Raw genomic sequence first — 57,671 nt, 5'->3', positions numbered from 1 at the left:
GCCTGCAGAGGGTTAAACGTTCGGCTTTCTTGCACCGAGACCCGCAGCAGGGCCAATGCGCTGCGCACCGGGCTGATGATGTTCTGCGCCATGGGCGTGGGCACCATGCCTTGCGCCGTGCGCACAAACAGCGGGTCGTTAAAGGTTTCACGCAGCCGGGCCAACGCGTTGGACACCGCAGGCTGGGTGATGCCAATGATTTGTCCGGCGCGGGTCAGGTTGGCTTCGGTGTAAATGGCATCGAAGACGATGAACAGATTGAGGTCGACCTTGCTCAGGTTCATGGCACTGGGCTCTTGTTGTTGAAGATGGAGGCGATGGGGTGAATCATATATTGCTTATGAATGGTAATACACGTCGTTAATAGACAGCGCAAATGGAGGAGGGCTGATCTAGCATCACGGCAACGTCTATACACATTCACGGTAAAAGGTAGCCACCCATGGATTTCGCATACTCACCGAAAGTTCAGGCTTTGCGCGAACGCGTCACGGCGTTTATGGAGGCTTATGTCTATCCGGCCGAGGCGATTTTCGATCAGCAGGTGGCACAAGGCGATCGCTGGCAGCCGACGGCAATCATGGAAGAGCTCAAGCGCAAGGCCCAGGCAGAAGGCCTGTGGAACCTGTTTTTGCCGGAGTCGGAACTCGGCGCCGGGCTGACCAATCTGGAATACGCGCCCTTGGCCGAGATCATGGGCCGGTCGATGCTCGGCTCGGAGCCGTTCAACTGCTCTGCACCGGACACCGGCAACATGGAGGTGCTGGTACGTTACGCCAATGCACAGCAAAAACAGCAATGGCTGGAGCCGCTATTGCGCGGCGAGATTCGCTCGGCGTTCGCCATGACCGAGCCGGAGGTGGCCTCGTCCGATGCCACTAACATGGAGGCCCGTGCCGTGCGTGACGGCGATGAGTGGGTAATCAATGGCCGTAAATGGTGGACGTCCGGGGCCTGCGATCCGCGCTGCAAAATCATGATCTTCATGGGCCTCAGCAACCCTGAGAATGCCCGCCATCAACAGCACTCGATGATCCTGGTCCCGGTCGATACCCCCGGCGTGAAGATTGTCCGCCCGTTGCCGGTGTTCGGTTACGACGATGCGCCCCACGGTCACGCCGAGGTGCTGTTCGAGAACGTGCGTGTACCGTACGAAAACGTCCTGCTGGGCGAAGGCCGGGGTTTTGAAATTGCTCAGGGCCGCCTTGGCCCTGGCCGCATCCATCACTGTATGCGCTCAATCGGCATGGCCGAGCGAGCGCTGGAACTGATGTGTCAGCGCTCGCTGCAACGCACGGCGTTTGGTAAACCGCTGGCGCGTTTGGGTGGCAATATCGACAAAATCGCTGACTCGCGAATGGAAATCGACATGGCGCGCCTGCTCACCTTGAAAGCGGCGTACATGATGGACACCGTGGGTAACAAGGTCGCGAAAAGCGAGATCGCGCAAATCAAGGTAATTGCCCCCAACGTCGCGTTGAAGGTGATCGACCGGGCGATCCAGATTCATGGCGGGGCAGGGGTTTCGCAGGATTTCCCGCTGGCTTATATGTACGCCATGCAGCGTACCTTGCGCTTGGCAGACGGCCCGGATGAAGTGCACCGGGCGGCGGTTGGCAAATTCGAGTTGGACAAGTACGCACAATCACCGGGTTAATATACCCACACTTCAACCCGGCGATTCTTCAGGCGGCCTTCATCTTCGGTGTTGGCCGCCACCGGCATTTGCGCACCGCAGCCGCGAATCTCACGCAGCACCAAGCCACTTTTGACCAGTTCGCGGCGCACCGTCATTGCCCTGAGCTTTGACAACAGTTGTGCGCGTTCCGGGTCATCCTTGGCGTCCCCAAACCCCACCAGCGTCACTTGTTTGTTGAGTTTGTTGTGGGTTTTTAAATAGTCGACGACGCGCAGCAGATCCTGACGCGCCTTGTTGTCGAGGGTGGCGCTGCCTTCTTCAAAGCGAAAATTGACCGACAGGCGCTGGGCCTCACGGGTCAGTTCCAGGTATTCCTCGGGCATGTGGGCACCGGGCTGCACGTGGCTGGCCTGCACGGTTTGGGCAATAAAACCGTTTTGCGCGACGATGGCCTGGCCTTGGGCACTTTGGGTAAACGCCACCAGCGCCTTGGCCAGCGAGTTTTGGGTGGTGGGCGGCAGGTAAAAAAACAGGCGTCGCGACAGGGGGTAATCTTCGCTGGCGATCAAGCTGTTGAGCGGCAGCATGGGCTGCGACGCGCCATCCACAATGGCCAGGGATTTCGCTTCGCGCACGTAGGGCAGGCCGATAAAGCCAATGGCGTGGGGGTCTTTGCTCACCGCATCGGACAGCGCTTCACTGGACTCGAAACGCTGGGCCGTGCTGCTCAGCGGCCGACCGGCGCGGCTCAGGACCAATTCTTTAAAGGTATCCCAGGTGCCGGACTGATCATCCCGGACATACAAATTAATCGAACCGCCCACGCCGCCCAGCGCTTCCCACGTGGTGATGTCGCCGTTGAACACTTTGGCCAGTTGCTCGGTGTTGAGTTTTTTCAGCGGGTTATGCGGGTGCACAATAATTGCCAGGCCATCGATGGCGATGACTTGCTCGGCCTCGGGGCTTTTCAGATCGCCGAGGGCCTCTAGTTCGACCAGTTCGCGGTCCTTGATCGGCCGCGACGAGGCCACCATGTCGGCTTGCCCTGCCTTGAGCGCACTAAAACCGGTGCCGGAGCCGTGTGCGGACACATCGACACGGACCTGCTGGCCCAAGGTTTTGGTGGCAACAATGCTGTATTCGTTGGGGGGTATGACCGGGATGCTGTGAACATCATGAAAACCTTGCTCGATCAGCATGGCCGTCACCAATGCCGGGCCGAGATTGGCCCCGATGGTGTTAGAACCCTGGATGTGCAAATCCGCCGCAGGCCGGGCAAAGGCCAGGGGGGTGATTACACACAGCAGGATCAGTGACTTAAAGCGCAACATCAGCGGGCACCTTCCTGGAGCCATAGAATTGCCAGCAATTTAAGTCAGAAACGTTTCAATACAGTTACGCACACCTTCTTGCCTCGCGATCTTTTGAACCTTTAAAAGATCGCGAGGCAAGCTCGCTCCTACAAATTTAGATCATTTCAGTTCGAGCCAGATCGGTGCGTGGTCAGACGGTTTTTCCATGGCGCGCAGGTCGTAATCGACGCCAGCGGCCTTGATGCGCGGTACCAGCGCCTGAGAGGCCAGAATCACGTCAATGCGCAGACCACGTTTAGGCTCGTCTTCAAAGCCGCGGCTGCGGTAGTCGAACCAACTGAAGCGATCCGCCACCTCGGGGTGCAGGTAACGGAAGCTGTCCACCAGGCCCCAGTTTTTAAGGCGCTCAAACCACTCGCGCTCTTCCGGCAGAAAGCTGCACTTGCCGGTTTTCAGCCAGCGTTTGGCGTTGTCCGGGCCAATGCCAATGTCGCAGTCTTGCGGGGAGATGTTGACGTCACCCATTACAACCAGCGGCTGTTCGTTGCTGAACTGGCCTTCCAGCAACTGTTGCAGGTCGCTGTAGAAACGCTGCTTGGCCGGGAATTTTGTCGGGTGATCGCGGCTTTCGCCCTGTGGGAAATAGCCGTTCATGATGGTCACTGGCTGGCCATTGTCGTCAGCGTAGGTGCCCCAGATAAAGCGTCGTTGCGCGTCTTCTTCGTCGCTGGCAAAGCCCTTGTGCAGCTCCAGCGCGGGCTGGCGTGACAACAAGGCAACCCCGTAGTGGCCCTTTTGCCCGTGAAAGTGCACGTGGTAGCCCAATGCTTCGATATCGGCGAAGGGGAATTGCTCGTCGCTGACTTTGGTTTCTTGCAGGCCAATCACGTCCGGCTGGTGTTTTTCGATCAGCGCTGCCAGCTGATGCGGCCGAGCGCGCAGGCCATTGATGTTGAAAGAAACGATTTTCATGGGCGGGCAGTCCTGAGGAAAACTGCGATGTTAGCGGCCAGCGTGCAGTGGGGCAAATGGACTGCTAACGTAGGAAGCATCCAAGCAGATGGAACTGTTGCGGCCCTCGCGAGCTCGTACTCTCGAGAAGTGCCGCAACCCAAGCGACGCCAGGGAGATTGACCGTCATGACGCAAACGTTGAATGCCACTTGCCAGATCCGCCAGCTCGACAGCGGTTACTCCAAAGAAACCCGCGCCTTGCTGTATGAGGCGTATATGCATGACCCGACCTTCCGTTATGTGTTTGAAGCCCATCGCAAGGGCTACGCGCAGCGGGTGCGGGCCACGGTTCGGGCGCTGGTCAAACAACATTTTTTCCAGCAGTTACCCGCCTTGGGGTTGCTGGTGGATGACCGTCTGATCGGTGTTGCCCTGATTGCTCCGCCGCAACGGCGTCTGGGCATTACTGAGAGTTGGGCGTGGCAACTGCGCATGGTGCTGACGGCGGGCTTGCGCGGTACGCGGCGCTACCTTGAATATCATCAGGCGGTTTTGGCCTGCGTGCCGGGTGATGCGGTGCATATGCTGCCGTTGTTGGCCATTCATCCTGATTTTCAAGACTTTTCTTATGGCGAACAGTTGCTGGAAGCGGTACATAACTGGTGCGCCGTGGACGAACATTCAGAAGGTGTCGTCCTCGACAGCAGCAACCCGCGTTACCAGGAGTTTTATAAGCGTCATGGTTATGTCGAAATTGGTGAAGTGCCCTTGGGGCCCATCGTTGAGCATGTTTTCTTCCACGCCAATCCACAGGTGTTACAAGCAGCAACGGCTTAAGGGCAACTTTTTGCCCATTGGCGCGCTCTATGACCCCCTCAGCCCGTGATAGCATCCGCGCCTATGAAGTTTCCAGGAAGATTTACCAGTGGTGTTGTCCTGCTGATCAGCAGCTTTGCGGCGTATGCCCAAAGCGAGCTGGTGGTGAAGGTCAAACCGGCAAACGATGCCCTCAAGGCCAACGTGGAAGGTTATATAGGCAGCCTTGGCGATCGCGACGAGGCGGCTTTATTGCGTTTCAAGCGGGGTGCCGAGGAGCAGGCCCTTAAAGCGTTACAGGCCTTGGGCTATTACCAACCCAAGATCGAAGCCGATGTGCCAGAGGGTGACCCGCCGCGCCTGGTGTTGCACATCGACCCCGGCGAGCCCGTGCACCTGCGCAACGTGACCGTGCGCGTTGAAGGCCCTGCGGCCTCGCTCAAAGCCTTTGAAATTCCGGTCAGTGATGACCTCAAACCTGGCGCCGTGCTCAATCAGGGCAACTACGAAGACGCCAAGCGCATGATCCTCAACCGCGCGCTGCGCTACGGTTTTTTTAACGGCAAGTTCCTCAAACACGAACTGCTGGTCGACCCCAAAGGCGGGTATGCCGATATCAACCTTGTGTACGAAAGCGGCCCGCGTTTCCTGCTGGGCAAAGTCACTTTTGCCGGTGACGCACCGTTTGACCAGACCTTGCTCGACCGTCTGGTGCCCTTCAAGCCCAACACCCCTTATGACTCTGAGCTGATCGCCGAGTTAAACCAGAATCTGCAATCGAGCGGTTACTTTGAAACCGTGCGCGTTGATGCCGCGCCGAGTACGGCGGTGGGGCAAGTGATCCCGGTGGATGTAGACCTCGATACCCGCAAGCCACGCACCATGACCCTGGGCCTTGGGTACTCAACCGACACCGGCCCGCGCGGCAAAGCCAGCTGGACCCGCCATTGGGACAACCCTCGGGGCGACAGCTACGGGTTTGAATCTGAAATCTCCCAGCCCAAGCAAAATATCGGGGCCTGGTACGACATTCCGCTCGATCCGCCATTGACTGACAAACTGCGTTTTGCCGCCGGTTATCAGTACGAAGAAATTGCCAACACCGACACCTTGAGTAAATTGCTCACGGTCGGCCCTGAGTGGCACAGCAAACTGGACAACGGCTGGACGCGGATTGTTTCGCTGAGATGGCAGCACGAAGAATATCGCCTGGGCGATGACTCGGGCCTGAGCACTTTGTTGATGCCGGGCCTGTCCTACGCGGTCTTGCGCAGCGATAACCGGATTGACCCCAGCCACGGTTACAGCGTCAACCTGAGCACCCAAGTGGCCAAGCAAGGGTTGATGTCAGACACCAACCTGCTGCACGGCGATATCCAGTTCAAGGCGCTGAAAACCTTGTGGGACAAGCACCGTTTTCTGGGCCGTATCGAGTTTGGCGGCAGCGCCACCAATGGCTACAAATCCATCCCGCCGTCATTGCGCTTTTTTGCCGGTGGTGACCAGAGCGTGCGCGGTTATGACTACCAGAGCCTGTCACCCAAGAACTCCGACGGTGACCGTATCGGTGGGCGCTACCTGCTGGCCGGGAGTGTCGAGTACCAGTATCAATTTGCCGAAAAATGGCGCTGGGCGGCGTTTGTCGACAAAGGTAATGCCTTCAAGACCCTCGACTTCCCCAGCTTGAAAACCGGGGTCGGGGTGGGCATCCGCTGGATCTCGCCTGTAGGCCCCATCCGTCTCGACCTGGCCCATGCGCTGGATGACGATGGCGGCGTTCGTTTGCACTTCTCGATGGGGCCAGAACTGTGATTCGTGGTTTGAAAATAGCGGGTTTGGTGCTGTTGGCGTTAGTGCTGCTGGTGGTTGTCAGCGTCGCTGCCATTTTGGGCACGCAAGCGGGTAGCCGCTGGGCGCTGGCGCAAGTACCCGGCTTGCACATTGACAACTTTGCTGGCCGCTTGGGCGCGCAATGGAGCGCCGATCAATTGGTGTGGGAGCAAGGGGCTGATCGTGTCGAAGTGAGTCGGCCGATTTTCGCCTGGTCGCCTTCGTGCCTGATGCGCATGACCTTGTGCATCGATCAGTTGCAGGCCGACAAGGTCAACCTGCAATTTGCCCCGAGTGAAAAAGACAGCAGCAGCGGGCCGATTGAGTTGCCTGATCTGAAACTGCCCGTGGCGATCGAAGTCGGGGTGGTGAAAGTGGGCAGCATCGTGTTTGACGGTGTTGAGCAACTTAAAGGCGTACAGATTGCCGCCAAGTGGACAGCCCAAGGGCTGCAGATCGACTCGGCGCGCATTGAGCGTGAAGACCTGAACGTCGAGCTGTCGGGCCTGTTGCAACCTGTGGGTGACTGGCCGGTGACCTTGCAGGGTACGGTCAATCTGCCGCAGCAAGACAACAAGCCTTGGGCGCTGGCGCTGAAGGTTGACGGCCATGTGCGCAGCTCGATCAATCTGGTCGCTGACAGTACAGGCTACCTGGACGCTCACTTGAGCGGCGCCCTGGAGCCGCTGGCCGAGAATCTGCCCGCGCACGTCACCATAACCTCTGCCCAGTTCAAACCCAGCAGCGAACTGCCAGACACCTTGCAGCTGAATCAGTTGGCATTGTCGGCCAAAGGCGACCTCACAGGCGGTTATGAACTTGAAGGCAGCGCCAGTTTGCCTGCCGAGCAAGCCCCGGTGAGTCTCTTGCTCAAGGGCCGGGTTGACGCCAAGGGCGCACAAGTCAGCACCCTCGACCTGACCGCCAACGACAAGCAACATTTGAAACTGTCGGGTCAGGTGGATTGGCATTCAGGTTTGAGTGCCGAGGCCAAGGTCGACTGGCTGGACTTCCCCTGGCACAACCTGTACCCGGTCATTGCCAAGCCAGACGTGGATTTGCGCACTCTCAATGGCGAAGTTTCTTATACCGACGGCAAGTACCTGGGCAACCTCAAGGCCGACCTAACCGGGCCTGCGGGTGCCTTCAGCGTCAGCAGCCCGTTCAGTGGCGACCTCGAAAAAATCTTCATGCCGCAATTGGAGCTGGTGGCGGGGCAGGGCAAAGCCCGGGGCCACGTCAATGTGCAGTTTGCCGATGGCGTAGCGTGGGATACGGCGCTGGACTTGAGCGCGATCAACCCGGCGTACTGGGTGGCTGAACTGCCGGGCACCCTGGCGGGTCCGCTGCGCAGCACCGGCGAGTTCAAAAACGAGCAACTCAAACTGGACGCTAACCTCGACCTCAAAGGGCGCCTGCGTGGCCAGGCTGCGATGCTCCAGGCCAAAGCCACCGGTGAGGGCGACGCCTGGACCGTCAGCGCTCTGGACATTCGCCTGGGTGATAACCGGATTAATGGCACCGCCAGCCTGCAGCAGCAAATCAAGGCACAACTTGATTTGAACCTGCCGCGTCTGGCCCAACTGTGGCCAGAACTGCGCGGCCAGATTAAGGGCCGGGTAGACGTGGCGGGTACGCTTCAGGCGCCGCAAGGCAAAGTCACTTTGCAAGGTCAGCAAGTGGCCTTTGCCGATAACCATCTGCAAAGCCTCACGCTGGATGCCAGCCTGGATAAATCCCAGCGCGGTCGCTTCGAGCTTAAAGGCAGCGGGATCAAGGCCGGTGATACGCCGTTTGGTGTGCTGACGGCCACGGGCAGCGGTGACATCAAGCGCCAGCAACTGCAATTGGCCTTGCAGGGGCCGATGTTGCAACTCGCTCTGGCACTGGACGGCGGCCTCGACAAGGACAACTGGCGTGGGCGCCTGCTCAGCGCTGACATCAAGTACGGCCCGCAGCAATGGACCCTGCAAAACCCGGCGCGGCTTGAGCGTTTGGCTGATGGCCGGATCAATCTCGGTGCGCTGTGCCTGACCTCTGGCCCGGCCAGCTTGTGCGGTGAAGAACAGCGTTTGATGCCCGATCCTAAGCTGCGCATGCACCTCAAGCAGTTCCCGCTCGACAGTCTCGCCGAATGGTTCCCCAAAGACTTCCAGTGGCAAGGCCAGTTGAATGCCGACCTGATCCTCGATTTACCCGCCAGCGGGCCTAAAGGCCAGGTGGTGGTGGATGCCAGCGGTGGCACCTTGCGTATCAAGGATAAAGGCCAGTGGGTTGATTTCCCGTATCAGGCGTTCAAGTTGACCAGCAACCTCAACCCGAACCGGGTTGATGCAAAGTTCGACTTTGATGGCGGAAAACTCGGGCAGGTGATGTTGTCGGCGCGGATCAACCCGCTGCCTAAAAACAAGCCGATCACCGGCGATTTCCGCCTGACCGGCCTGGACGTCTCGGTGGTGCGGCCGTTCGCCCCGATGGTTGAAAAACTCACCGGCCAGTTGAACGGTTCCGGGTCGATTTCGGGGGCGCTGGTCGCGCCGTACATCACCGGTGATGTGTCGCTGACGGGCGGCGAGATCTCCGGCCCCGAGCTGCCGACCAGCTTCGAAAACCTGCAGCTCAAGGCCCACATCATGGGTGAAGCCATGCAGTTGGACGGTGGTTGGACCAGCGGCAAGCAAGGGCAGGGCACGATTACCGGGAATGTCGCCTGGGGCCAGACGATGGCCGTGAATGTCTTGCTCAAGGGCAACCACTTGCCGGTCACCGTTGAACCCTACGCCAAACTGGACGTTGCCCCGGACCTGAGAATCTCCCTCAAGCCGGACAACACCTTGTTGATCGCGGGCACGGTGAATATCCCTAAAGGTGAAATCACCGTGCGCGAGTTGCCGCCTTCAACGGTCAAGGTGTCGGATGACACGGTGATCGTCGGGCAAGACACCGGCGATGAGTCCGCGTCGCCACCGATGGTGGTCGACATGGACATCAACGTGGTGGTGGGCCAGGAGTTGCTGACGTTCTCCGGTTTTGGGCTGAACGCCGATCTGGCGGGGCAGTTTCATATCGGCAACAACCTGGACACCCGCGGCGAACTGCGCCTGATCAATGGCCGCTACCGGGCCTATGGCCAGAAACTGACCATCCGCCGGGCTCGCCTATTGTTTGCCGGGCCGATTTCTCAGCCTTACCTGGACATCGAAGCGGTGCGCCAGACTGATGACGTGATTGCCGGGATTCGCCTTACCGGCAGCGCAGAGCAGCCGACCACGCAGATCTTCTCCGAGCCGGCCATGAGCCAGGAGCAGGCGTTGTCTTACCTGATTCTGGGGCGTCCACTGACCGGAACCGGGGAAGACGACAACATGCTCGCGCAAGCGGCGTTGGGGTTGGGTTTGATGGGCAGCTCGGGCGTGACCACCAGTTTGGCCAACCACCTTGGGCTCAAGGATTTCGAACTGGATACCGAAGGCAGCGGCGACAACACCGCTTTGGTGGCCAGTGGCAAGATCAACGAGCGCCTGAGCGTGCGTTACGGGTATGGCGTGTTTGAGCCGGCCAGCACCATTGCTTTGCGTTACAAACTGAGCAAGCGGGTGTACGTCGAAGTGGCCAGCGGCCTGGCCAGTTCGCTGGATGTTTTCTACAAACGGGATTTCTAGAGCAAAAATAATTCCAGGTAGTCGCTGACGAGGTACGAAGGCTGCGATGGGTTGCGAAGCGACCCTGGACGGCGGTCCTGCGGCCCGTATCGCAGCCTTCGTGCCTCGTCAGCGACTACGCGGTTTACGCCGTGCTGTTTCAGCGATTCAAATGCTTCATCGACTCTTCGCCATAACGCAAACCCGACACCGCGCCCGCCGGGAAGATGGCGGCCAGGGCGGCCCATTCGCTTGAACTCAGCTTGACGTCCAGCGCGGCAACGTTTTCTTCCAGATATTTGCGTTGCTTGGTGCCCGGAATCGGGATCAGGTAGTCGCCCTGTGCCAATACCCAAGCCAAGGCCAATTGCCCGGCGGTGACACCTTTGTCGGCGGCCAGCGTTTGTACTTGCTCCACCAGCCGCAGGTTTTTGCCGAAGTTATCACCTTGAAAGCGCGGATTGGTGCGTCGGAAGTCGTCTGCGGCGAAGTCATCCGGGCTTTTCAGGGCACCGGTCAAAAAGCCTCGCCCCAGCGGGCTGTAAGGCACGAAGGCAATGCCCAGGCGCTCACAGGTGGCCAGGCAGCCGTTTTCTTCCTGGTCACGGCTCCACAGCGAGTACTCACTTTGCAGTGCGCTGATGGGGTGCACTTTGTGTGCACGCTAAAGGGTGGCCGCCGAGGCTTCGCTCAGGCCCAGATAACGAACCTTGCCTGCCTTGACCAGATCCGCCATCGCACCCACGGTCTCTTCAATCGGCACGCTCGGGTCCATGCGGTGTTGGTAGTACAGGTCGAGGGTGTCGACCCCAAGACGTTTCAGGCTGCCTTCTACAGATGCCTTAATGTAGTCGGGATGCCCGCTGATACCACGGGCCGACGGGTTGGCTGGATCGCGCACAATGCCGAATTTAGTGGCGAGAAATACCTGGTCGCGTTTGCCACGGATCGCCTGGCCTATGAGTTCTTCGTTGGTGTGCGGGCCGTACATGTCGGCGGTGTCGAGCAGGTTGATGCCCAACTCCAGCGCGCGGTGCAAGGTGGCCACGGCTTCACGGGTATCGCTACCGGTGGTGTAGAAGTCAGTCATGCCCATGCAACCTAAACCGATCGCGCTGACGTGCGGGCCGTTGTTACCGAGTTGGCGAGTGTGCATGTGAGGTGCTCCTGAGTGGGGGTGGCGCTATTGTTTACCTCGACACGTAGCGGATAAACCGGGTAGAAACGCTATCACTGTTCGTATTTTCTAAATAATAGGGGTGAGGCATGGACCGATTTAACGCGATGCTGGTGTTCACCCGTATCGTCGAGCTGGGTGGTTTTGCCAAGGCCGCAGATAGCCTGCAAATGCCCCGGGCATCGGTAACGGTATTGATCAAGCAACTGGAAGCGCATGTGGGGGTGCAGCTGTTGCATCGCACCACTCGGCAAGTGAGCCCCACCCTCGATGGCGCTGCGTATTATCAGCGGTGTGTGCGGTTGTTGGCGGACCTTGAAGAGTCCGAGGGATTGTTCCGGGGCAGCCAGCCCAAGGGCACCTTGCGGGTTGAGATGCCAGCAGCCGTCGGGCGCCTGGTGGTGTTCCCGGCGCTGCCGGAATTTACCGGGCGTTACCCGCAGATTGATTTGGAAATCGGTCTTAATGATCGGCCCGTCGACCTGATTCGCGAAGGCGTGGATTGCGTGATCCGCGGCGGCCTGACTGTCGACGATTCACTGGTGGCGCGACCTTTGGTGCAGATGGACCAGATGACCTGCGCCAGCCCGGATTATTTGCGAGCCCATGGCGTGCCGCAATCGCTGGACGACTTGAACGGGCATCGCATGATTGAGTATTTTTCCAGCGCCTCGGGCAAGCGCTATGGGCTGGAGTTTCAGCTTGGCGATGACGTCCGTTTGATCAACCTGCCCAAGCAAGTCTCGGTCAACAGTGCCGAGGGCTACCTGGCTGCGTGCGTGGCCGGCTATGGATTGGTGCAAACGCCGCGCTATCACGTGGCGCAACAGGTGCGGGAAGGGAGCTTGCAGGAGGTACTAAGTGATTGCTTGCCGCCGCGTCTGGCGTTGACGGCGTTGTATCCGCCGCATCGGCAACTGTCACCGCGGGTGCGGGTGTTTGTCGACTGGCTGGTAGACCTGTGCAGCCGGCCCGACAGCGGTTTTAAACGGTAAACGTCTGTAGGAGCGAGCTTGCCTCGCGATCTTTTGACCGTTTATAAGATCGCGAGGCGTACAGGCTTAACGCTGGTAATACCCAGGGCCACCACCGTAATAGCGGTGATCGTGATGCCATCCATGGTCAGGGAAAAATACGCACCCGCTCATGGCCAGGATGAGCAACAGCGGAACCAGCCGAATGACACGACGTAACATCTGTAAATCCTCAGGGTTGAGCCGGTGGCAGCTAAAAAGCTTCCTCGGCTGTAAGATGAGACCCTGTTTGTTTCAATTCATCTCCGGCAATTCACATTATTTTTCAGGAACAGGTAATGACTCCTAAGCAACGATTGGTGTACTCGATTTTGATCGCTCTGGTGGTGCTGGGCATCATGTTTGGTCTGTCGTATCTGCAAAACACCGGCGTGATCACCGAAAAAACCTTCCAGTACATCGCCATTGGCGTGGCTGTGGTTGTGGTGGTGATCAACGGTGTGATGCGCCGCAAGACCAAGCTTTAAGCCTCGATTTTACCCATCAGCACGGCTTCAGCCTGTGGATGCAGGCTGTAGCTCTTGTCGCTGTTGAGGACCACCACGCCTTCGCTGCATAAGCGCTTGAGCACTTCACGCACACTCAGAAACGACAGCGGGATATCCAGCGCCAGCAAGTGGCTGTGCATGCCTCGCACCCCCAGCCTGCGGTCGTTACCGGCGGCAGTCAGCAAGGCATCGATGACCTTGAGCCGCACCAGACTGGTTCGCAGTCCGAAGCATTTGAGTAGCTGGCGGATCCGTTCATTACCTTGCAAAGGCGCAAGCGCTTCCAGCAGGCCTGGGTCAGGCTGAAAAGCGGTATTGCGACGCTGTGGGTTGCCATCCGTTGGCAATTGCGGGTTCTGCATGCAAAAACTCCTTTCAGAGCCTGATCAGGAAAATAAAAAAGCGCTCTTACTTAACTAGACGAATGAGCGGCGTAAATCATGAACATCAAAATGTAGAAATTTTGCCGTGAATTATTCTCAATCGCGATTCGATCCCGTGTGGCCGGGGGTTTTAGGCGATTATTAATTTTTTTTAACCTGCTTCGTTTCTTGTACAGGCTGTTCCCGGCCCGCGGTTTTCAATCGATGACGCAGCCGGGCCTTTTGTACTGATCGAGCAGGAGTCCGCGTGAGTATTTCCAAGCCGCTGAGCAAGTCGTGTTGTGCTGCGTTATGCCTGAGCCTGAGTGTGTCCGCATGGGCTCAGACACCCGCCAGCGAGGTGAGTGCCGAGATTCGTCGCACCACGTTTGGGGTGCCGCATATTCGCGCGGCCGATGAGCGCGGGTTGGGCTATGGCATCGGCTATGCCTATGCGCAGGACAATCTGTGCTTGCTGGCCAATGAAGTGGTGACCGTCAACGGCGAGCGTTCGAGGTACTTTGGCCCAGAGCAGATGACCCTCGAAGAGCGCGATAACCTCTCCAGCGACCTGTTTTTTACCTGGCTCAATACCCCACAGGCCGTGGCTGCTTTTTGGCAAGCGCAAACGCCGGAAGTACGTGACCTGATCGAAGGCTATGTGGCCGGTTACAACCGTCAACTCGGCGAACGCAAAGGTCTGCCCGAGCAATGTGACAACCCTTCGGTAAGGCCGATCACCACGGCCGATGTGGTCAAGTTGACCCGTCGCTTGCTGGTTGAAGGCGGTGCCGGCCAGTTCGGGGAAGCGTTGGTGGCCGCTGCGCCACCGCTCACAGCCTCGCACGCGGCAACTCACAATCCGGGGGCTGAGCGGTTTGTTGTGGCGAACGAGCGGATGCAGCGTTTTGACCTGGATCGCGGCAGCAATGCGGTTGCCATTGGCAGCGAACGCTCGCAAACCGGCCATGCAATATTGCTGGCTAACCCGCATTTCCCGTGGGTGGGCGGCATGCGTTTTTATCAGATGCACTTGACCATCCCCGGCAAGCTGGATGTGATGGGTGCGGCTCTCCCGGGCTTGCCGATGATCAACATCGGCTTCAATGCGAACGTGGCCTGGACCCATACGGTGGATACGTCCAGGCACTTCACCTTGTATCGACTTGAACTCGACCCCAAAGACCCGACGCGCTACCTGCTCGACGGTCAGTCGCGAGCGCTGGACAAACAAACCCTGACGGTCAACGTCAAGCAGGCCGATGGCAGCCTGGTGCCGGTGTCGCGAACCCTCTACAGCTCGGTATTCGGGCCGGTGGTGCAATGGCCGGGCAAGCTCGATTGGGATAACCACGTGGCATTCAGCCTGCGTGATGCCAACCTGAACAATGACCGGGTCTTGCAGCAGTGGTACGCGATGAATCAGGCGCGCAACCTCGATGCCCTGCAGACATCGGTAAACACCCTGCAAGGGATTCCGTGGGTCAACACCCTGGCGGTAGATGATCAAGGGCAGGCGTTGTACATGAACGTGTCGGTGGTGCCCTATGTGGACAAGGCCAAGCTGGCGGCGTGCAGTGACCCGCGTGCGGGCCTTGAAATGATTTTGCTCGATGGCAGCCGCAGTGCCTGCGACTGGACGATTGACCCGAGCGCGGCGCAGCCAGGTATTTACCCGGCCAGCCAGTTGCCGCAATTGCGCCGTAACGATTATGTGCAGCACTCCAACGACTCGGCCTGGATGGCCAACCCCAACGCGCCGCTGAGCGGGTTTTCACCGCTTATCAGCCAGGACGGCCAACCGCTGGGGCCGCGTGCGCGTTTTGCCCTGCAACGCTTGAGTCAGCCGGGGCGTGTCAGCGTCGCAGATTTGCAAGGCATGGTGATGGACGACCGGGTGTACCTGGCGGGGCAAGTCATGCCCGACCTGCTGACCGTGTGTGAAGCCCGGCAAGGCCCAGTGTGTGCCAGTCTCAAGGCGTGGGATCAGCAGGCGAATCTCAACAGCGGGATGGGGTTGGTGCACTTTCAGAACATCATGGCTCAGTTGCTTGATGTCCCGGATGTGTGGCGGGTGCCCTTCAATCCGGCAGACCCGCAGCACACCCCGCGTGGTCTGGACCTGGAGCAACCGGCCGTGGTCGAAGCCGTGCAGCACGCGCTGCAGACGTCAGCGGCAGCCGTGGCGGAGCAGGGCTTAACGCCGGAGATGACCTGGGGTGACATCCAGGGGGTCAACAGTGCAGGTCAGCGGATTGCGATCCACGGCGGCCCGGCCACGCTGGGGGTGTATAACGCCATGCAAAGTGTTCCGGTCGAGGGCGGCAAACGTGAGGTGGTCAGCGGCACCAGCTATTTGCAGACCGTGACTTTCGACGAGCACGGCCCACTGGCGCAGGGCTTGCTGGCTTTTTCGATCGCCAGCGACCCGGCTTCAAAGCATTCACGGGATCAAACTGAGGCGTTCTCAAACAAGCAGTGGCCGCGCTTGCCCTTCACCGAGGCGCAGATCAAGGCCGATCCACAGTATGAGCTGACCACGCTTCGGGGCCATTTGTAATTTTGCAGCGCTCTAGCCGCGAGGCAGGGCGTTGATCACCGGCTGGCCGTTTTGATCGACGCGCATATACACCGGCAACACCTTGGGCAAGGACGCCACCAGGTTCGGGATCTCTTTAGTGTTGAAGACCCCGCCAATCCGCAGCTGGCCAGTGGCGGTGTCGGCCAGTGACAGCGGCGTGCTCAGGTAGCGGTTGATCATGGGCAAGGCGTCGGCCAGGGGCAGGTTGTCGAGAATCAACTTGCCATTACGCCAGGCCAAGTCGGGGGCGTTGGCATAGGTCTGGCTGATTTGCGGCGCGTAGTCGCCGCCTTTGTAGCTGGCCTGCATGCCGGGTTCCAGGCGCAAGCCGTCGCCACTCAGGTTCTTGTTGCTGGTGACCAGTACTGACCCTTCCAGCAGCGTGACCCGCACCTGATCTTCGTACATCCACACATTGAACTGGGTGCCGGTGACCCGGATACGCCCGTCAGCCGCCTGAACGACAAACGGGTGTGTCACATCGTGGCTCACTTTGAAAAACGCCTCACCCTTGTTCAGAGTGACCTGGCGCTGATCTTTGTAGTTGAGGTAGGTCAGTTGGCTGCCCAGGTTGAGTTCGACCTGGCTGCCATCTGGCAACGTAGCGTTGACCACGCTGTTGCCTGCCTCAAGGCGTTTATAGGCGCTGGGGATAACACCAAGCTGCCAGCCGCTGTAGGCCGCCACAGGCACCGCGACAAGGGCAATGGCGGCCGCTATGGCCACACGCTGCCAAGGGCGGCGCTGAGCCTTGCGGGGCAGGGGCACGACCTGTGCGACAGTGGGTTGTGGCCGTGGCAAATGCTCGCTGGTGTCCCAGATATCAAGCATTGCTTCATATTCAAAGGCGTGCAGCGGATCAGCGTTTAACCACACAGAAAAAGCGGCGCGTTCCTGGTCAGTACAGTCAGGCTCGTGCAAGCGCATGCACCACTGAGCCGCGGCCTCGGTGATGGCATCGTATTCGGCTTCTGTGAGGCGTGTTTCGCTCATGTGCGCTCCTTGGTGAGGTGCATTCTAACCCTGCGCTTGTGCTAACGAAAACATGAGCCATGTCAAAAGGATGTCATTTATTGCGATGCCAAGGTTTTTCTCTGCTACGGTTACTTCGGCATCTTGGTACCAGACGCAACATCAATTAATGGAGTTAAGAACATGTTGAAGAAAACTTTTGCTGCTGTGCTCACGACTGCTGTTTTGCTAGGCTCCAGCGTTGCGATGGCGCAGCCGAATCTGGATCCGAACTGGGCGTTCTCCAAAGAGCTCGTTGAAGTGCTGAAGAACAAAAACGGTTACACCGTGATCAAGAAAATTGAAGCGGAAAACCCTGCCAATGGCCTCTGGAAAGCTGAAGGCATCAAAGCGGCTGATGGTGTTCAGTACGAAATCATTTTCGACTCGACAGGCAAAGTAATCTCCGAGAAGAAAGACTGATTCTCGCCGATTTCAGTCCAGGCACTCACTGAGTGTTTGCAGCCCGATCCTGCCTGTGCGGATCGGGCTTTGTTTTTAGCGCCTGGCTCTATGTGCGAGCCATTGTTCGCGAGTAATTTCCCATAAGTCGCAAGCATATTTGCCACCGACAAAACTGCCTTCTTGACTGCTCACCAGACGCATTGCGCCACGCTCCGAGATACGCCGAGAGCCCGCGTTGGGGGCGGCCTTGGGCACGCGCATCACTTCGCGGCCCAGCGTCTCAAACCAGTAGGCGTCCACCACAGTGCAGGCTTCGCTCATCAGCCCTTGACCTTGCCAGGGCGGTGACAACCAGAACCCCCGGTGGTTATCGACGTGATCCATCAAGCTGATACTGCCAATGACCTCTTCTGGCCGGGTACGCAAACGCAGTGTCCAGTGCCATTCTTCGCCGCGGGCCATGGCCGGCAGAGCGACGTCACGCAGGTAACTGAGGGCGCCGTCATCGGGGTACGGCCACGGCACAACGTCGTTCAGGTAGCGCACCACCTCCCAATGCGGGAAGCGTTGCTGGATGGCATCAGCATCCGCCAGACTCAAGGGCTGCAGGATCAACCGCTGGGTTTGCAAGGTGGGCGGGACGTGCATGTAAATGGCTCCTTGCCATTAATTTGTATCGAGATTAACTCTGAATACACACCTGCGCTTTACGAGTGCGCAAAAACTTGCGCAGTTAAACGCTGTTTTTACATGGGTTAACGTGCTGTAAGCCCCGTAAATAAAGGGCTGTAGCGAACTGCGCAACTTCTTGCGCAGTACTGAGCAGCTTTTTGCGCACTTTTAACCTGTTTGAGCCAGTTTCGGTGGTGGTTTTGGCCGATGGTTAGCGCCAAACGTTTGTTTTATATGGGGTGTTTTGTTTCTGGCACGGTGCTTGATATCTCGTGTGGATCTAGTAGGCGAGCGTTGCGTTCGCTGGAGGCTCCAAGATGTCAAAGCCGTTCTGGCCCAAAAACCCCAACAACGTCAACCTCTCCCGCGACGATGCGCGAAACAGTATGGGCACCTGCCCGCTGATGAAAACCACCGTGCAGTTGATCCCGCTGCGCTACGCCATCGTCGACAACCCGGCACTCGACCCCGCAAGCGAGGTTGCCATGCCCTACAGCCTCGACGCACGGCCGTTGGGTATCCGGCTGTTGCGTGATGGCTGGTTGTACGTGATTGAGGGCAGCAGCGGCACCTTGTCCGAGTACCGTATTGAAGACGGTCTGGTCAGCGCCATGCTGTGGCAAGGTCAGGCGGTGTTCGACGACGACCGTGAAGCACCGATCCACGAACCGAGACTGATTTACGCCAAAACCAGCACCTTGTACGTCACGTATTCCGAAGTCCCGTGGACCGCGAAAAAGTGCCAGCAAGTGCTGAGCTCGACGTCCGAGCGTAATCACTTCATGCAAGCGGTCGACTTGAGCAAGGCCAAGTGCGACACCGGCGGGCCCCATCTGCTGACCCCGGATATGACCGAGCATTGGCTGGCCGAAGTCGCGATCGAGCGGATCGAGGCAGAGCAACAGAACCCTGCTACCACGCTGGCCGGGCACACCAGCAGCACCCAACAACGGCTTGACGCGGAGCTGCCCGAGCATGAGCGCTTGCCCTACCTATGGGAAAAACCCGCGCGTTTTGCTCAAACCTCCATGAATCGCCTCACCGGCTGCATTCATCCACAGTACCGGCACGACACGCTGTATCTGGTGCTGGAAGACACCTTGGGGGTGATGCGCGATCTGGCCAATTATCAGGACCACGTGGTTGGCTGGATCGACGACTGGAGCAATGGCGGGGCGAAACCGGGCCACAACGAACGCGACTATGTACTGGCGTGCTACATCGAATCCCTTAGCCAGCTCAATGCGCTGGATGTCAAAACGCTGATCGGTGAGAGTACGGACCCGGCGCACAAAGCACTGCTGGATGATTTGCAGGGCATGGCTCAACCGCAGCACGGGGTGACCGATACCGCGATTATTGAGTACCTCGAAAAAGGTGGCTTGATGACCCCGCCAGCGGGCAGCCCGGTGCCAGCGGAGTTGGAGGTGTTGCGTCAACGGGCGCAGATGCTGGCCAATGAGGACCGCTTAAAAGGCACTGCGATGGGCTCAAATGCTCGAAGCGCTGCAGAAGATGTCGACCGTCGTTTCTATACCCGCGAACATTTCCAGGTCGCCCCGGTGGCTTTTGTCGACACACATTTCGAAACCCTGGTTGCCCTGGGCAAGCACCGATTCAATCAAGTTGATGACCTGCTGTACGGCGCAAAATTTGGCCAACGCGGCGTCAATGAACTGATCGACCGCGAAGCAATGGACCGAGAATTACTCGCCCATCGAGCCGGGCTGACGCGCTGGAACCACCTGCTCGATGCCATCACTGCCGACCGGGTCAAACTGATGTGTTCGGGCGCATTTCATAAAGCGGGCTGGTACTTCGACCCGATGGACATCGGCCACGCCGGGCACGCGTTTGCCACTGAATATGCCTGCCTCAAAGACATTTGCCGCAGCGACGACGCTTGTGAACAACTGCTGGCGTACAGCGAGCGCAACCCGCAATTCAGCCGTCCGCTGTACTACACCTTGCCCTACAGCGACCAAACCACGCTGTGGGTGCACTACGCATTTTTGCTGGCCGCGGGCATGGTCCTGTTCAACAACAGCCCTGAACTCCTGGCCCGCCTGCGCAGCATTGAACAGAACCGCTTACCGGCACTGGACGACCTCCCCGACAGCACCCGCTCAGTGGCCAATGCCGCCCTCAACACCCTGACCCCGGCGCTTAATCGCGGGTTGGAAAACGTGCTGGTCAACTTTGACGAATTCTTCAAAAACAACGCCATGCCCGACGTTGAAGAACTGCTGCGCAAACTGCCCGTGGCCCTGAAATCGCGGATAGTGCAGGCCGCCAAAACCGAAGGCGTGACGTTCCATTTTGCGACCCCGCAAGAACAAGCCGCGTTACGCGAAACGCTGCGTGAAACCTTCGAATTGCGCCAGGAAATAGCCCTGCTAAAACAGATACGGGCTAAGTCCAATCGTCAACACGGGCACAAATCTCAGACCTCTCGGGAACTGCTGGAGAAAATTCAATACGACAACCAGCGGCTGGATCTGGAGCAAAGACGGCTGGCAGCCAGCCTTAGCCCCATCCCGGAATTGCCGGATGAACATGCACGGATTTTCGGTTCGACGCAGGGCAAAGCAGGGCTGACAGTCATCTTCCCAAATGAAGGCAAACGGCAAGTGGCCGGGCTGATGGATAACTTTCGCAAAGGTGTCCAGCGCGCGCCGGTGATGAACGTGCTGGGAGATGGCGCGGCGATGTTGCTGTTTGTGGCGCAGGCGGTGAATTTGGTGCAGGTGGTTAAAGAGACTTTGTCTGTTTCACATGATGCTCGTCAACTAACACCATTGATAAGCTCTGCATTTGCAACCGGTGCTGCTGGTTTTGCGGCGGCGCAAGGTGTGTTCGATACAGCTTTAAGTGCTCAGGCAAAAAAGCTTGGTGAGGCACTAGTTACAAACTCGCTAAGTAGACTGCAAGTTACTATGGGTAAGTTGCATGTTGGGTTGGGTGCGCTTAGTTATATTTTTGGATTGGTTGCTGCTGCCATTAGTTTTAATTCTTATCGAGATAGCTGGCTCGCGGCTATACGTAGCGGTAATCGAGGTGCTCAAAGCGGTGCAATAATTGCACTGGTTGCATCTGGAGGTTTAGTTCTTACAAATGCTTATGGTTTGGGTAATACCGTTCAAGCTGGACTTCGGGTGTTGGTGGCTGCCAAAGGTGAGGCTCGTAAGGTCGCTTGGGAGGTTGCTGGAACTCGTCTTAGCGGTGTTTTTTTCCGTTTCAGCTGGGTAGGTAGCTTATTTACGATACTGGAGCTGGCAGGCATTTGGCTTTATAACCGCTACAACACCAGTGCCCATGATCAGTGGCTGCAAAGCACCCCGTGGGGGCTGGATGTTGAGAAGCGCAGGGATTTCAGCCTTCAAGAGTTTCAGCATTACTTGACGTTGCAGCAGCAGGCGCCTTTTGTAGAAATCAAACGTTCAGATAATGAACCGTTTTGGCAAAGCATGCTGGCCGGTGCCAAGCCGGGTGAAATTTTCGTGATCCTGCCGGGGCTGACGCTGGCTGATTATCAAGGCAGGCTGGACGGGCGGGCCAGTCATGGTCTTAAGATCGGCGCACTGCGAATTACAACGTTTCTTCGTGGGGATCGGGGTGTTCCCATGGAGCAGCGCGAGGTTGTAACCGAGCAGGTGCAGGCAGGGGTGTATCGAATGGTGAGCACGCCCGAAAAAGAACAGAGCGGGCCAGCCCCCTTGATGATCAAGCTGACTTATCCACGCAACCCTGAGCGTGCTATCGGCAATATTTCCGAGGAGTTATTGATTGAGCTTGAGCTCCAGTCGTTAGATGACGAGGGGCAATTGGTTCGGCGTAATTACCGTATTCGTTTCAATCCTGTTGAAAGCGGACGCTTTCTCTCGTCAAGGCAGCATTTCGCATCGAACGTGGAAATGCCTTTGTTGGAGGTTGATGTCATGGCATTGGAGCTTTTGCAATGACCACTTCCAAGTCGATATCACCTCAACAATCAGTGGAAGCTTCCCCAAGAAAAGCGGGTGACATAGAGCTTTGTGTTGGCGGGCGACAAACCTACTTGGCTCCTTTGCCGCTGCCCACAGAGGCAGATCCTTGCTGTCCCTATATCAGTGATTACACCGATATTTACTTGGACTTTGGGGGAGGGGAGCCGAATGTTTTTTCGTATCAACTTGTTTTAGGGGCACCATTTAACGCAGCGTTTTTTAGTGCCTTCGGGTTCCCGTTATTGCTTTGGTTTATTGGTTTGGCTTTGGGGTATGGTGCGGAAGAAAGTTGGGCACTCTCAGTGGACTACTTTGTTGAGGCCTGGAAATACTCAGCGTATTTGTGGCTAGTTGCATCTGCCATTTGCTTTTACGTCTGGCTCCAAGCCCACAAACTCTTCACCCAAGTAATCCCCACCCGCTTCAACCGTCAACGCCGTGAAGTCTGTTTTATGCCCGACGGCGCCACACAACCGCTGTTCGTCCCCTGGGAATCCCTGTCTGCCTGGGTCGTTCAAGGCCAAAGCGCGACCCAATACGGCATCACCCGCCACTACGGGATGGGCATGGGCTTTGTGCATGAGGGTGAGTTGGTCAGCGTCGAATTCCAGTGTGGCGCTCTGCAACTGGCGATTGCCAATTGGGAGGCTGTGCGCGGTTACATGGAGTACGAACTCAACGATCTGCACGCCATCCAGGACCCGCTGGAACTTCAGGCTCCCGGCGACCCGCCCCATGAAGGCCTGCACACGTTTCGCAATGCTCGCGCCAGTTTGCATCGGCGTATACGGGAGAAAGAAGTGGGTTGGATCTACGGCTTTTTTTGGTACGTCTACCACGTCATGACGTTATGGACCCTGCCCAACCACTTGGTGGAATGGGAGATAAGACGCATCGCCAAGGTCGGCCGCAAAGCGCTGCCCGAGGCGATGCGTGAATGGTCCGAGCCGTTACCGCCCGAGCAATGGGCCAAGCCCAGCGCCGAGCTGCTTCGTTTGAGCGCCAAGGTCAAAGCGTTGATCAAACGCTCACCACGTAAGTCGATAACCGAGGTGTTTGCTGAGGCGTATCGCAATGAGCCCAACCATAAAAAAGCCCCCGTCAAGCGGGGGCTGATCTGAGGCTGAGGTTGCTGCGGGTGTTAGCCGTTTGTGCAACCGTTACCCATCACGCGGTATTCGATGATGTGACGCTGACCTTGATGGTCTTCGTACGTCATTTTTGCCGGAACCACTCCACACACATCGGCGACAGGCGACACGTTAATGACTTTGGCGATGTCCAGGTCGGTGGCGTAAGTGTATTGCTCAACGGCAGGTTGGGATTGTGCAACTTTAAGGTCGTCGGCCATCGCCAAAGTAGACAGACCCATCAGAGCAAGTGCGATCAAACGTTTCATTTTCAATAAGACCTTAAAACAATCACGACTAACTGACTTCAAGTGCCGGATGGCGGTAGAAGTTGCCAGACCACTGAGTGTGTGTCTGCCACGAAGTACCGTGCCCTGTTTCAATGTTGTTTCTAGGGGGTGGTTCAATCATAAGGTTTTGCCGGGCAGGTTAAAGACCAAATGCGGCCATGCACTTATGCAGGATCGGTAACAATCGTTTGATCCACCACATTTTTGTAGGAGCGAGCTTGCTCGCGATCTTTTGACTTTTAAAAGCTCGCGAGCAAGCTCGCTCCTACAGGGTTAAGTGCAGCTAGAAGTTGAGTAAAAACCCTGAGCTTGCTGGCATACTGCCGCGTCTGATTCAGGAGCCAAACCCAACAATGAATGTCGAGTCCCCCCTCAGTGCCTGGCAACGGGCCGTTGAACAGCAAGGTTTTGTCCAGGATCCTGCGCAATGGCAGGCGGTGCAGGTGTTGCAGCGCTCTCACGAGGCCTTGCACTCAGGGGCTCGTTCGGTCAAAGGCGTGTACCTGTGGGGGCCGGTCGGGCGAGGTAAGACCTGGCTCATGGATCAGTTCTACGAAAGCTTGCGCGTCCCGGCGCGGCGTCAGCATTTCCATCACTTTATGCAATGGGTGCATCAACGGCTGTTTCAGCTAACCGGCGTCGCTGACCCGCTCAAGATCATCGCCAAGGACTTGGGCAAAGAACTGAAAGTGCTGTGTTTTGACGAGTTGTTCGTTAATGACATTGGCGACGCGATCATTCTTGGGCGGTTGTTTCAAGTGATGTTCGACGAGGGCGTGGTGCTGGTGTGCACCTCGAACTTGCCACCGGAACAGTTGTATAGCCACGGCCACAACAAAGAGCGTTTTGCCCCCGCGATCACCGCCATTCTCAAGCACATGGACGTCGTCTCGGTGGACGGCGCTGAAGACCATCGTCTGCACCCCGGCATTGCGCAACAACGTTATTGGGTGAAAGCAGCGGATCAGTCGAGTGTGATCGGGCAGGTGTTCACGGAACTGACAAAAGGGCAGGAAACTTCGGATGCTCCGATTGCTGTAGGCCATCGCTCAGTGAACGTTGTGCGGGCTGGTGCTGGAGTGTTGTGGTGCAGCTTTCATGAGTTGTGCGAGCAGCCGTTGGCGGCCACGGAATTTATGCAGATCTGTGATCAATACACGGTGATTTTGCTCAGCGACGTGCCTTGCCTGAGTGCCGAGCAACGCGAAGGCAAGATCGCCCGTGGTACGGAAGATGGACCGGTGAAGGTCGAGGCGGGGGATCGCGATCTGCCGCAGTTGTCGATCTATGACGACAGCGTGCGGCGATTTATTGCGCTGGTCGACGAATGCTACGACCGCAAAGTACCGCTGTGTATTGAGGCGCAAGTGCCGATGGACCAGTTGTATACCCAGGGCTACCTGGAGTTCGCTTTCCGCCGGACCTTGAGCCGCTTGCAAGAAATGCAATTGCAGCGCTTTGGTGTGCATTGACCCTGTAGCCGCAGCCTGCGGCAGCGGCTACAGGTGTTTAGCGTTTAGTCCCACTCAGGCGCCACGCTTTGCGGATTGGTCAGGCGATGCCCGCGATCCAGCTGGGCAATCTGCGCCATGTCTTCTGCGGTCAGCTTGACCGATTGTGCCTTGAGGTTGCTCTCAAGGTTGGCGCGCTTGGTTGACGACGGGATTACCGAATAACCCAGTTGCATCGCCCACGCCAGGGTCACTTGTGCCGGGGTGGCGTTGTGGCGTGTGGCAATTTTGACAATCACCGGATCTTTCAGCACTTCGCCGTAGGCCAGGGTCATGTATGAGGTGATATGGATCCCGTGGCTTTGTGCGAACTCCACCACTTTGCGGTTCTGCAAGTACGGATGCAGTTCGATCTGATTGGTGGCGATGTTCTCGGCACCCACCGCGGCAATCGCTTCTTTCATCAGCGCGATGGTGAAGTTGGACACACCGATGGCCTTGGTCAGGCCTTGTTTCTTGGCTTGTAGCAGTGCACCCATAAATTCTGCGACCGGCACTTCATGTTTGGGTGAAGGCCAGTGAATCAGGGTCAGGTCCAGGTGGTCGGTGCGCAGTTTTTTCAGGCTCTCTTCGAGGCTTGGAATCAACTTGTCTTTAGCGAAGTTGCTGACCCAGATTTTGCTGGTGATATACAGCTCGTCACGCGCAACGCCGCTGTTGGCAATGGCCTGGCCGACGTCGGCTTCGTTCTCATAAATTTGCGCCGTGTCGATTGCCCGGTAGCCCAGTTCAAGGGCGTTGGTAACCGAATCAATAACCACTTGGACTTTGAGGCGGAAGGTGCCGAGGCCGAATGCTGGGACTGTCATGGATAACTCCTGGGTGGTCGTAAGAATGGGGTGAGTATCTACGGCTTGAACGGTGGGAAAAACCATAGCCCACGCAAAGCAATCTTGACCGCAAGGCATGAATGAATGATCCCCGTGCGGGTTAAATTTCATCGTTGAGCAAACGTTCTAGCTTGGATAACCCCTGCATTCAGGCTTGGACAGGTAGTGCAATGACGATTTCTCGACGATGGTTTATCGCTGGCTTGGCGATCACCGGCGCAGCAGCGCCTGCGGTGTATTTTGGGCATCGCGAGCTGACCCGGGTCGATGAGCCGATTACGCCCGGTGAAGCAACTGTCGATTTGGCGGACACGGCGGGCCAGCAGATCGCCGATCAATTGCGTGGACTGTGGACGATCCGTTTCACTGGCCGTGATGCCGGGCTGGACGGTTTGCCTGCGGATGACCTTGAAGTGTGGCTGGATATTGCGCCGCGTGGGCGTGGGGTGCGCGGTTATCTGGACACGGCACAGGTGCTGCACAGCGAGCAAACGCCGCGCTATCGCATTTTGGCTGACCTGGTTGAGCTGGACCCCAAGCACATGTACTGGCGCCTGACCCGCAGCGACGCCGCCAACGGTCAGCCAGATTACGAGTTCAGTTTCAGTCTTGATGAGGTCTGGGGCATGTTCGGTAACGCTGGCAGTGGCACCTTGAGTGGCCGCGTGCAGCGTCTGGACCGAGCGCTGGCGTTGCCCGAGCAAGACAACCGTTTTGTTGCGCTCAAGCGCACCTTCCCTGAGGCCCGCCAACGCATCCCGCTCAACCCCACATTGTTGCAGTGGCTGGTGTCGCCTGAGCATCGTTTGTTCCACCAGCTGTGGCATGCCTCGCGTGACACTTGGCATGAGCTGTCCGAGGACAAGCGCAATGCACTGCGCGGTATTGGCTGGCAGCCCGGTCAGCGTGACAAGGAGCGCGATGCGCGCGGCCCGCGCAAAGACCGTAACGGGTCGGGCGTCGACTTTTTTTTCATGCATCGGCACATGCTGAGGGCTGCACGCTCAATGCAGGACTTGCCGTCGTGGCCTTCGTTCCCGATGCCGCAGCCCGAGCTTGAACGCGACCGTGCCGGGTTTGCCCGTTATTTCGACAACCATGATGGCAGCGCCTTGCCGCCGACCTGGCTGGCAGAGGGCGATGACACCTACACCCAATGGCTGAGTGACATCAAACAGGCCGAGACGTATCACAGCAACTTCGAAGTCTGGGAGTCACGCTATCGGGACCCGCGCTATCTGTCGACGCTGACCTTGGGTCAATTCGGCTCTGAGGTAGAGCTGGGCCTGCATGACTGGTTGCACATGCGCTGGGCGTCGGTGCCACGTGACCCATCCAACGGCGCGCCAGTACCCTTGGCGCGGGATCCGGCAGACTTCGCGGCGCGTTGGTACGTGGCGGAAAACGATTTTCTGGGGGACCCGTTTTCGTCTCACATCAACCCGGTGTTTTGGCGGTTTCATGGCTGGATCGATGATCGTCTGGAGGACTGGTTTCGTGCCCACGAACGTTTTCATCCCGGCGAGTTGACGCGCCTGGAGGTCAACAGTGTGCCGTGGTTTGCGCCGGGGCGCTGGGTTGAAATCGATGACCCGTGGTTAGGCCCGGACACCCACGGTTGCAGCACCACACCGGGGTTAAGTGTGGGCAAAAGCGTCGAGATGGACCCGGAAACCATGAAGCTCGCGCTGCGCATTACCTTTGGCGATGACAAGAAAATTGGCGACTTGCTGCGCCGGGTACCGCGTCGGCCGTGGTATGCGCGGCATTTGGTGGTTAAGCCCGTGTGAGCTCCCAGGGAAGATCAAAAGATCGCGAGGCAAGCTCGCTCCTACACCGCGATCTTTTGGTTGTTATTGCACCTGCCAGCCCCCGCCCAACGCTTTGTATAACGCGATGCTGGCTTGCAAGCGGGCCATGCGCAGTTGCACGTGCTGGTCTTGTGCCTGGTACAGCGTGCGTTGGGTTTCCAGTACGGTCAGCATGACTTCGGCGCCAGCTTTGTAGCGGCTTTGGGCAATGTCGAAGGCCTGTTGCGCCTGTTGCAGTTCTTCGTCTTGCCATTGCCGTTGCTGGTCCAGGCCGCTGGCGCTGTTGAGGGCTTTTTCAACGTCGGCAAAGGCGCTGATGATGCTCCCGCGATAGGTTTGCAATAGCTCCTGCTGACGCGCCACAGTTTTGTCGCGTTCTGCGCTGAGGCGGCCGTTGTTGAAGATCGGTGCGGCCAACCCGGCCGTCAGGTTGTAGAAAGGGCTGCGCAACATGTCGCCAAAGCGGTCCGCGCCTGAGCCCAATGTCGCGCTCAAGGTCAGACTGGGCAGCATGGCCGCACGCGCGACGGTGATATCGGCTGAGGCCGCGGCCAGTTTGGCCTCGGCGCTGGCAATGTCGGGGCGTCGGCTCAGCAGTGCGCTGGGCAGCCCGCTGCCGATGTCTGGCCACTGCAATTGGGCAAATGCCGTGTCGCCCAAGGTGAGGCGTTGCACGGGTTCGCCCAACAAGACCGCGAGGGTAATACGGGCTTCCTGGGCCAGTTGCGCCATCAGTGGCAATTGCCGTTGTTGAGCAGCCACCAGGCTTTTTTGCTGAGCCAGCTCAAGGGCCGTGGCAGAGCCTGCGTCATAGCGGGTCTGGACCACGTGCAAGACGCTTTGGGCGTTGGTCAGGTTGAGCCGCGCAATGCGCAGTTGCTCGTCATAGGCCAGGGTTTGCACGTAGCTGCTGGCGACGCCGCTGAGCAAGGTCAGCTCGACGGTGGCCTGGTCAAACTCGCTGGCATTGAGCGTGTGCAAGGCGCTGTCACGGGCCGCGGCTTTGCCGCCCCAAAAGTCCACTTCGTAGCTGGCCGTCAGGTTGGCGTCGAAGGAGTCCACTGCCTTGTTGTTGTCGGTGGCGTCCAATTGGCTGTAACCCTTGCCGCGCAGCAGTTTTTCACGGTTGGCGCTGCTGGCGAACTTCACTTCGGGCAACAGCGGGGCGCCAGCAATAACGGCTGTGGCGCGGGCTTGCTGGACGCGGGCAATGGCTGCAGCCAGGTCGTAACTGCCAACTCGTGCTTGAGCGATCAGACGGTCCAGGGCCGGACTACGAAAATGACTCCACCATTGCTGGCTGCTCAGTTGGCTGGCCTGCGTGTGGGGCGATTGCCAGGCCGGGGGCGGTTGCACCGGGTGCGCGTCGCGCGGCGGGGTTTGGCTGCACGCGCCCAGCAACAGGCACGTGGTCAACAGACTCAAAGACGGCTTCATCAATCGATCATTCACTGGTAAGGGCTGTGACCGGGTCAAGCCGGGCAGCTTTGCGGGCGGGCATAAAACCGAAAATAACGCCGGTCACCAGCGCACAGGCAAACGCGCCGAAGACTGCAACCATTGAGAACGCCACGGCCACATCGCACAGCAGCAACACCCCGCCGATGATAAAGGCCAGGGTGATGCCTGCCAGACCGCCGACCACCGACAGCATCAGGGCTTCGGTCAGGAACTGGCGCAGAATGTCACGCTGGCGGGCGCCGGTGGCCATGCGAATACCAATCTCGCGGGTGCGCTCACGCACGGTCATCAGCATGATGTTCATCACCCCGATGCCGCCGACCAACAGCGAAATGGCGGCAATTGAGCCGAGCATCAACGACAGCGTGTTGCGGGTTTTGGCTTCGGCCTGGATCATCGCGGCGTTGTTGGTAATCTCGAAATCGCGTTTACCGTGGTGGAGTTTGAGCATCAATTGCTCGATGGATTTTTCGGTCTGTTTGACCTTGCTCGCATCGGCGGCGGCAATCACCACGTATTCCGGGTTGTGCGTGCCGAACAAACGCACGCTGGCGGCGGAGTAGGGCACCACGATGCGTGAGTCACTGTCTGAATCCGCTGAGCTGGCGCCTTTTTCAGCGAGGATTCCGACCACGCGAAACGGTACGTTCTCCAGCAGGATGTATTGCCCGATGGGGTTGGGCACGTCCTTGAGGACTTTGTCGCGGACCTTTTTACCGATCACCGCCACGGCGGCTGCGGCGTCTTCATCGGCCTGGCTGAAGAAGCTGCCTTGCACCACCGGCCAGTTGAAAATGGCCGGGAAATCGATGCCGTTGCCGCCGGTGTACATCGTGTGGTCGACGTTGCCATAGCGCACGCCGATCTCGGCGCCGTTGATGGGCATGATCATCTTTACTTGAGGCAAGGTCGACAGCGCGGCCACGTCATTGAGCGTGACAATCCCCAGCGGCGCCCGGGGGCGGGGTGACATGCCGCTGAGGTAGATGATGTTGGAGCCAAACGCACCCATTTCGGCCATGACCTGGCGTTTGCTGCCTTCGCCGACAGCCAGCATCACCACCACCGATGCCACGCCGATGACGATGCCGAGCAAGGTCAGGGCGGTGCGAAAGCGGTTGATCCACATCACTCGCCAGGCCGCGTGCAGGGCGTCGACCAGTTCGCCTTTCCAGGCGCCGCGGGCTTCGCTGCCTTCATTCAGGCGCTGGCGCAGGTCAACCGCTTGCAGTGCCTTGGGGTTTTCGCGGGTCGGCGCTGCAGCACCATTGGCACAGTCGCTGATGATTTCGCCGTCGCGCACCTCAATGATCCGGTTGGCACGCGCCGCGACTTCGCGGTCGTGGGTGATCAGGATCACCACATGGCCTTGGCCGGCCAGCTCATCGAGCAGCGCCATGACTTCTGCGCCGCTATGGCTGTCCAGCGCGCCGGTGGGTTCGTCGGCCAGAATAATGTGCCCGCCGTTCATCAGCGCGCGGGCAATCGATACGCGTTGTTGCTGACCGCCCGACAACTGATGGGGGCGGTTGCCGGTGCGTGTGCCAAGGCCCAGCCGGTCGAGCAGGGCGGCGGCGCGGGCATGCCGCTCGGCCGCTGGTGTACCGGCGTAAATGGCGGGCATTTCGACGTTTTCCTGAGCCGAGGCCGAGGGGATCAAATGGTAGCCCTGAAAGACAAAGCCGAACGCCTCGCGGCGCAGCCAGGCGAGTTCATCGCTGGCGAGGTGGGCAACGTCTTCGCCGGCAAACAGGTAGCGCCCAGAGGTGGGGCGGTCGAGGCAGCCAAGGATGTTCATCAAGGTGGATTTGCCCGAGCCCGACGCGCCGACAATGGCGACGAATTCACCGGCGTGGATCGACAGGCTGACGCCTTTGAGCACGTGAACTTCAGGTGTGTCGATACCGCCGTAGACCTTGCGGATATCTTGCAGCTCAATCAGGGGAGTACGCATTTAGCCTCCGTTGCCGGTGGCCGGGCCGATCAGCAAATGATCACCCTCGTTTAACCCTTCGAGCACTTGCACGCGCAGGCGGTCACTGATGCCGGTACGAATGTCGCGGTGTTCGATCTTGCCGTTTTTAGTCACCACGTTTGCGCTTTGTCGATTGCCTTCGATGCTGCCTTGCAGCGCGACAATCGGGGCCAGCAACACGTCTTTGGCCTGATCGGCAACGAAGAACACTTGCGTGGTCATTTCTGCCATCAACGCCTGGTCGCTGTTGTCGACATCCAGCAGCACGGTGTACAGCACCACTCGCGCGCTGCCGCTTTTGCCCGAGCTGGCCGGGCTGCCGCCACCCTGGCTGGCTTCATTCAGCGGTTTGGGCGGGACTGGCAGAATCTGTCGCACGGTGCTGTTCCAGCGCCGATTACCGCCACTCAAGGTGGTGAAGTACGCCTGCATGCCCGCTTTGACGTGGCCGATATCGGCCTCGGAGACTTCGGCCCATACGGTCATTGGTGAAAGTTTGGCGATGCGCAGAATCAACGGGGTTTGCTGTTGTGCATTGAGGGTCTGGCCTTCGCGCGCATCAAGGGCGACCACGGTCCCCGCCATGGGCGCGTAGATACGCGTGTAACCCAGCTCGGCTTCATCGCTACGCAAGCTGGCCTGGGCCTGGCGGATTTGCGCCTGGAACATATCAATTCGGGCCTGGGTGGTTCGCACTTCAGCCAGTGCTGACTGAATGTCTTCTTCGCGAGTGGCGCCGCCTTTGGCGAGGTTTTGCTGGCGCTGATATTTCTGTTTGGCCAGGTCGTGCAAGGCGCGCTGTTCCTGGAGCTGGGCCGTGAGGTTTTCAACGGCATAGCGGCTGGCGTCGAGCTTGGCTTTTTGTGTGGACGGGTCAATTTCGACCAGCAATTGGCCTTCTTTGACTTCGTCACCCACCTCAACGTGAATCGTCTTGATCTGCCCGGAAGCCTGCGCGCCCACGTCCACATATTGCCGTGGCTGCAGCGTGCCAAGTGCCGTTACGCTGCTTTCAATGTCACCGCGGGTGATGGGCACGGTGTCATAAGCGTCGCGGCCAGTGGTCAGGAAGGGCCATGCCGCCAACGCGGCAACCATCAGTAAAAACAGGGCAACAAAGAGCGCACGGCGGGTCTGTCGAGGGCGTTTCATTCAGGGTTCCGGCCAATGGGGATCGGCCCGTCTTCGTTGCACTGGCACAAAAAGCCCGGGGCAATCGCTGTCGAGCAATCGACAAACACGGGGAGCTGTTGAGTAAACGAAGGATTTAGTTAGATATTTAGGCGTTTAATGATCTGTTTGTGACTAAATATTTCTCGGCTGTTTTTGCAACAAGCTTTAAATCTATATGAGAATTACTATAAATTACGCCAGCAAAAGTGCCATCATCATGCCGCTAACTCATTCGGTCTGTTTCTGCGCTCATGGAATGTTGCCGCGCTGCTGCGGCCGGGAGTCCTGTTGGAAAACTACTATCGCGAACTGGTGAGCTTTTTGAGTGCCAGATTGGGCAATGCTCAAGCGGCAGAAGATGTGGTGCATGACGCTTATGTACGGGTGCTGGAGCGCACCAGCGATGAGCCGATTGAACAGCCACGGGCGTTTTTGTATCGCACCGCGCTCAATCTGGTGATCGACGGTCACCGCCGCAGCGCCTTGCGCCAGTCTGAACCGCTGGAGGTGCTGGACAGCGAAGAGCGTTTTTTCAGCCCGTCGCCACAGCTGCTGATGGACCAGAATCAGCGCCTGCAACAGATCCAGCAGGCGCTCTCGGAATTGCCGGCGGCGTGCCGTGAGAGCTTTTTGCTACGCAAGCTGGAAGGCTTGTCCCACGTTGAAATTGCCGAGCGCCTGGGCGTGTCGCGCAGCGTGGTCGAGAAGCACATCGTAAATGCCATGAAGCATTGCCGGATTCGAATTCGGCAGTGGGACACGCCTTAAATTTTTTTTCCGTATCCTCGTCCCTACTCAACAGACGCCCTGCTGATCTGCAACAGAACAGTCGGGTTACGGGTTTTTTAATCCCTCTGTTGAGGGGCAATCCAGAGGACACTGGAAATGACACAGGCAATCGCTTCGGCCGTCGTTCATGATCTGATCGGCATCGGTTTCGGGCCTTCCAATCTGGCCCTGGCCATCGCCCTGGAAGAGAGCGGGCAGGTGCACGGTCCCTTGGATGTGCTGTTTTTAGACAAACAGGCGGACTACCGCTGGCACGGCAATACGTTGGTGACCCAGAGTGAGCTGCAGATTTCCTTCCTCAAGGATCTGGTGACGCTGCGCAATCCCACCAGCCCTTATTCGTTCGTCAATTACCTTAAAGCCCACGATCGTCTGGTTGATTTCATCAACCTTGGGACCTTCTATCCATGCCGGATGGAGTTCAACGACTACTTGCGTTGGGTGGCTTCACACTTTGAAGCGCAGAGCCGGTATGGCGAAGAAGTGCTGGCCATCGAGCCGGTGCTGCACCAGCAGCAGGTTGAAGCGCTGCGGGTCATCTCCCGCGATAGCCAGGGCCAGCACCATGTGCGCACGACGCGTTCAGTGGTTGTCAGCGCCGGGGGCACGCCGCGCATTCCGGCCGCCTTCAAGGCGTTGAAAGACGATGCGCGGGTGTTTCATCACTCGCAGTACCTTGAGCGCATGAGCCGCCAGCCCTGCGTTAAAGGCCAGCCGATGCGCATTGCAATCATTGGGGGCGGGCAGAGTGCTGCCGAAGCGTTTATCGACCTGAACGACAGCTACCCGTCGGCGCAGGTGGATTGGGTGTTACGCGGTTCGGCGTTGAAACCGGCGGACGACAGCCCGTTCGTCAACGAAGTGTTTTCGCCGGAGTTCACCGATCTGGTGTACCAGCAGGGCACTGCCGAGCGCGAGCGGTTGATCACTGAATATCAGAGCACCAACTATTCGGTGGTGGACATCGACTTGATCGAGCGCATCTACGGCATTTTTTATCGTCAGAAAGTGTCCGGTATTGCCCGCCATGTGTTCCGCAGCCTGACCAGCATTGAAAGTGCAACCTCAGACGAGCAGGGCGTCAAGTTGGTTCTGCGCAACAGCGCCAGCGATGACGTCAGCGAGCAGCACTATGATGCAGTGATTCTGGCCACCGGCTATGAGCGGCAAATGCACCGTCATTTATTGGCGCCGCTGGCGCAATACCTGGGTGATTTTGAGGTGGATCGCGACTACCGGATCGTTACGGACAAGCGCTGCAAGGCCGGGATCTACATGCAGGGTTTTTGTCAGGCCAGCCATGGTTTGAGTGACACTCTGTTGTCGGTATTGCCGATTCGCGCGCAAGAAATTTGTGCATCGTTGTACGCCCATGACCAACATCACAAACAGGGCAGCCTGACGGATGAGCGGGTGTTGGCGGCGGCGATATAACTGCCGGTTGTAGTCGTTGACGAGCCTCGCGCTGCTCGTCAACGGCTACGCAGAGATGTGGGTACGCGCAAACTGAACCCTTCCTGAAGATAAATCTGATTCATAAAACGGAAGCTTTCCTACGGTTTACTCTCCTAAATGCCGGGAGTAAGCTGCCGACGTTTTCATCAAGAGCGCAGATCCTAAGTGGGTAACAGTTCGAGTGACAGTAGTCGGCCGGTTATGAAGACCGGCGTATTCTCGGCAAGCTAACGCGCAGATTCCCCTGTCGTTGCTTGCTGACCAGCGAGCAGCGGCATCCTGAACGGGGTTAAGACCCCGAACCCGAAGCCCTCTCCCAGACACTGAAACGTGTTGCGTAGTGCAACACGACGTTCGCGCGTGCCTCAGGCACGGAGCGCACGTTCGGCTGTGCCTCCTTCAAGGCTGCGTTGACCGTTAGGGGAAGCACCATGAAGCACTTTTTTACGCCCATTCGCCGTCGCCAGCACCGCCCAGCCTTACCTGGTTGCGTGTACGCCAATAATTGACGGCGGGTATCAGGCCCGCTGACCGAGACTAAAAAATGAATGACGGTTCGAGTTTAAGGCTGCCTGGGTAATCACGCTGAACAGGGTGACTACGCAGGCGGCGCAGGAGTAGCACCATGAAACACACCCTGAAAGAATTCTTCGCAGGCTTTCTACGCACTCGCCACATTGGACGGCACTTTCGTCGTCTGGCATTGCTCGACAGCCTGACCAACACCACGGTCAGCCGTGAAGTGCCGCCTACCCTGGCGCAAACCCTGGTGGCTTCGGCCAACACCGAAAGCGCGGCGTTGATCGACAAGCTCGGCACCCATACCGATGGCTTGAGTGAAGCCGAAGCGCAGACACTGCGTGACCGCCACGGCCTCAACGAAATTGAACACGAGCAGCCCCTCAGCCGCTGGGTGCACCTGTGGCACTGCTACAAAAACCCGTTCAACTTGCTGTTGACCTTGCTCGCGGCGGTCTCGCTGGCCACCGATGACATCCAGGCGGCAGTGGTGATCAGCACCATGGTGGTGCTGTCGACCCTGCTGCGTTTTTGGCAAGAAGCCCGTTCGAACAAAGCAGCCGATGCTCTCAAGGCGATGGTGAGCAACACCGCTACGGTCATGCGTCGGGACTTCAGTGCAGAAGCGTCGCCGATGTTTGGCAAGTTCTACGGCGCGGCCCAGCAAATAAAGGGTGCGCAACGCATTGAGTTGCCGATTAAACAATTGGTCCCGGGCGACCTGATCGTACTGTCGGCAGGGGACATGATCCCGGCCGATTGCCGGGTTTTGAGCGCCAAGGACTTGTTTGTCAGCCAAGCGGCCATGACCGGTGAGTCGATGCCGGTGGAGAAGTTTGCGCATCACTCTGACAGCCAGACCATCAACCCGCTTGAGCTGGAAAATATTCTGTTCATGGGCACCAACGTGGTTTCCGGTGCCGCCACCGCCGTGGTCCTGACCACGGGTAATAGCACTTACTTTGGGGCGCTGGCCCAGCGTGTCGGGGCCACCGACCGTGGGCCGACTTCGTTCCAGACCGGGGTTAACAAGGTCAGCTGGTTGTTGATCCGCTTTATGTTTGTAATGGCGCCGCTGGTGCTGTTCATCAATGGTTTTACCAAAGGTGACTGGACTGAAGCCTTGTTGTTCGCGCTGTCGGTGGCGGTGGGCCTGACCCCTGAAATGCTGCCGATGATCGTGACCTCGACCCTGGCCAAGGGCGCGGTGTTCCTGTCGCGCAAAAAAGTCATTGTCAAACGTCTGGACGCGATTCAGAACTTTGGCGCGATGGACGTACTGTGCACCGATAAAACCGGGACCCTGACCCAGGACAAGATCTTCCTGGCGCGCCATGTGGATGTGTGGGGTGAAGAGTCCGACGACGTGCTGGAAATGGCCTACCTGAATAGCTACTACCAGACAGGCCTGAAAAACCTCTTGGATGTGGCGGTGCTGGAGCATGTGGAAGTGCACCGCGAATTGAACGTGGGCACAGCGTTCAACAAGGTTGACGAGATTCCGTTCGACTTCACCCGCCGCCGCATGTCGGTGGTGGTGGCCGAGCAGGATCAGCCGCACCAGTTGATCTGCAAAGGCGCGGTCGAAGAAGTGCTGTCGGTGTGCAAGACCGTTCGCCATGGCGATCTGGAAGAGACCCTCAGCGACGAACTGCTGGCGCGTATTCGCCAGGTAACGGCAGCTTTCAACGAGGAAGGCTTGCGCGTGGTCGCGGTGGCTGCTCGTTCGATGGCTGCGGGCCGTGACACCTACAGCCTGGCAGATGAGCAGGAATTGACGCTGATCGGCTATGTTGCGTTCTTGGACCCGCCCAAGGAAAGCACCGCGCCTGCGCTCAAAGCGCTGGCCGAGCATGGCGTGGCAGTCAAAGTGCTGACCGGTGATAACGAACTGGTGACGGCCAAGATTTGCCGCGAAGTGGGCCTTGAGCAACAAGGCTTGCTGATGGGCAATGACATTGAGCGCATGACTGACGCCGAGCTGGCGGTTGCGGTCGAGACCACCAACGTATTTGCCAAGCTGACACCCACTCATAAGGAACGCATTGTGCGTTTGCTCAAGGCTAACGGCCATGTGGTGGGCTTTATGGGGGACGGAATTAACGACGCCCCGGCGTTGCGCACTGCTGACATCGGGATTTCAGTGGACAGCGCGGTGGATATCGCCAAGGAAGCGGCGGACATCATTCTGTTGGAAAAAAGCCTGATGGTGCTGGAGGAGGGCGTGCTGGAAGGCCGTCGCACCTTCGCCAACATGCTCAAGTACATCAAAATGACCGCCAGCTCGAACTTCGGTAACGTGTTCTCGGTGTTGGTCGCCAGTGCGTTCATTCCGTTTCTGCCGATGTTGCCGATGCACCTGCTGGTACAAAACCTGCTGTACGACGTGTCTCAGATCGCGATTCCATTTGATAACGTCGATGACGAAATGCTGAAAAAACCACAACGCTGGCAGCCAGCGGATGTCGGACGTTTCATGCTGTTCTTCGGGCCCATCAGCTCGGTGTTTGACGTGCTGACCTTCGCCCTGATGTGGTACGTGTTCAAGGCTAATACCCCTGAGCATCAAACTCTGTTCCAGTCGGGCTGGTTCGTGGTCGGGCTGCTGACGCAAACCCTGATTGTGCACATGATCCGCACACCGAAAATTCCGTTCCTGCAAAGCCGTGCAGCGACGCCGTTGATGGTAATGACCGGGGTGATCATGGCCATCGGTATTTTCCTGCCGATGGGGCCGCTGGCCAGCTACTTCAAACTGGAGGCGCTGCCACCGCTGTACTTCATTTTCCTGCCGGTGATTTTGCTGGCGTACATGGCGCTGACCCAAGCGGTTAAGGGTTTTTACATCCGTAAGTTCGGCTGGCAGTAAAGGCTTTCAAAGCGTGGGCTGCGGTCATGTAACGATCGCAGCCCATGCCCCTTGGAGGCATTTAATTTCGGGCGCGCGCCATCATTTAAGAAATTTCCTACATCCTGTGTGGTGCTTTCCCTACTCGTAAGTTGCACCCGAATGGCGATTATTCGCGGCTTGATTTCAATCGGGTATCGCGATGTTGCGTTCAAGTAGCGGTGAGGACGCACGGGAGGTTTGTAGGAAATATCCTATACTTTCCCTTGTATTCATAAGCATGTTAATCATGAGGAAGTTACGGAGTTATCTATTCAAAAAAATAGATAAAGCCGCCCACGTCCTGTTATTGGCAGTTTTTGGCAGGGGTTCAAATGTATAAAGTCTTGATTGCCGATGATCACTCCTTGATTCGCACCGCTGTGCGACTGCTGTTGGAGAATCAGGGTTACACCGTGGTGGCAGAAGCAACTAACGGAATCGATACGGTGCAGTTGGCGCGCCAGCATGCGGTCGATCTGGTGGTCCTGGACATCACCATGCCGGGTCTGGACGGTCTGGAGGTGATCAGCCGTATCAAGGCGTCCGGGCTGACCTGCCGGATTTTGGTGCTGACCTCCCAAGCGGCGCTGTTTTATTCGCAGCGTTGTATGAAGGCCGGTGCAGCCGGGTTCGTGACGAAAAAACAGGAACTCAGCGAGTTGCAACGGGCGGTCAGGACGATCATGGACGGTTATACGTTTTTCCCTAACCTGGCGATCAGTTCGGTTCGAAACAGTGATGCAACATTGACGGACATCGAATTGATTGAAAGTTTATCGGCCCGCGAGTTAACTATTTTGCAGCAACTTGCTCGAGGTATCAGTAATAAACAAATAGCACTGGAAATGACCCTGAGCAGCAAGACAATCAGTACCTATAAGGCACGGTTGATTGAAAAATTAAACATGAAGTCAGTTGTTTATCTGGCAGAGTTTGCCAAACGTAATGGCTTGATTTAAATGAAGCTTTTTGTGCGGCACGGGCTGTTGATCGTGTCGCTGGTTCTGGGATGGCCTTACGCACTGGCGCAGCCGACGGTGCAGTCGTTGCAGTTGTTGGGCCGCTCAAATGTTGAAGCCTACAGCGTGGTGCTTGAGGCGCCCGACTGGCAATGGCTTAAACAGCACGACACCTTGCGGCTGGGCATTTCGGCACCGGATTACGCGCCCTTTGACATGACCGGTAATGATCAGGACTTTGAAGGGCTGACGGCGGATTACATGCAGCTACTCTCCGAGTTGTTGCACGTTAATGTTGACGTTAAACGGTATGCCTCAAGGTCGCTGGCGATAAACGCGCTCAAGCGCGGCGAGCTGGACTTGCTCAGCAGCGCCAACGGCTTTGAAGCGCAAGATCGCGCACTGGTGCTGAGCCAGGCCTATGCCGACGACTCGCCCACGCTGGTAACGCGCAGCGCTAACCAACCGGTGATGCCGGCTGATCTGGCAGGCAAGCGCTTGGCCATGCTAGATCACTATTTGCCTCCACAAGAAGTCCGGGCGTTTTACCCCAAGGCCGAGTTGCAGCTATATCCCTCAACACTGAGTGCTATTGGCGCTGTGGCGTTTGGTCAGGCTGATGCTTACCTTGGGGACTTCATCAGCGCCAACTACCTGATCAATAAAAACTACCTCAACAATGTGCAATTGGCCGACTTCTCGCGCATCGATGTCAGCCCTTTTGCGTTTGCGCTGGCGCGCGATAACGCCCGGTTGCTGCGCATAGTCAATGCGGGGCTGGCGGCGATTCCGGCCAGTGAGCGGATGACGATTCTGCGCCGCTGGAGTTCGGAAGGGCCGCAAGTGAGTAGCCATTCGCGGCTGAACCTCACCGCCAGTGAACAGCGTTGGCTGGATGCGCATCCGCGTCTGCGGGTGGCGATAAATGATCAATACTTGCCGCTGTCGTTTATTGACGAGCAGGGTGTGTTTAAAGGCGTCAGTGCCGATGTGCTGTTTAATATCAGTGCACGTACCGGCCTTGAGTTCGAGGTGGTTAAAGGCGACTCGGTGCAAGACCTGATCGGTCTGGTCAGCAGCGGCAAGGCCGATGTCATCGGCGCCTTCACTCCTAGCGTCTATCGTGAATCACAGTTGCTCTTTACCCGGCCTTATCTGACCACGCCGTTTGTGCTGGTGACCTCTACCCGACTTGAGAGCCCTGACACGCTGGATGAGATGGCGGGGCAACGCCTGGTGCTGGTACGAGGCAATGTGTTGCGCGAGTTTGTGTTGCGGCACTACCCCCGCATCCAACTGCTGGAGGCAGACAACGCTGCCGATGCCATGGCGATGGTGGTTGCAGGTAAAGCGGATGGCGCCATCAACGCGTTGATCAGTGCGCGCCACATGATTTCGCGGCGTTTTAACGGGCAGTTGCACATCACCAGTACGGTGGGCACCCAGCCCGCACAGATCGGTTTTGCCACTGCGCGCGATGCTCCAGAACTGCATGGGGTTCTGGACAAGGCGTTGCTGAGTATTTCTCCTGAAGACATGAGCGTGCTGACCAATCGCTGGCGCGATGACTCGCCGGAAGGCGAAAGCTATTGGTTGCGTAATCGGGCTGCGATTCTCCAGGGCTTTGCCATTGCGGCAGTGCTGCTGTTGCTCGCGTTTGGCTGGATTGCCTATTTGCGTCGCAGTGTCGCCAGGCGCCAGCAGTTGCTGGAGCAAGTGCAAATTGCCAAACAACAGGCCGATGAGGCGAATCGCGCCAAAACCACGTTTTTAGCCACCATGAGCCATGAAATCCGCACGCCCATGAATGCAGTGATCGGCATGCTTGAGTTGGCGATGAAAAAAGCTGATCAGGGCGTTATGGACCGGCTGGCCATTGAAGTGGCGTCGGGGGCTGCTCGCGAACTGCTGGAGTTGATCGGCGATATTCTGGACATCGCGCGCATTGAGTCCGGGCATCTGTCATTGAGCCCCAAACGCGCCAATGTGCAGGTGTTGGTGGTGTCGGTAGTGCGTATGTTTGATGGTTTGGCCCGGCAGAAACATCTGAGCCTGGTGTATGAACCCGCTACATCGGCTGCAGACATCGACGTGTTGATCGACCCGATGCGCTTTAAACAAATTGTTTCCAATGTGCTGAGCAATGCCATCAAGTTTACCGAGCAGGGTGAAGTCCGCCTGACGTTGAACGTGCAACCTCATCCTGACGGGGCGCAGGTAGAGATTGGTATAGGGGTTGATGACACCGGAGCAGGTATTGGTGAGGAGGATCTGCGTCGACTGTTTAGCCCGTTTGTCCAGGCCAGTAACAATCATCAATCGGCGCGCAGCGGCTCTGGGCTGGGGCTGGTGATTTGCCGCTCGCTCTGCGAAATGATGGGCGGGACGATTCAGATGAGCAGTGAGCCGGGCAAAGGCACTCACGTTGATATCAGCCTCAACGTGCCGCGCCTTGAACCCGATGCCGGGCAGGCAGATGACGAGGTAGAAGGGCTGGCCTCGCCGGGCTCGATGAGCATTCTGGTGGTGGACGACTATCCGGCCAACCGCATGCTGCTGGCTCAACAATTGAGTTACCTGGGGCACCGTGTCATTGATGCCGAGAACGGTGCCCAAGGTCTGGCGGCGTGGCGCGCGGGCAGGTTTGACGTGGTTATTACCGATTGCAACATGCCGGTCATGAATGGCTATGATTTGGCCCGCGCCATACGCAACGACGAGGCCGGGCGAGCGCATGGGCCATGCCTTGTTTTGGGCCTGACGGCCAATGCCCAGCCCGAAGAAATTGAACGTTGTCGGCAAGCGGGGATGGATCAGTGTCTGTTCAAGCCGATCAGCCTGCAGGACTTGAGTCTGTGCCTGGCCTCCGGAACTCCTGGCTCTGCAAACGTGTCTTACGCCGAACCGCTTGCCGATGGCCACGATGAAATTGACTTGGCCTACCTCCAGCAATTGGCTCAGTGCGATGACGCGTTGGTGCATCAGTTGCTGACGGAGATGGCCGTCAATACCGAAGAGGATCTTGTGCAGTTGATGCAGCTTTTTGTCAGCGATGATTTTCAAGGGCTGGCTGCGCTGGCGCACAAGATCAAAGGTGCTGTTGCACTGGTCCAGGCCAAAGGCTTGATGCGTTGTTGCGAGCAACTTGAGGCCGCGAGCGCTTTGGCCGATCCGGCGTTAATTCTCCCGTGTGTGGATGCGCTGCATGCAGAGATGGAGCGCTTTGCCCGCGCTCTGGAGGAGCACATGCAGCATCAGGGAGCGCAGTGATCTGGAGACAGGCGGGGCTTGAAAAACAAGGCACCCCACCTATTAATCGTTGAAACGGGCTGTTTAGTTTAAATATTCAACGCAACGACGTTTGACGACGGTTAAACCACTATGCCGAATAAGTCTTTACGAATATTGATCGCAGACTCTGATACCGAGCAGGCGTTAAAAATTGACAGGGCGCTCAATCTGGCGGGATACCATCGAGTAGCTCCTTTGCGCGCAGTTGATGCGCTAAAAGGACTGCGCGACGCCAAACCTGGTGAGTTTGACTTGCTTTTGATCAGCCGGAAAATGGCCGGTGGGCCGGCTGTCGATGCCGCGCAATACCATCGCGACAACGCGCAGTTCCGGCATATCCGTATTTATCAGGATGCCGACGCGCTGGCCGCGAACATTGTTGAACTGATGCAGAGCATTGACCCGCCAAAGCGCCCTTGAGGCGAATACTTGTTTGCGTCACCGCTGGCACGCTAAGGTCGCAGGCTCTCAAAATAAAATCAGACCTTGGGGAAGATGCGCGATGTCGCAAGTGGTAGTCGTACAAGCAAACTATACGGACCCGGTTCACGCTCAAGCACTGCGAGACGTTTTGAACCACTACGCGCAGGACCCGATGGGTGGTGGCGAGGCGTTATCAGCCCAGGTGCTGGAACAACTCCCGGGCGAGTTGGCCAAGCGTGCGCATGCTTTCAGCGTGCTGGCATTTGTGGATGGCAAGGCCGCCGGGCTGGTTAACTGTTTTGAAGGTTTTTCGACGTTCGCCGGGAAGCCGCTGGTCAACGTGCACGACGTGTCAGTGGTCGATACCTACCGTGGCTTGGGTCTGAGCCAAAAAATGCTGGAAAAGGTCGAGGCCATTGCGCGGGAACGCGGCTGCTGCAAAATCACCCTCGAAGTGCTGGAAGGCAACCCTGTGGCTCAGGGTTCTTACCGCAAATTCGGGTTTAGCGCAGGGCAACTGGACCCGGCCCACGGGCGTATGCTGTTTTGGAACAAGCCGCTGTAACAGCGCGATGCTGTTCTTTTGAGCGATATTTTGCGCCTGTGGGAGCGGGCTTGCTCGCGATGGTCTTCAGAGCACCTGATTTACTCAGTTAATACGCGTCATTGTTAACGACCATCGCGAGCAAGCCCGCTCCCATTTTGAGTAGCATCTATTAATTGACCGCGCTTTGCACCGGCGCCGCTTTGGGCTTGATCAGGCTGAAATCAATCAGGGCTTTTTGCGGGCGAGAGTAGGGGTCGCCGATTAATTGCGGGCGTACGACAAACTCATCGCTGACCAGGCTCTTCTTGTCATCCAGCTCTTTAGCGCTTAACCCGGCCAGGTCTGCCCAGGTGTGGATGAACTGTGAGCTGCTGTAAGGGCGGTCCAGATCACCGGCGAAATCCCAGGTGTGGTCTTCACGCCATTTGGGCGAGGCCCAGGCCAAAAAGGGGATGGTGTACATCGGCGCGGTTGGCTTGGCCTCGTTGCGTCCCAACGTGTCGTGGCCCACAGAGTCGAACACGTCTTCACCGTGGTCGGACAAATACAGCAGAAAGCCGTTCGGGTCGGTTTTGGCGAAGTCCTTGATCAGGCTCGACACCACGAAGTCGTTATACAGCACCGCGTTGTCGTAACTGTTGTAGGTGGGGATCTGGTCATCGCTCAACCCGGCAGGCGCGCCGGTACGATCGGTGAATTTGTCGAAAGTCGGCGGGTAGCGGTACTGATAACTCATGTGAGTGCCGAGCAAGTGAATCACGATGAGTTTGCGCGGTGCGCTGTCGGCCAGGATCTTGTTAAAGGGCTCCAGGACATCGCCGTCATATTGGCGGGCATTCTGGTTACGGTTGTTATTGAGGTAGACCTGTTGGTCAGCCTGCTCGGAGAAGGTGGTGAGCATGGTGTTGCGTTTGGTCATGGTCTGCTGGTTGGTGATCCAGTAGGTTTTGTAACCCGCTTGTTTCATCACGCTGACCAGCGACGGGGTGCTGAGGTACAAGTCCGGGTTTTCTTCGTCGGCGAAGGTCAGCACTTGTTGCAGGGCTTCGATGGTGTAAGGACGCGGCGTAACGACGTTGTCAAAGATCGCCAGTTGGTCGCGCAATTTGTCCAGGTTGGGCGTGGTTTCGCGAGGGTAACCGTACAGGCTCATGCGCTGGCGGTTGGTGGATTCACCGATGACCAGAACCAGCGTGGTCGGTTGGCCTGCTTCTTCATCTGTGAGGTTAGTGAGTGGCGGGATTTTGCTGGCGCTGGCGAGCATGCCTTGCATGCTGTCCAGTTGTTGCAGATAACGACGATAGGCGACCACCATTTGCCACGGCACGGCGGGCTCTACGCGGCTTTCGAAGCTTTCGAGGGCTGAGGCGAAGGTGTCGTGTTTAAGGGTCTGTTTGATCAGCGGGTAGCCGACCACTGCGAGCACGATCGCCAGGGCTGCGGCCCAGGCTTGGGCGCGGGGCAGGTACACCGGGCGCAGGCGTGTCCAGAGGAAAACCGCGAACGCGGTATGCGTCAGGAAGGCCAGCACCATCCACCAGGCAAAGTATTGCGTCATGTACTCGCCGGCTTCAGAGGTGTTCGACTCGAACATGATGAAGATGACGCTTTGCGAGAACTCTTGCTGATAGATAAAGAAATAGCCAAGGCTGGCCATGGAGCAGGCCCACAGCACCACGCCGATCACCGCTGCCATGATCCGGGTGCGGGCGGGGAACATCAGCATCGGCGCCAACCACAGGGCGCTCATCACGAATGCCTGGCGAAAGCCTGAAAAGCCCGAAGTACCGGTGAGCTGTATCAACAGTTGAGTGATGCCGGAAAAGTACCAGAAGAATAGAAACAACCAGCCTAAACCAGCCCAATCGAACCCGTTCGCAGATGCATTACTGCGTTTAAACAACCCCATACAACACTCCAGCGCAATACAGCTTGAATGGTTGACGCCGTAGGACCCGGCACAACGCGTGCGGGCTGTCTGAAAATAAAACAGCCACAAAGTGATCAATTGTCACAAAAGTCATGTGAAAACTTTGTGCGGGAGATGAAACTTCGAGGGGGGATGGTCGTGGGAGCGAGCCTGCCTCGCTATCTTTTGATCTTTTAAAAGATCGCGAGGCAAGCTCGCTCCTACAGGTTGGGGAAGGGTTTTTAGTGTTTTTTTACGCAGATCGCCGTTCATCCGTCCGCTGAGTGGATTCAATCGCGAATCTGCCCCGCTGCATGTGCGAAACTATGCGCCATGCGATAGGACTAATCCTTAGCCGAGCACCTTAAGCATTGCTGAACTAAGGTGCTGTACACCTATTTATTTGCCGTTGGGAGCAACAGTACATGCAGTTGGGAATTATTGGATTGGGCCGTATGGGCGGGAACATCGCACGGCGTCTGATGCTCAATGGGCATACCACCGTGGTTTTTGACCGCAATACCGATTTCGTCAGTGCTCTGGAACAGGACGGCGCCACCGGCGTTGCTGGCCTGCCTGCGCTGGTGGCTGGCCTGGCCAAGCCTCGCGCTGTGTGGGTCATGCTGCCGTCTGGCGCACCGACCGAAGACACGATCGATACCCTGAGCCAACTGCTCGACGCCGATGACATCATCATCGATGGCGGTAACACCTTCTATAAAGACGATATTCGTCGCTCCAAAGCGCTGGCTGAAAAAGGCATTCGTTATGTCGACGTCGGTACTTCGGGCGGCGTCTGGGGCCTGGAACGCGGTTACTGCATGATGATCGGTGGTGACACGCAAGTGGTTAAACACCTGGACCCGCTGTTTGCTGCGCTGGCCCCGGGCCTGGGCGATATTCCACGGACCAAGGACCGTGTGTCTGATGACGATCGCGCCGAGCGCGGTTACATCCACGCAGGCCCGGCGGGTGCAGGGCACTTCGTCAAAATGGTGCACAACGGTATCGAGTACGGCTTGATGCAGGCGTATGCCGAAGGCTTCAACCTGATGAAGATGAAAGGAGGCGAAAACCTGCCTGAAGACCAGCGTTTTGACCTGAACCTGGGCGATATCGCTGAAGTGTGGCGTCGTGGCAGTGTGGTGTCGTCCTGGTTGCTGGACTTGACCGCCGACGCTCTGGCCGTTGACGCACCGTTGGACGGTTACTCGGGCGCCGTGGCTGACAGCGGCGAAGGCCGCTGGACTATCGAAGCTGCCATGGAGCAGTCGACGCCGGTGCCGGTTCTGTCCAACGCCCTGTTTGCCCGTTATAGCTCGCGCCAGCAAAGCCTGTATGGCGACAAATTGTTGTCGGCCATGCGCTTTGGTTTCGGCGGCCATGTGGAGACGCCTAAAAAATGACCGAACCGTCCAGCAAATCCAACGTTAAACCTGCGCCTCCTACCACTCTGTTTCTGTTTGGGGCTCATGGTGATCTGGTAAAGCGCTTGTTAATGCCGGCGCTGTACAACTTGACTCGGGACGGTTTGCTGGACGATGGCTTGCGCATTGTGGGCGTTGACCACAATGCGATCAGTGATGAGGGCTTTGCCAAGAAGCTGGAGGACTTCATTCGCACGGAGGCCGCCAGCAAGGTCAACCATCCTGATGGTCAGGGCCTGAATGCTGACTTGTGGGCCCGTTTGGCGAAAAACATCAGTTATGTGCAGGGCGATTTCCTTGACGACAGCACCTACGCGGCGCTGGAGCAGAAGATTTTCGCCAGTGGCACGGGCAACGCGGTGTTTTACCTGGCCACTGCTCCGCGCTTTTTCAGCGAAGTGGTGCAGCGGCTGGGGGCCAGCGGGCTGCTTAAAGAAACCCCGGAGGCTTTTCGCCGGGTAGTGATTGAAAAACCTTTTGGCTCGGATGTCGACACGGCGCAAGCCTTGAACGCTTGCCTGTTGAGTGTCATGAGCGAGAAGCAGATCTACCGGATTGACCATTATCTGGGCAAGGAAACGGTCCAGAACATTTTGGTCAGCCGTTTTTCCAACGGGCTTTTTGAGTCGTTCTGGAACAACCATTACATCGACCACGTGCAGATCACGGCCGCTGAAACGGTCGGTGTTGAGACCCGTGGCAGCTTTTACGAAAACACCGGCGCCTTGCGCGACATGTTGCCTAACCACCTGTTCCAGTTGTTGGCCATGGTGGCGATGGAGCCACCGGCTGCGTTTGGCGCAGATGCGGTGCGCGGCGAAAAGGCCAAAGTGATTGGCGCGATTCGGCCGTGGTCGATTGAAGACGCGCGCAAAAACTCGGTGCGAGGTCAATACACGGCGGGCGAGTCGGGTGGTAAGCCTGTGCCCGGTTATCGTGAAGAAAACAACGTGGCCGCAGACAGCTCGACGGAGACCTTTGTCGCCCTCAAAGTGATGATCGACAACTGGCGTTGGGTAGGCGTGCCGTTTTACCTGCGCACCGGTAAACGCATGAGCGCGCGTGATACGGAAATTGCGATCTGCTTTAAACCCGCGCCGTACGCACAGTTTCGCGATACCGAAGTGGAACGTTTGAAGCCCAACTATCTGCGTATCCGCATCCAGCCCAATGAAGGCATGTGGTTTGACCTGCAGGCCAAGCGTCCTGGGCCGGGTCTGAACATGGCCAATATTGAGTTGGGATTTGCCTACAAGGACTTCTTTGAGGTACAGCCGTCTACTGGCTACGAGACCTTGATTTATGACTGCCTGACCGGCGATCAAACCTTGTTTCAGCGGGCCGATAACATCGAAAACGGCTGGCGCGGCGTGCAGCCTTTTCTCGATGCGTGGCGTGAGCAGGCGGATGTGCACTTCTATAAAGCCGGTGAAGACGGGCCGCAGGCCGCCAGGGATTTGTTGGCCCGCGATGGCCGCGTATGGCTGGACATCGAATGAGTACGCCGACGCAAGAGTCGATTCAGTTGGTGCTGTGCGACATGGACGGCACCTTGCTCAAACGCGATCACAGCATCAGCCCGCGCACGTTGGCGGCGGTAAAAGCGCTGCAGGCTGCGGGCGTGTACTTCACGCTGGCCACTGGGCGACCGCCGAGAGGCATGCGTAAGCAGATCAAACAGTTGGGTATCGAGTTGCCAACGGCTGCCTTTAATGGCGGGGTGCTGGTTAACCCTGATGGCAGTTACCTGCAAACGCATCCTGTGCCCTATGAGGCAGTGAAAACGACGTTGAATGTACTGGCTGACCACGACGTTGAAGTCTGGGTGTTTGCCGATGATCAATGGTTGTTGCGCGACCCGGATGGCCCCATGGTGGCGCAGGAGCAGAATGCGCTGGGCTTTGCTCCGCGGGTGGTCACTGAGTTTGGTGACTATTTGCACCGGGTCGACAAAATTGTCGCGGCCAGTCGTAATGCTCCGTTGTTGGTTGAGCTTGAGCATCAGCTCCAAGGTGTATTGGGTGACGAGGCGCTGGCCAGTCGCTCGCAGGCGTTTTATCTGGATGTGACAGCCTTGCATGCCAACAAGGGCGAGGCGCTTGCCACCTTGGCTGAGCGTTTAGGGGTGCCGCTGGAGCGCACCATGGCCTTGGGTGATGGCGGCAATGACCCGGCTATGTTCAAGCGTGCCGGGCTGTCGGTTGCCATGGGCCAGGCAGACGAGGCGATCCGCAAGCAGGCGATGTATGTCACCGCAAGCAACGAGGATGATGGCGTGGCGCAGGCACTTGAGCGTTTTGTCCTGAAGCCTTGATGGCTGATCGAAGACGCCACTTTGTCCGGTTTTTGGCGTAATCACGGTCTTTTTCGGGGCGCGCAGCTTGTTATAGTCGCTCGCTCATTGACCGGCGACTGCGCCCCAAAAAGGATTCAGGTTATGTCCGAATACCAGGCTTTCAAGGTTGAGTTAAACGACAGCATCGCCTACGTGACGATCAACCGACCTGAAAAGGTCAATGCGATGAATGCTGCGTTCTGGACTGAGATCATTGAGATTTTTCAATGGATCGATGAAACCGATGGCGTGCGCGTGGTGGTGATCAGTGGCGCCGGCAAACACTTTTCGGCCGGCATTGACTTGATGCTGCTGGCGTCGGTGGCTAATGAACTGGGCAAGGATGTCGGACGTAACGCTCGCCTGCTACGGCGCAAAATCCTGCAAATGCAAGCCTCGTTCAATGCTGTTGATCAATGTCGCAAGCCTGTTCTGGCCGCTGTCCAGGGCTATTGCCTGGGGGGCGCCATTGATTTGATCGCGGCCTGTGACATGCGTTATGCCGCAGCAGATGCGCAGTTTTCGATCAAAGAAATCGACATGGGCATGGCCGCCGATGTCGGCACTTTGCAACGTTTGCCGCGCATTATTGGTGACGGCATGCTTCGGGAGCTGGCGTATACGGGCCGCATGGTCGACGCTGAAGAAGCGCGCAGTATTGGCTTGGTCAACCGGGTATACAGTGATCATGAGCGTTTGCTTGAGGGGGTCATGGCCATTGCGCAAGACATCGCTGGTAAATCGCCGATTGCGGTGGGCGGGACCAAGCAGATGATCAGTTACATGCGTGATCACCGTGTCGATGATGGCCTTGAATATGTTGCCACCTGGAACGCGGCCATGTTGCAATCCACGGACTTGCGTTTGGCCATTGCAGCACATATGAGCAAACAAAAGCCTGAATTTCAGGATTGACGCGGTCGCCGCGTCGCACCTCAACTTGACCTGGGATGTTGTGATGACTTCGCGTTGGACTACGGCAGTACTGGACACCGATTTTGCTGGCGGCTTGGCCGTGGCGCGTGGCCCAGAGGGTTTTTTGCTCGACGACAATGGCCCATTGTTTCCACGTGAATGGCTCAAGCGTCAGGACCTGCCGGTTTTGGCTGAGCATGGCATTGGCCATCTGGACGGCGAGCCGGTCTACCTGCTGGAATTGAAGGGCACTGCCCAGGTTCAGGGCTGCCAGTGGCAGGGTTTGCGCGCGTTTATGCTGCAAGGCGACCACACGTTGTACAAGGTGTTGGGTTACGCCGCGCAAATTGGCACGTGGGCCCGTGAGCACCGTTTTTGTGGCAGTTGCGGGCAGGCCATGACGCAGGTGCCGAGAGAACGGGCGATGTATTGTGCGACGTGTGACTTGCGCAGCTATCCGCGTATCTCGCCGAGCATGATCGTGCTGATTACCCGTGGCGATGAAGTCTTGCTGGCGCGTTCGCCACGGTTTGTGCCAGGTGTTTACAGCACCCTGGCCGGTTTTGCCGAGCCGGGTGAGTCGGCCGAAGACTGCCTGATTCGTGAGGTGCACGAAGAGGTGCAGGTCCAGGTCAAGAATATTCAGTATGTGGGCAGTCAGTGCTGGCCGTTCCCGCACTCGATGATGCTGGGTTTTCATGCGGAGTATGCGGGCGGTGACATCGTGCCCCAGGCCGACGAGATTGAAGATGCGCAGTGGTTCAACATTCATCAGTTGCCGCCATTGCCTGCGTCGCGCTCGATTGCGCGTTATCTCATCGACCTGTACGTGGCTCGGCGTTTAGGCCATATCGAACCAGTGTTGCCAGGCTAGGCGCACCGTCAGCCCCAAGACCACGGTGATGAACACCGGTCGAATGAATTTGGCCCCGCCGCTGATTGCGCTGCGGGCGCCAAAGAAGGCGCCGATCATGACTGCAAAGCCCATGGTCAGACCGATGATCCAGTCCACGTGCCCGGAGAAGATGAAGATCGACAGCGCCGTGATGTTGCTGACGAAGTTCATGCTGCGGGCGACCCCGCTGGCCTTCACCAGGTCGATGGGGTAGAGCAGCATACTGCTGACGGTCCAGAACGCACCGGTTCCCGGGCCCGCTACGCCATCATAGAAACCCAGGCCAATACCTTGTGGCAGTTGCCATTTTTTTTTGATCGGCGCGTCGTTGTCGATCGGGGTTTTAGGCGTGCCGCCAAACAGTAAGTACAGCCCGCAGCCGAAGACGATCACCGGCAACATTTTGTTGAGCCATTCAGCCGGCATGTAATGGGCGGCGATAGCGCCGATCAGGGCGCCTGTCAGGGTGCCGAAAATAGCCAGCTTCCACTCGCGTGGATGGAACAGTTTGCGCCGGTAAAAGGTGAAGCTGGCCGTAGCTGCACCGAATGTCGAGCTGAGTTTGTTGGTGCCCAATACCAAGTGCGGCGGTAGGCCGGCGGTCAGCAGGGCAGGGGTAGTCAGCAAGCCGCCACCGCCCGCAATCGCATCGATAAAACCGGCGACAAACGCAACGGCGGCCAAAATGGCGAGGGTGGTCAAATCTACGCTGAGGCTGAGATCAAAAGGCATGAGGTCGACTTAATTCGGCGGGACGTATGCGCGATGCGCTGAAGGAAGCAGCCATCTTACCCATAACCGCAGGAAGCGGCGACAGGCCTTTTATTACGGGCAAAGGTTGCTCAGGTGACGGCTGATGAATACGTCTGCGCTTTACGTTCGGCTCAGCAGCAGCCGTCACAAGGCTGCTGCTGTTTAACTAGATGGACTGCTGCAAATAGGGGGAGGAGGCCGGTGAGTCAGAGCGGCGGGTGTTCACTGATAACGCGCCAAGCTTGATCAGGCGGGTACGTGTGACATTGCGGCTCAAGCCCAGCAGTTTGGCGGTATGCACCTGGTTGTGATGGCAAAACTCGTAGGCAGCGCGAAGCAGGCTGTCTTCAACCGTTTCATGCAACGCGCCGGGTTCTTCTTCGAACAGCCTGCGAAACGCGCGTTGCAGCAGGTCCTGGGTGCTGTCTTGCGAATGCGTGTGTGACGGCCCGGTTGTTTCCTGACGCCTTACGCGTGAAGGTGACAGTCGCAGGTCTTGCACGGAGATGGTCTGGTTGCGGCACAGCAACAAGCTGTGATGAATGACGTTTTCCAGTTCGCGGATGTTGCCCTGCCATGGGTGTTGGGTGAGGGCTTCTTCGGCGCATGGGCTGAGCGTCGACGGGCCGTGTTGCAGACGTTGCCGATAGGTGTGCAGGAAGTGTCTGGCCAGTGGCAGGATGTCCCCTGGTCGCTCGCGCAATGGGCGCAGCACCAGGCTCACGACATTCAGGCGGTAGTAGAGGTCTTCGCGAAAATGCCCCGCTTCGATGGCCTGCTCCAGGTTGACGTTGGTGGCGGCCAGTACGCGGACATTAATCGGTGTGCTTTTGCGCGAGCCGAGCCTGACGACTTCCTGCTCTTGCAATACACGCAGCAGTTTCACTTGAATGGGCAGCGGCAAGTCGCCGATTTCATCCAGAAACAAGGTGCCGCCGTCAGCTTCTTCAAACCAGCCCGCTTTGGCGGCCAGTGCGCCGGTGAAGGCGCCTTTTTCGTGACCGAACAATTCGGCTTCAACCAGCGACTCGGCAAATGCGCCGCAGTTGACGGCGACAAAAGGCTGCTGATGGCGGTGGCTGAGTTGATGAATGTGTCGGGCTACCAGCTCTTTGCCAGTGCCTGTTTCGCCAATGATCAAGACGCTGGCGTCGCTGGGAGCTATTTGTTGCAGATGCGCCAGTAACGCTTTGGACACGGGGTCTTCAAACACTTGTGCCGTGGCCCTTATGGAGGTCGCGAGTGCCGGAGTCGACGGTAATGTTAAAAGCTGCAAGGACAGCTCCTTTTATCCGGGGGCTCTGCCCACAAAAGGAAAGCCGAAGGCGACTTTATAAGGGGATTTTGATATTCCGTAAACTAACGTAATTCCATATTTATATATCCTTATGGCATATAAGACTTGCACAACACCCTACTTTTAGCGCTTTATAAGGCCATGTATTAGCGTTTGACCGAGTTTGGGAAGGCTCCTACAGGTTTTCTCAGCGCTGCCTCTTTGTTTGGGCTGTTCAATCGGTTATTTCTAACTGCCGCGCTTTTCACGCGGCTTCACTTTTTCTGCTATCAAGCACTGCCTGATTCCGGAATGCGCTCAGTGGGTTTGCACAATGAACAAACGACCTCTTTATTTCGATTACGCCGCCACCACGCCTGTGGACGATCGTGTCATTCAGGTGATGGTCGAGTGCTTGGGTTTTGAAGGCAATTTTGGGAACCCTGCGTCTGGCTCACATGCTTTCGGCCAGTCTGCCCGGCAGACGGTAGAGCTCGCCCGTGAGCAGGTCGCGCAGTTGGTCAACGCAAAACCAGAGCACATCATCTGGACGTCGGGCGCTACCGAGTCCAATAACCTGGCCTTGAAGGGCGTTGCCCAGGCCAGCCGCGAATCGCGCGGGCACATCATTACCAGCCAGATCGAGCACAAGGCGGTATTGGATACCGCGCACTTTTTAGAGGCGTCAGGTTTCGATGTGACGTACCTGGCCCCTGACAGCGACGGGCTGGTCAGTGCTGAAAAAGTCCGTGCTGCGCTGCGTTTGGACACGCTGCTGGTGTCGCTGATGTTGGTCAACAATGAGCTGGGAACGGTGAATGACGTTCCTGCTATCGGGCGGCTGGTTCGCGAGCACGGTGCGTTGTTTCATGTTGATGCGGCACAAGGTGCCGGCAAGGTGGCCATCGACCTGCAAGAGTGGGCGGTGGACTTGATGTCGTTCTCGGGGCACAAGCTCTACGGTCCCAAAGGGATTGGTGCCCTGTATGTCGGGCCACGTGCGCAGGATCGATTACAGGCCCAGATCCACGGTGGTGGCCATGAGTCCGGACTGCGTTCCGGCACCTTGGCAACCCATCAGATCGCGGGCATGGGCGCAGCTTTTGCCATTGCCCGTGAATCGTTTACCCAGGAGCTTTCGCATATTCAGGGCCTTCGCGAGCGCTTGCTTGAGCAATTGGCTGATGTGCCGGGTGTGCAGTGTAATGGTTGTCCGATCCAGCGAATCCCTCATACCTTGAGCCTGACGTTCGGTGAAGGGCACTTTAATAGTTCGGCACTGAGTGCAGTGCTGGCCTACTCGGCAACCTCGGCGTGCAATTCGGCCAGCAAGGCGCCGTCTCACGTACTGCTTGCTGTGGGCCATGATGCAGACAAGGCGGCGAGAACCATTCGCTTGAGCCTTGGGCGTTTTACCCGCGAACAGGACATTGATGTCGCGGTAAACGCCATCAAGGCTGCCATTGCAGCGCCTGCACCTTTTTGGGCAGTTGCCCAGTCTTGATGACTGCTCCATTATCCGCGACGAAGAAAAACAACCGTGGCCAGCAGGAGAGAGGATGAGCATTCAGTCGTTGAATCAGGAATCTGTGGTGCAGCGTTTGGCGCGGACTCGCGCCTTGATGGAACAGAACGGCATTTATGCGCTGTTGGTTCCCTCGGCCGACCCACACCTCTCCGAGTATTTGCCTGCCTACTGGCAGGGGCGTCAATGGCTGTCGGGCTTTCACGGTTCAGTCGGTACGTTGATCGTGACGCCGACCTTTGCCGGATTGTGGGCAGACAGCCGTTACTGGGAGCAAGCTGGCAAAGAGCTTGCCGGTAGCACTATCGAACTGGTCAAGTTGCAACCTGGTCAGCCAGGCCCTCTGGACTGGTTGGCAGAACAAGCTCCGCAAGGGTCGACAGTATCTGTTGATGGTGCTGTTCTGGCTTTGGCATCCGCGCGCACTCTGGAGAGCAAGCTCAAAGAGCGTGGCGCTGTTCTGCGTACCGATATCGATATCTTGAGCCTGGTGTGGACTGATCGTCCCGCGTTGCCTAAACAGCCGGTGTATGAACATTTACCCCCTCAAGCCACCGTGAGCCGAGTGGACAAGCTGGCGAAGCTGCGCGAAACGCTTAAGCAGCGTAATGCCGATGCACACTTTATCGCCACGCTGGATGATATTGCCTGGCTGTTTAACCTGCGTGGGTCTGATGTTTCTTTTAACCCGGTCTTTGTCTCGTTTGCATTGATTGAGCCTGACCGGGCGACGGTGTTTGTTGATCTGGAAAAGGTGAGTGTTGAGCTGCGTGACACCCTTCAGCACGATGGCGTCAATTTGTGCGATTACACCGAGATCAACGCGGCTCTGGCTGCGCTGCCGGCAACGACCCGGTTGCTGATAGATCCCGCACGCGTCACCTGCGGTTTGCTCAACAACGTGAACCGTGAGGTGACGTTCGTTGAGGGGTTGAATCCAACCACGTTCGCCAAGTCGCAAAAGAGCCTTGATGATGCGGTTCACATCCGTCAGGCCATGGAGCAGGACGGCGCTGCGCTTTGCGAGTTCTTTGCCTGGCTCGAAGCTGCCTTGGGTCATGAGCGCATCACGGAGCTCACCATTGATGAGCAGTTGAGCGCTGCGCGTGCACGTCGCCCGGGCTTTGTATCGCTGAGCTTTAATACCATCGCGGCTTTTAACGCCAATGGCGCAATGCCGCATTACCACGCGACCGAGCAAGAGCACGCCGTCATTGAGGGGGATGGCTTATTGCTTATCGACTCGGGTGGCCAGTATTTGGGCGGTACCACCGATATTACCCGCATGGTGCCTGTCGGTACTCCTACCCGCGAGCAAAAGCATGATTGCACTCGTGTGCTCAAAGGTGTGATTGCTTTGTCGCGTGCCCGGTTTCCAAAGGAGATTCTGTCTCCTTTGCTTGACGCCATCGCCCGGGCACCGATCTGGGCTGATAACGTTGATTACGGGCACGGTACCGGGCATGGCGTTGGTTACTTCTTGAACGTGCATGAGGGACCGCAGGTGATTGCCTATCAGGCAGCCGTAGCACCGCACACTGCGATGCAGCCCGGAATGATTACGTCAATTGAGCCGGGTACATACCGCCCGGGGCGTTGGGGCGTGCGAATTGAGAACCTGGTGTTGAATCGCGAGGCTGGCGCCTCGGAGTTTGGTGAGTTTCTCAAGTTTGAAACCCTGACGCTTTGCCCGATAGATACGCGTTGCCTTGAGGCTTCACTGCTGACGCGTGAGGAGCTTGAGTGGCTAAATGGTTATCACAAGCAGGTTTGTGAGCGATTGAGCCCATTGCTTGAGGGTGATGCGTTAGCGTGGTTGCAGGCTCGAACAGCAGCACTTTCTTAAAACGCGAGGGCGCTCTGTCACGTACTCGACTGAGTGGGTTACGTGACAGAGGTTTGGGCTGTTATCTGCAAAGGACGATCATGCTGCGACTGGTATAGCCGGCGGGGTTCAATCCGAAAGGGTAATCCCCAGGTTCTTCAGTACCATCGCCTGACTTGGCAACAACGCGGTATCCCTTGTCACCGCAAGCCTTTACGGCCTCCGCGTAACATTTATCCCATGACGACGATAATCCAGAGCAGTTGATGTGCAAGCCACGCTTGCCACGTTTGACGGCGGTTTCGGAGGTCGCAGCGCAGCCGGAGATCATGAGCACGGCCAAAACTACCAAAAATCGTTTCATTCCTGTCCTTAAAGCTTTTACGTCAGATTTACGTGGTGCGGTGAGCGGTTGATCATTCAGTTGCTCCTTTGGATGTCCTTATCCGAAATCGCCCCAAGTGACACATTCGGCCTATAAACATCCTCTAAATGAGAGTCAATTACCAGAACTGTGTCAAATTGGTGACTAATTGTCTGTGCTGACAGGTGCTGAGTGACCACGCATTGTGAGGGTCGCACCGACGGAGGCCATGATAATGCACAGAATAGCTATCCATTGTGTGACAGACAGAACCTCATGCAGAAACAGTAGCCCCGACAGCGCTCCAAAGGCAGGCTCAATACTCATCAGGGTTCCAAACGTACGGGTAGGCATGCGCGTAAGAGCGATCATCTCTAACGTGTAGGGCAGGGCAGTGGACAATAACGCGACAGCAAGGGCGATCGGGATCAGGGCTGGGGTCAATAGCGCGCTGCCTGCATGAACAATGCCCACGGGGGCAATAAACAGTGCCGCAATAATGACGCCCAAGGCTGCTGTCTGGACGCCGTTGTCTGCGCCTGCTTTCTGCCCGAAGAGGATATACAGCGCCCAACACACGCCAGCTCCGAGTGCATAGGCTGCGCCGACGAGGTCAATGCCTTGTGCGCCTTCTCCTAGAGGGATAAGCAGTAAAAGCCCGGTAATTGCCAGGCCTATCCACACAAAGTCGATGGCCTTGCGTGAAGAGAAGATAGCGACCGCCAGCGGGCCTGTGAATTCGAGTGCAACAGCAATCCCCAGCGGGACAGTACGCAGCGACATATAGAAAAGCAGGTTCATGCCGCCCAGCGCTATACCGTAAACAATGACGGTCTTGAGCGATTTGGCGGTGAGCTTGGCTCTCCAGGGGCGCAGTATCAGTAGCATGATGATGCTGGCAAATATCAAGCGCAGGGTTGTCGTGCCTTGGGCGCCCACAACGGGGAACATGCTTTTTGCGAGCGACGCACCTGATTGGATTGAGGCCATGGCGATAAGGAGTAGACCAACAGGTATTAGCGTCGATACGAGGCTACGAGAGGACTGTGTCATTGCGGGGTATGCCTGGGCGATAAGTGTGTAGAGGTCAAGCATCATGCTCAAGTGGCGCGCAGTGTGCAATATAGTGCGCAATATGCTTTTGAATTTGTCTTATATATAGAGGGCGTTAATTAACCCTTGACTCAGAATTTTTGCAGCCTATAATTCGCACCAATTCCGGCGCAGTCGAAACGGAAAACTCCTTGAATATCAACGAGTTGGATGATTTTGACGGTGTCAGCTTCAATTCTTCGAAGCAGGAAATGAGGTGTTGACAGCAGCGTGTAACGCTGTAGAATTCGCCTCCCGCTAACGAGAGATCGGAAGCGCAAGTGGTTGATGTTAAAAAGGAAACTTTGAAAACATCTTAAAATAACCGCTTGACAGCTACAGGGGCTGCTGTAGAATGCGCGCCTCGGTTGAGCGAAAGCTTAACCAACCGCT

The 57,671-nt window shown here is 57.4% G+C and carries 43 protein-coding genes and 1 pseudogene (1 of these 44 running past the window's edge); 26 read left to right on the top strand and 18 right to left on the bottom strand.

The features are described 5' to 3' along the window. Window positions 1-284, bottom strand: partial view of a LysR family transcriptional regulator gene (locus tag AAEZ03_RS02155; RefSeq protein WP_048387343.1) — the 5' end (the start) only. 682 nt of this gene lie to the left of the window's left edge; 284 of the gene's 966 nt are visible here — the first part of the coding sequence; the start codon lies at window positions 282-284; its stop codon lies beyond the left edge, outside the window. 158 nt (window positions 285-442) lie between these two features. Here AAEZ03_RS02155 and AAEZ03_RS02150 point away from each other — a divergent pair, with 158 nt between their 5' ends. After that, entirely contained in the window at window positions 443-1,657 is a 1,215-nt protein-coding gene (locus tag AAEZ03_RS02150; RefSeq protein ID WP_350575642.1) for an acyl-CoA dehydrogenase, read from the top strand. On the opposite strand, the gene AAEZ03_RS02145 is transcribed toward AAEZ03_RS02150, so the two are convergent. Then, the gene (locus AAEZ03_RS02145) at window positions 1,654-2,970 is read right to left on the bottom strand and encodes a substrate-binding domain-containing protein (RefSeq protein WP_350575640.1); all 1,317 of its coding nucleotides are present in this window, start codon (window positions 2,968-2,970) and stop codon (window positions 1,654-1,656) included. The genes AAEZ03_RS02150 and AAEZ03_RS02145 overlap by 4 nt on opposite strands. Before the next feature lie 141 nt (window positions 2,971-3,111). Beyond that, window positions 3,112-3,924, bottom strand: coding sequence for an exodeoxyribonuclease III (xthA, locus tag AAEZ03_RS02140; RefSeq protein ID WP_350575637.1), 813 nt, complete (start codon window positions 3,922-3,924; stop codon window positions 3,112-3,114). A gap of 167 nt (window positions 3,925-4,091) precedes the next feature. On the opposite strand from xthA, the gene AAEZ03_RS02135 reads away from it, so the two are divergent. The 3 genes from AAEZ03_RS02135 (at window position 4,092) to AAEZ03_RS02125 (ending at window position 10,213) form a co-directional block, all read left to right on the top strand. After that, window positions 4,092-4,742 (top strand): GNAT family N-acetyltransferase, encoded by a 651-nt coding sequence (locus AAEZ03_RS02135; RefSeq protein WP_262126604.1) that lies wholly within the window; start codon window positions 4,092-4,094, stop codon window positions 4,740-4,742. Between the two features lie 63 nt (window positions 4,743-4,805). Continuing rightward, entirely contained in the window at window positions 4,806-6,533 is a 1,728-nt protein-coding gene (locus AAEZ03_RS02130) for an autotransporter assembly complex protein TamA (RefSeq protein ID WP_350575634.1), read from the top strand. After that, window positions 6,530-10,213: a translocation/assembly module TamB domain-containing protein gene (locus AAEZ03_RS02125; protein WP_350575631.1), complete on the top strand. Its 3,684-nt coding sequence runs from the start codon at window positions 6,530-6,532 to the stop codon at window positions 10,211-10,213. Before AAEZ03_RS02130 ends, AAEZ03_RS02125 begins: the two co-directional genes overlap by 4 nt. A 139-nt stretch (window positions 10,214-10,352) precedes the next feature. Here the strand turns inward: AAEZ03_RS02125 and AAEZ03_RS02120 are convergent. Then, a pseudogene (locus AAEZ03_RS02120) lies at window positions 10,353-11,348 on the bottom strand (aldo/keto reductase). 110 nt (window positions 11,349-11,458) lie between these two features. Between AAEZ03_RS02120 and AAEZ03_RS02115 the strand changes: the two are divergent. Continuing rightward, the gene (locus AAEZ03_RS02115; protein ID WP_123750108.1) at window positions 11,459-12,364 is read left to right on the top strand and encodes a LysR family transcriptional regulator; all 906 of its coding nucleotides are present in this window, start codon (window positions 11,459-11,461) and stop codon (window positions 12,362-12,364) included. A 66-nt stretch (window positions 12,365-12,430) separates the two neighbouring features. Here the strand turns inward: AAEZ03_RS02115 and AAEZ03_RS02110 are convergent, their stop codons facing one another. After that, window positions 12,431-12,565 carry a hypothetical protein gene (locus tag AAEZ03_RS02110; protein WP_256677180.1) on the bottom strand — a complete coding sequence of 45 codons (135 nt, stop codon included), beginning with the start codon at window positions 12,563-12,565 and terminating at the stop codon, window positions 12,431-12,433. 116 nt (window positions 12,566-12,681) lie between these two features. On the opposite strand from AAEZ03_RS02110, the gene AAEZ03_RS02105 reads away from it, so the two are divergent. Continuing rightward, window positions 12,682-12,870, top strand: coding sequence for a hypothetical protein (locus AAEZ03_RS02105; protein ID WP_048373123.1), 189 nt, complete (start codon window positions 12,682-12,684; stop codon window positions 12,868-12,870). Here the strand turns inward: AAEZ03_RS02105 and AAEZ03_RS02100 are convergent. Further along, window positions 12,867-13,253 carry a fe2+ zn2+ uptake regulation protein gene (locus AAEZ03_RS02100; protein WP_048373124.1) on the bottom strand — a complete coding sequence of 129 codons (387 nt, stop codon included), beginning with the start codon at window positions 13,251-13,253 and terminating at the stop codon, window positions 12,867-12,869. The genes AAEZ03_RS02105 and AAEZ03_RS02100 overlap by 4 nt on opposite strands. Before the next feature lie 268 nt (window positions 13,254-13,521). On the opposite strand from AAEZ03_RS02100, the gene pvdQ reads away from it, so the two are divergent. Further along, window positions 13,522-15,813, top strand: a complete 2,292-nt coding sequence (pvdQ, locus tag AAEZ03_RS02095; protein ID WP_350575626.1) for a bifunctional acylase PvdQ — start codon at window positions 13,522-13,524, stop codon at window positions 15,811-15,813. Between the two features lie 12 nt (window positions 15,814-15,825). Here pvdQ and AAEZ03_RS02090 read toward each other — a convergent pair whose 3' ends face one another. After that, window positions 15,826-16,827, bottom strand: a complete 1,002-nt coding sequence (locus AAEZ03_RS02090; protein WP_350575624.1) for a FecR family protein — start codon at window positions 16,825-16,827, stop codon at window positions 15,826-15,828. Between the two features lie 162 nt (window positions 16,828-16,989). Between AAEZ03_RS02090 and AAEZ03_RS02085 the strand changes: the two genes are divergently transcribed. Beyond that, window positions 16,990-17,268 (top strand): PepSY domain-containing protein, encoded by a 279-nt coding sequence (locus AAEZ03_RS02085; protein ID WP_048373129.1) that lies wholly within the window; start codon window positions 16,990-16,992, stop codon window positions 17,266-17,268. A 75-nt stretch (window positions 17,269-17,343) separates the two neighbouring features. Here the strand turns inward: AAEZ03_RS02085 and AAEZ03_RS02080 are convergent, their stop codons facing one another. Beyond that, window positions 17,344-17,898 carry a GNAT family N-acetyltransferase gene (locus tag AAEZ03_RS02080; protein ID WP_350575621.1) on the bottom strand — a complete coding sequence of 185 codons (555 nt, stop codon included), beginning with the start codon at window positions 17,896-17,898 and terminating at the stop codon, window positions 17,344-17,346. Between the two features lie 341 nt (window positions 17,899-18,239). Here AAEZ03_RS02080 and AAEZ03_RS02075 point away from each other — a divergent pair, with 341 nt between their 5' ends. Both AAEZ03_RS02075 and AAEZ03_RS02070 read left to right on the top strand, forming a co-directional pair. Next, on the top strand, window positions 18,240-21,884 hold the full coding sequence (locus AAEZ03_RS02075) for a toxin VasX (RefSeq protein ID WP_350575619.1): 3,645 nt from the start codon (window positions 18,240-18,242) through the stop codon (window positions 21,882-21,884). 476 nt (window positions 21,885-22,360) lie between these two features. Next, on the top strand, window positions 22,361-23,029 hold the full coding sequence (locus AAEZ03_RS02070; RefSeq protein WP_278940647.1) for a hypothetical protein: 669 nt from the start codon (window positions 22,361-22,363) through the stop codon (window positions 23,027-23,029). 20 nt (window positions 23,030-23,049) lie between these two features. Here the strand turns inward: AAEZ03_RS02070 and AAEZ03_RS02065 are convergent, their stop codons facing one another. Then, window positions 23,050-23,307 carry a DUF2790 domain-containing protein gene (locus AAEZ03_RS02065; RefSeq protein WP_123750112.1) on the bottom strand — a complete coding sequence of 86 codons (258 nt, stop codon included), beginning with the start codon at window positions 23,305-23,307 and terminating at the stop codon, window positions 23,050-23,052. Between the two features lie 374 nt (window positions 23,308-23,681). Between AAEZ03_RS02065 and zapE the strand changes: the two genes are divergently transcribed. Beyond that, entirely contained in the window at window positions 23,682-24,800 is a 1,119-nt protein-coding gene (zapE, locus tag AAEZ03_RS02060) for a cell division protein ZapE (protein WP_350575615.1), read from the top strand. A 44-nt stretch (window positions 24,801-24,844) separates the two neighbouring features. Here the strand turns inward: zapE and dkgB are convergent, their stop codons facing one another. Next, window positions 24,845-25,648 carry a 2,5-didehydrogluconate reductase DkgB gene (dkgB, locus tag AAEZ03_RS02055; protein WP_350575611.1) on the bottom strand — a complete coding sequence of 268 codons (804 nt, stop codon included), beginning with the start codon at window positions 25,646-25,648 and terminating at the stop codon, window positions 24,845-24,847. Window positions 25,649-25,839: 191 nt separating this feature from the next. Between dkgB and pvdP the strand changes: the two genes are divergently transcribed. Then, on the top strand, window positions 25,840-27,459 hold the full coding sequence (gene pvdP / locus AAEZ03_RS02050; RefSeq protein ID WP_350575608.1) for a pyoverdine maturation tyrosinase PvdP: 1,620 nt from the start codon (window positions 25,840-25,842) through the stop codon (window positions 27,457-27,459). Window positions 27,460-27,522: 63 nt separating this feature from the next. Here the strand turns inward: pvdP and AAEZ03_RS02045 are convergent, their stop codons facing one another. From AAEZ03_RS02045 to AAEZ03_RS02035, 3 genes are read right to left on the bottom strand one after another with little or no spacing between them, the layout of a single operon-like run. Further along, the gene (locus AAEZ03_RS02045) at window positions 27,523-28,917 is read right to left on the bottom strand and encodes an efflux transporter outer membrane subunit (RefSeq protein ID WP_350575606.1); all 1,395 of its coding nucleotides are present in this window, start codon (window positions 28,915-28,917) and stop codon (window positions 27,523-27,525) included. A gap of 7 nt (window positions 28,918-28,924) precedes the next feature. Continuing rightward, window positions 28,925-30,895 carry a MacB family efflux pump subunit gene (locus AAEZ03_RS02040; RefSeq protein WP_262125286.1) on the bottom strand — a complete coding sequence of 657 codons (1,971 nt, stop codon included), beginning with the start codon at window positions 30,893-30,895 and terminating at the stop codon, window positions 28,925-28,927. Continuing rightward, entirely contained in the window at window positions 30,896-32,068 is a 1,173-nt protein-coding gene (locus AAEZ03_RS02035) for an efflux RND transporter periplasmic adaptor subunit (protein ID WP_262125284.1), read from the bottom strand. 309 nt (window positions 32,069-32,377) lie between these two features. On the opposite strand from AAEZ03_RS02035, the gene AAEZ03_RS02030 reads away from it, so the two are divergent. The 7 genes from AAEZ03_RS02030 (at window position 32,378) to AAEZ03_RS02000 (ending at window position 42,980) form a co-directional block, all read left to right on the top strand. Further along, entirely contained in the window at window positions 32,378-32,857 is a 480-nt protein-coding gene (locus AAEZ03_RS02030; RefSeq protein WP_262125283.1) for a sigma-70 family RNA polymerase sigma factor, read from the top strand. A 117-nt stretch (window positions 32,858-32,974) separates the two neighbouring features. Beyond that, window positions 32,975-34,312 (top strand): lysine N(6)-hydroxylase/L-ornithine N(5)-oxygenase family protein, encoded by a 1,338-nt coding sequence (locus AAEZ03_RS02025; RefSeq protein WP_350575601.1) that lies wholly within the window; start codon window positions 32,975-32,977, stop codon window positions 34,310-34,312. 646 nt (window positions 34,313-34,958) lie between these two features. Beyond that, on the top strand, window positions 34,959-37,721 hold the full coding sequence (gene mgtA, locus AAEZ03_RS02020) for a magnesium-translocating P-type ATPase (RefSeq protein ID WP_350575598.1): 2,763 nt from the start codon (window positions 34,959-34,961) through the stop codon (window positions 37,719-37,721). A 353-nt stretch (window positions 37,722-38,074) separates the two neighbouring features. Beyond that, window positions 38,075-38,701, top strand: coding sequence for a response regulator (locus AAEZ03_RS02015; protein ID WP_350575596.1), 627 nt, complete (start codon window positions 38,075-38,077; stop codon window positions 38,699-38,701). Next, window positions 38,702-41,971: a transporter substrate-binding domain-containing protein gene (locus AAEZ03_RS02010; RefSeq protein ID WP_350575593.1), complete on the top strand. Its 3,270-nt coding sequence runs from the start codon at window positions 38,702-38,704 to the stop codon at window positions 41,969-41,971. Window positions 41,972-42,082: 111 nt separating this feature from the next. Then, window positions 42,083-42,412: an ANTAR domain-containing protein gene (locus AAEZ03_RS02005; RefSeq protein ID WP_350575590.1), complete on the top strand. Its 330-nt coding sequence runs from the start codon at window positions 42,083-42,085 to the stop codon at window positions 42,410-42,412. Between the two features lie 82 nt (window positions 42,413-42,494). After that, window positions 42,495-42,980, top strand: coding sequence for a GNAT family N-acetyltransferase (locus tag AAEZ03_RS02000; RefSeq protein WP_153333659.1), 486 nt, complete (start codon window positions 42,495-42,497; stop codon window positions 42,978-42,980). A 151-nt stretch (window positions 42,981-43,131) separates the two neighbouring features. On the opposite strand, the gene AAEZ03_RS01995 is transcribed toward AAEZ03_RS02000, so the two are convergent. Beyond that, window positions 43,132-44,871, bottom strand: a complete 1,740-nt coding sequence (locus AAEZ03_RS01995) for a phosphoethanolamine transferase CptA (protein ID WP_350575587.1) — start codon at window positions 44,869-44,871, stop codon at window positions 43,132-43,134. Window positions 44,872-45,296: 425 nt separating this feature from the next. Between AAEZ03_RS01995 and gnd the strand changes: the two genes are divergently transcribed. The 5 genes from gnd (at window position 45,297) to nudC (ending at window position 50,422) form a co-directional block, all read left to right on the top strand. Then, window positions 45,297-46,277, top strand: a complete 981-nt coding sequence (gene gnd, locus AAEZ03_RS01990; RefSeq protein ID WP_350575584.1) for a phosphogluconate dehydrogenase (NAD(+)-dependent, decarboxylating) — start codon at window positions 45,297-45,299, stop codon at window positions 46,275-46,277. After that, on the top strand, window positions 46,274-47,797 hold the full coding sequence (gene zwf / locus AAEZ03_RS01985) for a glucose-6-phosphate dehydrogenase (protein WP_048391404.1): 1,524 nt from the start codon (window positions 46,274-46,276) through the stop codon (window positions 47,795-47,797). The genes gnd and zwf overlap by 4 nt, the downstream gene beginning before the upstream one ends. Then, on the top strand, window positions 47,794-48,612 hold the full coding sequence (locus tag AAEZ03_RS01980) for a Cof-type HAD-IIB family hydrolase (protein WP_350575582.1): 819 nt from the start codon (window positions 47,794-47,796) through the stop codon (window positions 48,610-48,612). Before zwf ends, AAEZ03_RS01980 begins: the two co-directional genes overlap by 4 nt. Before the next feature lie 123 nt (window positions 48,613-48,735). Then, entirely contained in the window at window positions 48,736-49,548 is an 813-nt protein-coding gene (locus tag AAEZ03_RS01975; RefSeq protein WP_350575580.1) for a crotonase/enoyl-CoA hydratase family protein, read from the top strand. A gap of 43 nt (window positions 49,549-49,591) precedes the next feature. Next, window positions 49,592-50,422 (top strand): NAD(+) diphosphatase, encoded by an 831-nt coding sequence (nudC, locus tag AAEZ03_RS01970; RefSeq protein WP_350575577.1) that lies wholly within the window; start codon window positions 49,592-49,594, stop codon window positions 50,420-50,422. Here nudC and AAEZ03_RS01965 read toward each other — a convergent pair. Both AAEZ03_RS01965 and AAEZ03_RS01960 read right to left on the bottom strand, forming a co-directional pair. Then, window positions 50,390-51,175, bottom strand: coding sequence for a TSUP family transporter (locus AAEZ03_RS01965; RefSeq protein ID WP_048373180.1), 786 nt, complete (start codon window positions 51,173-51,175; stop codon window positions 50,390-50,392). The two genes, nudC and AAEZ03_RS01965, sit on opposite strands and share 33 nt — an antisense overlap. Window positions 51,176-51,362: 187 nt before the next feature. Continuing rightward, a complete protein-coding gene (locus AAEZ03_RS01960) occupies window positions 51,363-52,472 on the bottom strand; it encodes a sigma-54 interaction domain-containing protein (protein WP_350575574.1) in 1,110 nt (369 codons plus the stop codon). A gap of 334 nt (window positions 52,473-52,806) precedes the next feature. Between AAEZ03_RS01960 and AAEZ03_RS01955 the strand changes: the two genes are divergently transcribed. Together AAEZ03_RS01955 and AAEZ03_RS01950 are read left to right on the top strand one after the other, a co-directional pair. Further along, a complete protein-coding gene (locus tag AAEZ03_RS01955; protein WP_350575571.1) occupies window positions 52,807-53,976 on the top strand; it encodes a cysteine desulfurase family protein in 1,170 nt (389 codons plus the stop codon). A gap of 55 nt (window positions 53,977-54,031) precedes the next feature. Next, on the top strand, window positions 54,032-55,843 hold the full coding sequence (locus AAEZ03_RS01950) for an aminopeptidase P family protein (RefSeq protein WP_350575568.1): 1,812 nt from the start codon (window positions 54,032-54,034) through the stop codon (window positions 55,841-55,843). Window positions 55,844-55,904: 61 nt separating this feature from the next. On the opposite strand, the gene AAEZ03_RS01945 is transcribed toward AAEZ03_RS01950, so the two are convergent. Both AAEZ03_RS01945 and rhtA read right to left on the bottom strand, forming a co-directional pair. Continuing rightward, window positions 55,905-56,186 carry a hypothetical protein gene (locus tag AAEZ03_RS01945; protein WP_048373188.1) on the bottom strand — a complete coding sequence of 94 codons (282 nt, stop codon included), beginning with the start codon at window positions 56,184-56,186 and terminating at the stop codon, window positions 55,905-55,907. A 165-nt stretch (window positions 56,187-56,351) separates the two neighbouring features. Continuing rightward, a complete protein-coding gene (gene rhtA, locus AAEZ03_RS01940) occupies window positions 56,352-57,239 on the bottom strand; it encodes a threonine/homoserine exporter RhtA (RefSeq protein WP_278941627.1) in 888 nt (295 codons plus the stop codon). Between the last annotated feature and the right edge of the window lie 432 nt (window positions 57,240-57,671).

The organism is Pseudomonas sp. HY2-MNA-CIBAN-0224 (genome assembly GCF_040310285.1).
GTDB lineage: Bacteria > Pseudomonadota > Gammaproteobacteria > Pseudomonadales > Pseudomonadaceae > Aquipseudomonas > Aquipseudomonas helleri.
Note: the sequence above shows the minus strand (reverse complement) of the source record. Positions and strands in the feature narration are given on the sequence as shown.

Bases quoted from the DNA above. Each gene is read 5' to 3' on its own strand.
- AAEZ03_RS02150 (WP_350575642.1), top strand. From the start codon at position 443: ATGGATTTCGCATACTCACCGAAAGTTCAGGCTTTGCGCGAACGCGTC.
- AAEZ03_RS02145 (WP_350575640.1), bottom strand. From the start codon at position 2,970: ATGTTGCGCTTTAAGTCACTGATCCTGCTGTGTGTAATCACCCCCCTG.
- xthA (WP_350575637.1), bottom strand. From the start codon at position 3,924: ATGAAAATCGTTTCTTTCAACATCAATGGCCTGCGCGCTCGGCCGCAT.
- AAEZ03_RS02135 (WP_262126604.1), top strand. From the start codon at position 4,092: ATGACGCAAACGTTGAATGCCACTTGCCAGATCCGCCAGCTCGACAGC.
- AAEZ03_RS02130 (WP_350575634.1), top strand. From the start codon at position 4,806: ATGAAGTTTCCAGGAAGATTTACCAGTGGTGTTGTCCTGCTGATCAGC.
- AAEZ03_RS02115 (WP_123750108.1), top strand. From the start codon at position 11,459: ATGGACCGATTTAACGCGATGCTGGTGTTCACCCGTATCGTCGAGCTG.
- AAEZ03_RS02110 (WP_256677180.1), bottom strand. From the start codon at position 12,565: ATGTTACGTCGTGTCATTCGGCTGGTTCCGCTGTTGCTCATCCTGGCC.
- AAEZ03_RS02105 (WP_048373123.1), top strand. From the start codon at position 12,682: ATGACTCCTAAGCAACGATTGGTGTACTCGATTTTGATCGCTCTGGTG.
- AAEZ03_RS02100 (WP_048373124.1), bottom strand. From the start codon at position 13,253: ATGCAGAACCCGCAATTGCCAACGGATGGCAACCCACAGCGTCGCAAT.
- AAEZ03_RS02090 (WP_350575624.1), bottom strand. From the start codon at position 16,827: ATGAGCGAAACACGCCTCACAGAAGCCGAATACGATGCCATCACCGAG.
- AAEZ03_RS02085 (WP_048373129.1), top strand. From the start codon at position 16,990: ATGTTGAAGAAAACTTTTGCTGCTGTGCTCACGACTGCTGTTTTGCTA.
- AAEZ03_RS02080 (WP_350575621.1), bottom strand. From the start codon at position 17,898: ATGCACGTCCCGCCCACCTTGCAAACCCAGCGGTTGATCCTGCAGCCC.
- AAEZ03_RS02075 (WP_350575619.1), top strand. From the start codon at position 18,240: ATGTCAAAGCCGTTCTGGCCCAAAAACCCCAACAACGTCAACCTCTCC.
- AAEZ03_RS02070 (WP_278940647.1), top strand. From the start codon at position 22,361: ATGCCCGACGGCGCCACACAACCGCTGTTCGTCCCCTGGGAATCCCTG.
- AAEZ03_RS02065 (WP_123750112.1), bottom strand. From the start codon at position 23,307: ATGAAACGTTTGATCGCACTTGCTCTGATGGGTCTGTCTACTTTGGCG.
- zapE (WP_350575615.1), top strand. From the start codon at position 23,682: ATGAATGTCGAGTCCCCCCTCAGTGCCTGGCAACGGGCCGTTGAACAG.
- dkgB (WP_350575611.1), bottom strand. From the start codon at position 25,648: ATGACAGTCCCAGCATTCGGCCTCGGCACCTTCCGCCTCAAAGTCCAA.
- pvdP (WP_350575608.1), top strand. From the start codon at position 25,840: ATGACGATTTCTCGACGATGGTTTATCGCTGGCTTGGCGATCACCGGC.
- AAEZ03_RS02045 (WP_350575606.1), bottom strand. From the start codon at position 28,917: ATGAAGCCGTCTTTGAGTCTGTTGACCACGTGCCTGTTGCTGGGCGCG.
- AAEZ03_RS02040 (WP_262125286.1), bottom strand. From the start codon at position 30,895: ATGCGTACTCCCCTGATTGAGCTGCAAGATATCCGCAAGGTCTACGGC.
- AAEZ03_RS02035 (WP_262125284.1), bottom strand. From the start codon at position 32,068: ATGAAACGCCCTCGACAGACCCGCCGTGCGCTCTTTGTTGCCCTGTTT.
- AAEZ03_RS02025 (WP_350575601.1), top strand. From the start codon at position 32,975: ATGACACAGGCAATCGCTTCGGCCGTCGTTCATGATCTGATCGGCATC.
- mgtA (WP_350575598.1), top strand. From the start codon at position 34,959: ATGAAACACACCCTGAAAGAATTCTTCGCAGGCTTTCTACGCACTCGC.
- AAEZ03_RS02015 (WP_350575596.1), top strand. From the start codon at position 38,075: ATGTATAAAGTCTTGATTGCCGATGATCACTCCTTGATTCGCACCGCT.
- AAEZ03_RS02010 (WP_350575593.1), top strand. From the start codon at position 38,702: ATGAAGCTTTTTGTGCGGCACGGGCTGTTGATCGTGTCGCTGGTTCTG.
- AAEZ03_RS02005 (WP_350575590.1), top strand. From the start codon at position 42,083: ATGCCGAATAAGTCTTTACGAATATTGATCGCAGACTCTGATACCGAG.
- AAEZ03_RS02000 (WP_153333659.1), top strand. From the start codon at position 42,495: ATGTCGCAAGTGGTAGTCGTACAAGCAAACTATACGGACCCGGTTCAC.
- AAEZ03_RS01995 (WP_350575587.1), bottom strand. From the start codon at position 44,871: ATGGGGTTGTTTAAACGCAGTAATGCATCTGCGAACGGGTTCGATTGG.
- gnd (WP_350575584.1), top strand. From the start codon at position 45,297: ATGCAGTTGGGAATTATTGGATTGGGCCGTATGGGCGGGAACATCGCA.
- zwf (WP_048391404.1), top strand. From the start codon at position 46,274: ATGACCGAACCGTCCAGCAAATCCAACGTTAAACCTGCGCCTCCTACC.
- AAEZ03_RS01980 (WP_350575582.1), top strand. From the start codon at position 47,794: ATGAGTACGCCGACGCAAGAGTCGATTCAGTTGGTGCTGTGCGACATG.
- AAEZ03_RS01975 (WP_350575580.1), top strand. From the start codon at position 48,736: ATGTCCGAATACCAGGCTTTCAAGGTTGAGTTAAACGACAGCATCGCC.
- nudC (WP_350575577.1), top strand. From the start codon at position 49,592: ATGACTTCGCGTTGGACTACGGCAGTACTGGACACCGATTTTGCTGGC.
- AAEZ03_RS01965 (WP_048373180.1), bottom strand. From the start codon at position 51,175: ATGCCTTTTGATCTCAGCCTCAGCGTAGATTTGACCACCCTCGCCATT.
- AAEZ03_RS01955 (WP_350575571.1), top strand. From the start codon at position 52,807: ATGAACAAACGACCTCTTTATTTCGATTACGCCGCCACCACGCCTGTG.
- AAEZ03_RS01950 (WP_350575568.1), top strand. From the start codon at position 54,032: ATGAGCATTCAGTCGTTGAATCAGGAATCTGTGGTGCAGCGTTTGGCG.
- AAEZ03_RS01945 (WP_048373188.1), bottom strand. From the start codon at position 56,186: ATGAAACGATTTTTGGTAGTTTTGGCCGTGCTCATGATCTCCGGCTGC.
- rhtA (WP_278941627.1), bottom strand. From the start codon at position 57,239: ATGACACAGTCCTCTCGTAGCCTCGTATCGACGCTAATACCTGTTGGT.